Here is a 56,573-nt window from a genome sequence, read left to right on the forward strand (position 1 = left end):
GCGAAGAACAAGGGATGGCGCGACGCACCGGCTCCTCCAGGTACGCCTCGGGGCGGCGCCAGTAGGCCTCGAAGAAGCCGTCGGCGCAGTCCCACGGGACCAGGACCGGCTCCGCGCGGGCCCCGATCGCCCCGGCGAGGTCGGCCAGTGACGGCCAGTCGGCGAGGACGTCGGCGAACTCCGGCAGGTAGTCGCGGGTGAGCCAGAACCGGTCGAGCCAGCCGGGCGAACCGGCGTCGTAGGTGAGCACCACCACCCGGCGGGCCACCCGCCGCAGTTCGCGCAGGCCGGCCACCGGGTCGGGCCAGTGGTGGACGGTGCTGACCGCCATCGCCGCGTCGAAGGACTGGTCCGCGAACGGCAGGCTCTCCGCGCCGGCGGCCACGCACGGCGCCGCACCCGGCGGGCGCTGCGCCCGCATCACCGCCGACGGCTCCACTGCCGTGACCTCACGGTCCGTCGGCTCGTAGGAACCCGTGCCGGCGCCGACGTTCAGCACTGTCCGGGCATCCCCCAGCTCCTCCCAGAGCCGGGCGGCGATCCGCGGCTCGGTGCGCCGCGTCGCCGGGTAGGCGGATCCGATGGCCTCGTACAACTGCGCGCCGAACACCTTGAGTTGCTCCTCCGGCGTCGTCCTGATCCCCATCGCCCGTGCCTCCAGTTCCCGGTCGATGGCCGCCACCATGGCGGCCGCTCGGTCGCGCTGCTCCGACAGCAGTCCGCGCAGCCGGTACAGGTGCGCGAGGGCGTCGGCGGTCGGGTCGTCCACCAGGTCCGCGATCTCGCGCAGCCCGAAGCCCAGCCGCCGGTACCCGAGCACCTCGCGCAGCCGTTCCACGTCGCCCGCGGCGTAGGCCCGGTACCCGGCCCCGGTCCGCGCGGACGGTTGGACAAGGCCGATCTCGTCGTAGTGGTGCAGCGTGCGCACGCTCACTCCGGCCAACTCGGCCACGCGTCCCACAGTCAGGTGTTCTTCCACGCCTCTGACAATGCGGCATGACGTTGCGTGAGGGTCAACCGGTAAGGCCCACCGCCAAGCCGCGTGGTATCGTCGACCCCCTCGCCGGTGGGCCGGATGAGGTCCCCCGCAGGTGATCGTGACCACACCTTCCCAGCAGTTGCAGAACGCCCTTGACGCGCTCGACGCCGCCTTCGCGCCGCTCTCCGAGTCCCCGATCGCCGTCGGCGGCTGCGGGTACTGCTACGCCGACGCCGACCTCGAAGCGCTCGCCGGCCCTGCCTGCCTGGTGCCGGAGAAGCTGATCGCCTCCGTCGCCGTCGAATCGATCGACCACTGGGACCAGTTCGCCGCCCTGTACCGACGGTTGACTCCGCAGATCGTCCGCCTGCTGGTCACGGGGCGGCTGCACGTCGACCACGGGCTCGTCGCCTCCCGGCTGCTCGCAGCCGGCTGGCGGGACTGGCCGGCCCCGGAGCAGCAGGCGCTGGAGCGCGTCTGGGAGGCCTGGTGGCGGTCGACCCTGCACGAGCACCCGGGCACCGGCCAGGTCACCGAGGTGCTGGAAGCCGTCTCCGTCAGCACCGGAAGCCTCTCGCCGTGGCTGGCCGTCTGGGCCGACACCCGCACCGAGGCGGCGGACCAGCACCTCGGTGCGGCGCTCGACCAGTGGCTGACGGGGCGGGAGCTCCCGGAGCTCCGGTTCGGCTTCTACGACGAACTGCTGGTCGGGACCGATCTGGTGGGCTGGCTGCTCACCCTGGACGAAGGCCGGATCGGCGCCGCCCAACTCTTCGAAATCGAACGCGTCGCGTACAGCTGACGCCCCGACACGGCGTCAAAATTCCGTTGCCCGTCCCCACGCCCCTGCCGCAGAGGCCCCCGCTTCGCTGTGCCGGTTCGACTCCGGCCTCGCCCACCCCGCGTATCCGTGTATCCGCCAGGGCTGACGCCCGGTCCGTCAGGTTCCGCTCGTCGCGCCGACCAGCTCCGCCGCCGCGAGGCCGGCGGCGATGGCGGGCTGGTGGGCCGTTCCCTGGCGGAATGCCACCTCGATGGTCCGGGCGAGCCTGCGGTCCGTCACCGGGCGCACCGTCATCCCCGGTGGGAGGCGGTCCGGGGTCGCGGCCAGGCTGGAGATCAGGACGGTGTGCCCGCCACTGGCGGCGAGGGCGACCATGGCGGCGAAGTCGGTGCAGGTGTGCCGCACCTGCGGGGTGAAGCCCGCCGAGCGGCAGGCCTGCAGCACGGCGTCCCCGCAGTTGGTCTGCGGCGGGGCGGTGATCCAGGGGGTGTCGGCGAGCTCCCGCAGGTCGATCGGGGCGCCGGCGCCGTCGGCCGCCGGGTGGTCGTCCCGCAGCACCGCGACCAGCGGGTCGGTGCGCAGGGTGCGGGTCTCGATGCCGGAGTCCGGCGGGGTGGCCAGATTCGTGTACCGGTAGACCAGCGCGAGGTCCACCCGGCGCTGCTGGAGCAGCCGCACCGCGGCCTCGGGCTCCGCCTCGGTGATGTGCAGCCGCAGACCGGGGTGGGCGCCTTCCAACGCCTCGCCGAGTGGGACGGCCATCGCCGCCAGTGCGCTCGGGAAGCAGGCCAGGCGCAGCGGGCCGGCCGGCTCCCCGGCGCCGGACCGCAGCCGACTCTGCGCGTCCTCCAGCGCCGCGAGCACCTGCTCGGTGTCCGCGGCCAGCCGGTGCCCGGCCGCGGTGAGATAAACGGAGCGGCCGGCCCGCTCCAGCAGCCGGGTGCCGGTCTCCTCCTCCAGCAGCCGCAGCTGCTGCGAGACGGCGGAGGGGGTGACCCGGTGCAGTTCGGCCACGGCGGTCACCGTGCCGTGGGCGTCCAGGTCGCGGAGGAGAACGAGCCGTCGAACATCGAGCATTAGTTCAGCTTAACGACATGCTGTAGGAGATGTAGCTGGACGCGAGCCCGGGCCCGGAGCACCCTTGGCTGCCTGACCCCCGTCCTCGAACAGCAGGAGTGCCCCCGTGCGCGCCACCGTGATCCACGGCCCCCACGACATCCGGATCGAGGAGGTGCCCGACCCGGCCGTCCGCCGGTCCACCGACGCGGTGGTGCGGGTGGTCAACGCCTGCATCTGCGGCAGTGACCTGTGGGCCTACCGCGGGGTCGCCGCCCGGGTCCCGGGGCAGCGGATCGGCCACGAGTTCCTCGGCATCGTCGAGGCGGTCGGCTCGCAGGTGACCGGCTTCACGCCCGGCGACTTCGTCCTGGCCCCGTTCGTCTGGTCGGACGGCACCTGCGAGTACTGCCGCGACGGCCTGCACACCTCCTGCCCTGAGGGTGGCTTCTGGGGCCAGGTCGGCTCCGACGGCGGCCAGGGCGAGGCGGTCCGGGTGCCGTTCGCCGACGGCACCCTGGTGAAGCTGCCCGAGGAGACGGCCGGCGAGGAGAAGCTGCTGCCCAGCCTGCTGGCACTGTCCGACGTGATGAGCACCGGCCACCACGCGGCGCTGGCCGCCCGGGTGCGCACCGGTGCCACGGTCGCGGTGGTCGGCGACGGCGCGGTGGGCCTGTGCGGGGTGCTGGCCGCGCGGCGGCTGGGCGCCGGGCGCATCATCGCGCTCGGCCGGCACCAGGACCGCACCGCGATCGCCCGCGAGTTCGGCGCCACCGACGTGGTCGCCGAGCGCGGCGAGGCGGCCGTCGAGGCGGTGCGCGAGCTGACCGGCGGTCAGGGAGCGCACGCCGTGCTGGAGGCGGTCGGCACCGAGGAGTCGATGCGCACCGCCATCGCGATCACCCGCGACGGCGGCGCGGTCGGCTACGTCGGCGTGCCGCACGGCGGCAGCGCCGGGGTGGACATCAGCCAGATGTTCAACCGCAACGTCGCGCTGGCCGGCGGCGTCGCCCCCGCCCGCGCCTACATACCCGAGCTGCTGCCCGACGTGCTCTCCGGCGCCATCGAGCCCGGTCGGGTCTTCGACCGCACCGTCGACCTGGCCGGCGTCCCGGACGGCTACCGCGCGATGGACGACCGCTCGGCGCTCAAGGTCCGCATCGCCTTCTGACGCTGCTGCGGGGTGGGACGAGTTCGGCACGGGCCTCGCCGGTCCGAAGGACGTCGGGCCCTGCGCACCGCGCACGCAACCCCCCGCCACTACCAAGCTATAGCCGAGCCGGGGGCTTGCCACAAGCCCCCGGTCACCGCGCAGAATCGTGCGCCGATGCCACCACCTGCGGCAACGGGGCGCCGGACCTCCGTGTGTCGTCGACGCGCGAGGGGCCTGGTGGCGTCGAATCACAGCAGGCGCAAGCGGGGATGAGGACGTGATCGCGGTGACCGAGCAGGACGTGGTGGACCTCCGGGAGGTCGACAGGACGTGGGGCGCTCTCGTCGGTGGGAAAGGCGCGCACCTGGGTGAGCTGGCGCGGATCGAGGGCGTGCGGGTGCCGCCCGGCTTCTGCGTGACGACGGATGCCTTCCAACGGGTGGTCGCCGCCGTGCCGGCGCTCGAGGAGCAGCTCGACCGACTCGCGCGGGTGGATCCGGACGACCGGGCGGCCGTCCGCACGCTGAGCGCGCAGCTCCGGGCGACCGTCGAAGCGGTCGCGCTCCCGGCGGACCTCACGGCGGCGATCACCCGAGCACTCACCCGGCAGGGCGCGGAGGGTGCCTACGCCGTCCGGTCGAGCGCGACGGCCGAGGACCTGCCGACGGCCTCCTTCGCGGGGCAGCAGGACACCTACCTGAACATCATGGGGCCGGCGGAGATCCTGCGGCACGTCAGCCAATGCTGGGCCTCGCTCTTCACCGAGCGGGCCGTGACGTACCGTCAGCAGCACGGCATCGACCACCGTGCGGTCCGGATGGCGGTGGTCGTGCAGCGGATGGCCGTCCCGGACGCGGCCGGCGTCCTGTTCACGGCCGACCCCGTCACGGGCAACCGGAAGGTCGCCACCGTGGAGGCCGGCTTCGGTCTGGGCGAGGCCCTGGTCTCGGGCCTGGTGACGCCCGACGTCTTCACGGTGCGCGACGGCGAGGTGGTCGCCAGGACGGTCGCCGCGAAGCAGCATGCCGTCCAGCCGCTGCCCGGCGGCGGCACCCGGGCGGTGGCGGTCGAGGCGCAGCGGCAGCAGCAGCCGGCGTTGACGGACGCTCAGGTGTTGCGGCTCGTGCGCCTCGGGCGGCGGATCGAGGCGCACTTCGGCCGCCCGCAGGACATCGAGTGGTGCCTGGGCGGCGACGAGTTCCAGATCGTGCAGAGCAGGCCGATCACGACGCTGTTCCCCGTGCCCGAGAGCGGCGACCAGGAGAACCACGTCTACGTCTCGGTGGGCCACGCCCAGATGATGACCGACCCCATGAAGCCGCTGGGGATCTCGATGTGGCAGCTGACGGCCATGGCGCCGATGCACACGGCCGGCGGGCGGCTGTTCGTCGACGTCACCGGGCGGCTCGCCTCGCCGGCGGGCCGCGGTGCGCTGCTGGACCTGATGGGCAGGGGCGATCCGCTGGTGCGGGACGCGCTGGAGACCGTCCTCGCCCGCGAGGGCTTTGTCACGCCGGCTCCCGACCCCAGCCCTGCCGAACCGGCCGCCCCCGAGTCGGACCCCGCCCAGCCGGCCGCCCCCGAGGTGGACCCGGCCGAGCTGGACCCGGCCGTCATCACCGAGCTGGTCGGGCGCAGCCGGGCCTCCATCGACGCCCTGGAGCGCGAGATCCGGACCAAGAGCGGTCCGGCGCTGTTCGAGTTCCTGCTGGAGGCCTTCGAGGAGCACAAGCGCGTCCTCACCGATCCGCCGAACCTTCAGGCGATCATGGCCGCGATGGAGGCCGCCTGGTGGCTCAACGACAAGCTGCTGGAGTGGCTGGGCGAGAAGAACGCCGCCGACACGCTGACCCTTTCCGCCCCCGGCAACATCACCTCGGAGATGGGCCTGGCGCTGCTCGACGTCGCGGACGCGGTCCGCCCGCACCCGGAGGTGGTCTCGTTCCTCCAGCGCGTAGCCGACCAGGACATGCCGGACGGGGGCCTGCCGGACGGGGGCTTCCTGGACGAGTTGCCGAAGCTCCCGGGCGGCAGCGAGGCGCACGCCGCGATCCAGACCTACCTCGACCGGTACGGCATGCGTTGCGTCGGCGAGATCGACATCACCAGGCCGCGGTGGCGCGAGCGCCCCGGCACGCTCGTACCGCTGATCCTGGACCACGTCAGGAACATCGAACCGGGCGCCGCCGCCCGCCGCTTCGAGCAGGGGCGGCAGAAGGCGCAGCAGAAGGAGGCGGAGGTCCTGCACCGCCTGCGGGCCCTGCCGGACGGCGAACGGAAGGCCGCCCGGACCAAGCGGATGATCGACCAGGTCCGTGCCTTCATCGGCTACCGGGAGTACCCGAAGTACGCGATCATCAGCCGCTACTTCGTCTACAAGCGGGCCCTGCTGGCCGAGGCGGAGCGCCTCGTCCGTGCCGGCGTGCTGGGCGACCGGGAGGACGCCTTCTACCTGACCTTCCAGGAGTTCCACCAGGCCGTACGCTCCCAGCGGGTGGACGACCGGCTGGTCCGGCAGCGCGAGGAGGCGTTCCGCTCGTACCACGCGCTCACGCCGCCCCGGGTGCTCACCTCGGAGGGCGAGGCCCTGTCCGGCGCGTACCGGCGCGACGACGTGCCGCAGGGCGCGCTGGTCGGCCTGCCGGTGTCGGCCGGAATGGTCGAGGGCCGGGCCCGCGTCGTCCTCGACCTGGCCCGGGCCGAGCTGGCGGCGGGCGACATCCTGGTCACCACCTTCACGGACCCCAGCTGGTCGCCCCTGTTCGTCGGCATCGCGGGCCTGGTGACGGAGGTCGGCGGCCTGATGACCCACGGCGCGGTGATCGCCCGCGAGTACGGCCTGCCGGCCGTCGTCGCGGTACCGCAGGCCACCCGGCTGATCCGGGACGGGCAGCGGATCCGCGTCCACGGGAGCGACGGGTACGTGGAGATCCTGGCCTGATCCGGAGCGGCTGGACCGCGTGAGCGCGGCCCGGGCGACGGGACGTCATACCCGGTCGACTTTCGGTGCGTTGGGCGACGGCTCGGACTCGACCGTACGGGGGAAGCCTGCACCCCCGTACGGCGAGCCGGACCGGGGGCCGGGGGCCGCGGGGTGACGCTGCGGCGGTGCCCGGCATTCGCCGGACAATCAGTTCGTCCCACCACGGAGTGTCCTCATGAGCGAACTGCACGGGCAACGCCGCGTAGCCCGGCGCGCAGGCGCCTTCGGTACGGCCGTCGCCGCCACGGCGGCCCTCGCCTGGCTACCGTCCCCCGCCTTCGCCGCCCCCGGCGACAACGGGGATGTGAAGATCCACAAGACCACCGAATCCCAGGGCGACACCAGGAACGAGCCCAAGGTCTGCGGCTTCTACCTGGACGCCTTCAACTTCGACACCCTCACCCTGGTGACCTGGACCATCCACCAGCAACCGCCGACCGGCACCGCCCAGGTGCTGGCCGGCGACGTGGTGCTGGCCAGCGGGGCCGGCCGCACTGCGGACCTGTCGCTGCCGGACGGGCACTACAAGCTGGAGTGGACCTTCGCCGGCGAGCACGGCAACGCCAAACAGAAGGTCTTCGACGTCGACTGCCAGACACCGACCGGCACTCCCACGCCGACTCCCACCTCGGGCGGACCGGGCGGACCCGGCGGATCGGGCCAGGAACCCGGGAGCGCCCCCGTCGGCTCGGTGGCGACCGGCACCGGCGGCTCTGTCCGGGGCCTGAACGCCGCTCAGCTCGTGGGCGGCGGCGCCTTGATCGCCGCCTCCGGCTGGCTGGCGCTCCGTGCCCGCCGACGTGCGCGGCGCAATGACGTCGGCTGACCAATCGCCCCACCGCAGCGGCGCCGGCCGGCTGATGGCCGGCGCCGCGGCGGCGGCGTTCCTGTGCGGCAGTTGGCTTCTGCACGAAGGCGCCACCACCTCCTCCCCGCCGCAGCCCGACCGGGCTGCCGCCGCCGACGCCGCAGGCACGCTCGCTCCGTCCGCCCCGTCCGCCCCGGGCTCGCCCGCCGCCTCCGCCTCCCACACCACGACCGGGCCCGCGCTGCCGCCCTCGCCGCCGGTCCGGCTGCGCATCCCCGCGATCCGGGTCGACGCCCGGGTGACGGGGCTGGGTCTGGACAGCCACGGGGAACTCACCACTCCACCCACCGGCCAGCACGACCTGACCGGGTGGTACCGCGAAGGCACTGCCCCGGGCGCCTTCGGCACCGCCGTGATCATCGGCCACGTCGACGACCAGAAAGGCCCGAGCGTCTTCTACCTGCTCGGGAAGCTGCACCCCGGGCAGACCCTCACCGTCACCCGCCAGGACAACCGGACCGCCGTCTTCACCGTCGACGCCGTCCGCACCTTCCCCAAGGCCGGTTTCCCCTCCCACTCGGTCTACGACGCCACCGGCCGCGCCGAACTGCGCCTCGTCACCTGCGGCGGACACTACGACCACCGCAACGGCTACCAGGCCAACACCGTGGTCTTCGCCCACCTGACGGGCAGTAAGTAGGACCTGTGGCGCCCAGGGGCTGGGCCACCAGGTCCGCACCACCGGCGGCGAGCTGCGCCCCGACCTGAACGGCACCACCTCCGAGTCGGCCTGGCCCCCTCTCCGAGGTCCACGCCCTGCGCCGCTGCTCGCTCGTCGACACCGGCCTCGCCCTGGCCCATTCCCCCCTCCCCCGCCATCGGCCACGTCCGGCCCACCGCGGACGGCGGCCTGGTGCAGCACCGGTGCCGGCGGCGCTTGGTCCAAATGGCCGGTTCGAGAAGACCGGCCCGGACCGGGGTGCGTTCATGGACTTACGGCATGAACCACACCACGAGGAGCACTCATGGGTATTTCGGACCAGTTCAAGGACAAGGCCAACGAGCTCTCGGAGCAGGCGAAGTCGGCGATGAGGAACCAGGGCGGCAAGACGGAGGAAGCCGAGCAGAAGGCCAGGGAGAAGGCCGAAGAAATGATGCCGGGCGGGCACGAGGACGAGACGCAGCAGGACGGCTAGTCGTCCTGACTGCGGCTTGCCCTGCCTGGGCCCCGCGCGCGTGCGGGGCCCAGGTAGGCCGCGCCCAGGATCAACCAGCGAGCAGAAAGCGGCACTTGGATGCCACGTCCGCCCCCGCCGCGCCTCGACCGTCTGAGCAGTCACCGCCGCCGCGGCGCGTGCGCCGCGATCGGGTTGACCAGTTCGCCCACCAGCTGGAGCGCCGCGGCCGGGTCCCCGAGGTCCACCATCTGCTGGTTGTTGCGCAGTTGGAGCCGGTTGAGGCAGGAGAGCGGGAACGTCCCGGCGAACGGGTCGAAGCGCTCGAACTTCGCTGCCAGCTCGGGTACTTGGTCCTGGTAGTCGGCGACCACCTCGGCGACGGTGCGCCAGAAGTCGTCCTCGGGCAGCGTGCCGGCCTCGTCCAGGGTGGCCGCGAGGTAGCGGAAGAAGCAGTCGAAGACGTCGGTGAAGACGGACAGCAGCTTCAGGTGGTCGGGGATGTCCGCCCGCACCCGCCGGACCGGCTCGGGCAGCTCCGCCTGCGGGTCCATCACCACGATCTCCTCGGCGATGTCCTTGAAGATCGCCCGCCGCACGGTGCCGGACTCGTCCAGCACCAGGATGACGTTCTCACCGTGCGGCATGAAGGCCAGGTCGTGGGCGTAGAAGCTGTGCAGCAGCGGGGTCAGGTAGGCGTCCAGGTAGCGGCGCAGCCAGGCTTCGGGGGCCAGCCCGGACTGCTGCACCAGCGCGGCGGCCAGCGAGCCGCCCCAGCGGTCGGTGTGCAGCAGCGCGGCCATGGTGGCCAGCCGCTCGCCAGGAGCGAGCGAGGGCACCGGGCTCTCCCGCCAGAGCGCGGCCAGCATCCTGCGGTACGGCGAGTACCGGTCGGTGGCGGCCTCGAACTGGCGGTGCCGGTAGCCGATGGCGGCGTGTTCACGAATGACCGTCAGGCCGGTGCCGCGCAACACCGGGTCCTGCTCGATCAGTTCGGCCAGCCAGTCGTTGATCGCCGGGGCGGCTTCCATGTAGGCGGCGGACAGACCCCGCATGAAGCCCATGTTCAGCACCGAGATGGCGGTCTTGACGTAGTGCCGGGTCGGGTCGCTGGTGTTGAAGAAGGTCCGGATCGACTGCTGCGCGAGGTACTCGTCCGTGCCTTCGCCGAGCAGCACCAGACGGCGGGCGGCCAACTCCCCGGCGAAGGTGACGGAGAGCTTGTTCTCCCACTGCCAGGGGTGGACCGGCAGCAGGTGGTAGTCGGCCGGATCGAGGCCGAGGCCGGTGAGCACCGCGGCGAACCGGTCCCGCTCGGCCTGGCTCAACTCCGCTGCCAGGTGCCGCTCGTAGTCGGTGTCCGCGCCGCAGGTGAAGACCGAGTGGGCGCGGTGCGCCGCCAGCCAGACCAGACGCAGCGGATGCGCCGCCTCGGGGGCGTAGCGGTGGTACTCCTCCCCGTCGAAGCCGATCCGGCCGTTGTTGGCGACGAAGCCCGGGTGGCCCTCCGTCATGCCGGTCTCGATCGCCTGGAACCCGGCCCGGGCCAGCTCGGCGGCGGTCGGCTCGGGGCGGGCCAGCTTGTAGGCCGACCCGGCCAGGGTGGAGGTGATCTCCTCCAGGTAGACCGGCAGCACCTGGTCGGACAGGCCGAGGGTGGTGCGCAGCTCGAGCAGGAAGTCGACGGCGTCCAGCGGCAGTTCCTCCGCACCCCGGTGGCGGGTGATCGAGTCGGCGGCCACCTGCCAGTGGTCGAGCCGGAGCAGTCGGGCGGCGAAACGGTACTCCACGGTGCCGTCGTCGGACCGCACCCGGTACCGGCCGTCGCCCAACTCCTCGGGCGCGAGCAGGCGTTCGTGGCTGAACTCGGCCAGTGCCTTGCGGACCAGCCGGCGGTTGGCCGCGGCCCAGGTGTCCGGACGCAGGTGGGCGAGGTGGTGGTCGGTGGGGGTCATCCGCGGGCTCCGGTGGTGGCGGCGAGGAACTGTTCGCGGGTGCAGAAGCTGAGCAGCGCCTCCTTCTCGGGCTTGCTGATCGGGCCGGCCGGCACGAAGCCCACGGCGGCGTTGAGCGCGTGCACGGCCGTGTTGCGCAGGTCCGGCTCGACCACCACCCGGCGGGCGGCTGGGTCGTCGAGCACGAAGGCGACCACGGTGGTGATGACGGCCAGGGTGAAGCCGTGCACCGGCCGCGCGGCGGCCGGGCAGAGGAAGTGCATCCCGACATCGCCCGGCTGCGCGGGGTACAGGCCCACCAGCTCGGCGCGGGCCGGGTCGTATCGCTCCAGCAGGAAGGCGGGTTCGCCCTGCCACAGGCCGAGGAAGGCCTCGTGGTGGGGGTGTTCGGCGACCCGGCGGTACGCGGCGGTCACCTCGTCGACCGAGAGTCCCTGCATCATCCAGAAGGCGGCCTTGGGGTGGGTCACCCAGGCGTGCAGCACGGCCGCGTCGGTGTTCAGGTCGAGCGGGCGGACGGCGAACTCGCCGAGTGCCGGATCGGTGCGGGTGTACAGCGTGGCGGCGGCGGTGCTCATGCGACCAGCCCCTCGGGGGCACCGAACTCCTGGAAGGCGATGGACTTCTCGACCGGGTAGACCTCACGGCCGGTCAGCTCGCGCAGGATCCAGGAGTTGCGGTACGGGCCCATGCCGAGGTCGGGCGAGGTGATGCTGTGGGTGTGGGTGGCGCCGTTCTGCAGGAAGATCCCCCGGCCGGTGGTGTCGATGCTGTAGTTGCGGGCCACGTCGAAGCGACCGCGGCTGTCGTGCCGGATCCGGTCGAGCACCGGGGCCAGGAAGGCCGGGGTGCGGTACCTGTAGCCGGTGGCCAGCACCAGCCCCTCGGTCTCCAGGGTGAACTCGCGCTGTTGCTCGGCGTGGTGCAGGCCCAGGGTGTAGCGTCCGGCGGCCTCGTCCCAGGCGGCCGTCCGCACCGCGGTGTGGGTGAAGAGCCGGGTGGGCACCGGTCCGCCGACGCTCTTCTGGTAGAGCAGGTCGTAGATGCCGTTGATCAGGTCGGCGTCGATGCCCTTGAACAGGCTCTTCTGCTCGGCCTCCAGGCGGTAGCGGGTCTCCTGCGGCAGGGCGTGGAAGTAGTCCACGTACTCGGGGGAGGTCAGCTCCAGGGTGAGCTTGGTGTACTCCAGCGGGAAGAACCGCGGTGAGCGGGTCACCCAGTTGAGCTTGTAGCCGTGCACCTCGGTCTCGGCCAGCAGGTCGTAGTAGATCTCGGCGGCGCTCTGGCCGCTGCCGACCACGGTGATGCTCCGCTTGCGCTGCAGCGCCGCCTTGGCCGCGAGGTAGCCGGAGTTGTGCACCAGGTCGCCGCCCAGGCCCTGGCAGGCCTCGGGCAGGTGCGGCGGGGTGCCGGTGCCGAGCACCAGGTGGCGGGCGCGGTAACTGGCGCTGCCCGTCGCGGTGGTGGCCGTGACGGTGTACAGACCCTCGCTCTCGTCGTACTCGACCAGGGTGACCCGGTGGCCGAACCGCACCGAGCCGAGCTTGCCGGCGGCCCAGCGGCAGTAGGCGTTGTACTCGGCGCGGACCGGGTAGAACTGCTCCCGGATGTAGAACGGGTAGAGCCGCCCGCTCTCCTTCAGGTAGCTGAGGAAGGAGTACGGCGAGGTCGGGTCGGCCAGCGTCACCAGGTCGGCCAGGAACGGCGTCTGCAGGGTGGCGAAGTCCAGCAGCATGCCGGGGTGCCAGTCGAACTGGGGCTTCTCCTCCAGGAAGACGCCGTCCAGGTCGTCCAGCGGGGCGGTCAGGCAGGCCAGGCCCAGGTTGTAGGGGCCGAGCCCGATGGCGATGAAGTCATGAGTGGACACGGGGTTCTCCAGTGCGGGTGTCGGAGGCTCAGGCGGCAGCGGGCGCGGCCAGGCGGCCGGCGGCGTGCCCCGCGAGCAGGTCGAGCACCTGCTCGATGTCGTCCAACGTGGTCTCGGGATTGAGCAGGGTGAACTTGAGGTAGTGCCGACCGTCCACCTTGGTGCCCGCCACCACGGCCGCGCCGGAGGCGGCCAGCGCCTCGCGGGCGTGCAGGTTGGCGCGGTCGAGCTGCTCGCCGTCGGGCGCGCCAACCGGGCGGTACCGGAAGACCACGGTGGACAGCTGCGAGCGGGTGACCACCTCGAAGCGCGGGTCGGTGCTCAGCAGGTCGTGGGCGGCGGCGGCCCGGTCGACCACCTCGTCGAAGAGGCTGCCGAGGGCGTCCGCTCCCATGATGCGCAGGGTCAGCCAGAGCTTGAGGGCGTCGAAGCGGCGGGTGGTCTGGATCGACTTGTCGACCTGGTTGGGGATCCGCTGCTCGACCGTACGGGCCGGATTGAGGTAGTCGGCGTGGTAGGTCGCGTGCCGCAGCACCGCGCTGTCGCTGACCACCAGGGCGCTCGAACTGACCGGCTGGAAGAAGGACTTGTGGTAGTCCACGGTGACCGAGTCGGCCCGCTCGATGCCGTCCAGCAGGTGCCGGCGGGTCGGCGAGACCAGCAGGCCGCAGCCGTAGGCGGCGTCCACGTGCAGCCGGACCCCGGCCTGCTCGCACAGGTCGGCGACCACCGGCAGCGGGTCGATGGTGCCGAAGTCGGTGGTCCCGGCGGTGGCCACCACGGCCATCACCGGCAGGCCCGCGGCCCGGCAGCGGTCCAGCTCGCGGGCCAGCGCCGCGGTGTCCATCCGGCGGTCGGTGCCGGTGGGGACCGAGATCACCGCGTCCGGGCTCAGTCCGAGCATCTTGGCGGACTTCTGCACGCTGAAGTGCCCGGCCCGGGAGGCGAGCACGCGCAGCCGGGGCAGCAGGGCCGTCCGGTCCTCGACCGAGGCGGCGCGGGTCAGGGCCTCCTCGCGGGCCAGCAGCAGCGCCTGGAAGTTGGACTGGCTGCCGCCGCTGGTGAACACGCCGTCGGCGTCCACCCCGAAGCCGATCCGCCCCGCCGTCCAGTCGATCAGCCGGCGCTCGATCAGCGTGCCGCCCGCACTCTGGTCCCAGGTGTCCAGCGAGGAGTTGACGGCGGTCAGCACGGCCTCGCCGAGCAACGCCGGGATCACCACGGGGCAGTTGAGATGGGCCAGGTAGCGCGGGTGGTGAAAGTAGACCGCGTCGCGCAGGTAGACGCCCTCCAACTCGTCCAGCGCGGCGGCCGGGTCCTCCAGCGGCCGGTCCAGGTCGATGTCGACGATCTCCGGGGCCAGCTGCTGGGGGGAGATCCCGCTGAACGGGCGGTCGGTGCGGGCGATCCGGTCGCTGACCCGCTCGACCCCGGCGGCCAGCGCCTCCCGATAGGAGGCGAGCGTGCGGTCGTTGAAGAGGTGCTGTCGCGCGCGCACCGCGCTGCCGGCCGGGCGGGTCTGGACCGCAGGTACTTGGGAGCTCATCAATTCAGTCCTCAACGGTCACGTGGGCACGGAGGGAGGCAGGAAACTGGCGTCGAACGATCGAGAGGCGATCAGTTCCGCTCAACTTAGGTAAGCCTATCCTAACTGACCGGTAACGCGAAGGCCCGCCCCCGCGTACGGGGGCGGGCCTTGAGGCGTCCAGAACGAACTGACGAACAGTCAAGAAGACGAAGACGCGAGCTTTTCCGCGCGCAACTGCTCCTCGGAGGCGCCGCGGCGCCAGTAGCCGGAGAACTCCACCCGGCGGCGGTCCACCCCGCGCTCCCCGACCAGGTGTCGGCGCAGCCCCCGGACGGTGGCGGACTCCCCCGCCAGCCACACGTACGGCGTGCCGGCGGGCAGGTCGGCCGTGCGCACCGCCCCGGCCAGCGGGCTCCCGGCCGCGCCCGGTTCCCGGACCAGCCAGGTGATCGCGACCTCCGCGCGGCTCGGCAGGTCCAGGATGTCGTGCGGGTGCGGTACCTCGATCCAGGCCCGGACCGCCGTCCCGGCCGGGAGCCAGTCCAGGATGCCCCCGAGCGCGGGCAGCGCGGTCTCGTCGGCGGCCAGCAGCACCCAGTCGGTGTCGGCGGGCGGGCGGAAGCCGACGCTGCGGTTGTCCGCCACGGCCGGGCCGAGCAGCACCACCCGGTCCCCCGGCGCGGCGCCGGCCGCCCACCGGGAGGCCGGACCTGACTGGCCGGCGGAAGCAGCCGGACCGTCAGGGTCGATGCCGTGCAGCGCGAAGTCCACGTCCACCTCGTCCGGGCCCCGGCGCCGGTCGCGCACCGTGTAGGAGCGCAGCACCGCCCGCTCCTCCTCCGGCAGCGCCCGCCATGCCCCGTACCAGCCCGCGCCGGTGCGGTCCGGCAGCAGCGGGGCCTGCTGCCCCGGGTGCGGCAGGAAGAGCGAGAAGCTCTGGTCCCGCCCGCCGGAGGCGAGTCCCGCCAACTGCTCGCCGCCGAAGGTGATCCGGGTCAGCGTCGGACCGAGCCGGCGGGCGCGCAGCACGTGCGCGTCGAAGAAGCGGAACTGCCCGGAGACCAGACCCGGGTCCTCGGCCGGGCCGGGCACGGTGCCACCGGATCCCATGTCGTGGGCCACCGCGATCAGCCGGCCTTCCTGGCGGACCGGATGTCCTTGGCCAGCCGCTCCAGCAGTGGAGCCGCGCCGGCATAGGAGAACCGCGGCACCGAGCTCCACGGGGTGATCTGACCGGCCTTCACGGCCGGCAGTTGTCCCCAGGCGGGCTTGGCCGCGAGGTCCTTGGGCTGCAGCGAGGTGCTGCGGTCGTCCAGCAGCAGCAGGTCGGCCCGGTACTTGCCGGCGTTCTCCCAGCTGAGGCCCTCGTAGTAGCCGCCGGCGTCCGGCTTGTCCGGCACCACCAGGTCCACGCCGAGCTGGGCGAAGTACATCAGGTCGGTGCTGACCTGCGGGTTGCAGGCGTAGAACAGGTCGGCGCTGCCGGAGCAGGCCAGCACCCTGATACCGCCCGCGGCCTTGGCGGCCTGGCGCATGCTCTCGGCCGCGGCCTCGAAGCGGGCCTTGGCGTCGGTGACCTTCTTGGCGCCCGGGTCGGCGCCGAGCGACTCGGCGAGCTTGGCGTAGTGCTCGATCGGCTGGGTCATCGGTACCCGGGCCACCGTGATCGCGGCGACGTTCGGGTTGACCTTGAGGATCTTGTCCTTGCTCTCGTCCGGCAGGTACCAGTAGGCGCCCGGGTCGTACATGTGGGTGACCAGCAGGTCGGGCTGCAGGGCCGCGTACTTCTCGATGTTGAACTCGCCCCAGGCGTTGCCCAGGATCTCGACCTTGTCCACGGCCAGCTCGCCGGCCTGCGGGTCGGGCTTGCCGTCGGCGGTCTTGGTCTCGCCGAAGACGCCGACGATCTGCCGGTCCACGCCGAAGTCGACCAGGGCGGCGGCGGTACCGGTGAAGGCGACCACGCGCCTGGGGGTGCCCGGGAGGGAGAACGTCCTGGGCTGGTCGTCGGTGAAGGTCCAGGGGCCGTTCTTCGGTGCGGCCTTGGGCGAGCCGGCCGCGTCCGCGGCGTCCTTGGCGCCGCCGCTCCCGCAGGCGGCCAGCAGGGCGCCGAGCGCGGTCGCGCCACCGGCGGCGAGCATGCCGCGGCGGGTGAGCCGACGGGCGGTTTCGGGGTGCGTCACGGTGTCTCTCACAGGTGCTCAGGAAAGCCGGGCGGCTTCTCAGGAAGGCCAGGTGGCACGGCGGCCCCGGCCCGAGCGGAACGACCGGGCAGGACGACAGGGCGGGGGCATCGCCGAGCGGAACTTAGGTTAACGTAACCTAAGTTTCTGTCCAGAGCGCAGGCCGGCTCGCAAAGCCCGCCCGCACCGAGCCCGGAGCCGCCGCCGTGTCCGACACCCAGTCATCAGCTCCGCCCGGGCGGGTGGTCGACGCCGCAGGGGTCCCCGGCGCACCGGTCCCGGACCCGGCCGGCCCACGCCCCGGCCCCCGCGCCATCCTGCGCGCCCCGGGCCTGCGGGCCGGCGGTCTGCTGGCGGCGGTCCTGTTGCTGGCCGCCGTCGCGGTCGCCGGCCTGGCGGTCGGTGCCAAGCCGCTGCCCCCCGGTCAGGCCTGGCACGGCCTGCTCGACCCGGACAGCGCCGAGTACACCGTCGTGCACGGGATGCGCCTGCCGCGCACCCTGCTCGGCCTGCTGGTCGGCGCCGGCCTGGGTCTGGCCGGCGCGGTGATGCAGGCGCTCACCCGCAATCCGCTGGCCGACCCGGGCCTGCTCGGCATCAACGCCGGCGCCTCCGCCGCCGTGGTGACGGCCAGTTCGCTGCTGGGCGTGGCCACCTTCGCCGGCTACGTCTGGTTCGCGCTCGCCGGGGCCGCCGCGGTGTCGGTCGCCGTGTACGCCGTCGGCGGCGGCCGGGCCGCCACCCCGGCCCGACTGGCCCTGGCCGGCTCGGCGCTCAACGCCACGCTGTACTCCTACGTCAGCGCGGTGATGCTGCTCGACACCACCTCGATGGACCGGATGCGGTTCTGGACCGTCGGCTCGCTGGCCGACGCCCGCCCGGCGACCGTGCTCAAGGTGCTGCCCTTCGTCGCGGCCGGCCTGCTGCTCGCCCTGCTGACGGCCCGCCCGCTCAACGCGCTGGCGCTGGGCGACGAGGCCGCCAAGGCGCTCGGCGCCCGCCCCGGCGCCGTGCGTGCCGCCGCCATCGTGGCCGTCACCCTGCTGTGCGGCGCGGCCACGGCGGCCTGCGGGCCCGTCGTCTTCGTCGGCCTGATGGTGCCGCACCTGGTCCGCGCCCTCACCGGCCCCGACCTGCGCTGGCTCTTCCCGTACTGCGCCGTGCTCGCCCCGGCCCTGTTCCTCGGCGCCGACGTGCTCGGCCGGCTGCTCGGCCGCCCCGGCGAGGTGCAGGTCGGCGTGGTCACGGCGGTGCTGGGCGGGCCGTTCTTCCTCTACTTCGCCAGGCGCGGAAAGGCGGCCCGCGCATGAGCACGATCCGCACCGCCCGCCGGCCCATGAGCACGATCCGCACCGCCCGCCGGCCCATGAGCACGATCCGCACCGCCCGCCCGGGCCTGACCACGGTCCGCATCACCGGCCTGGGCTGGTCCCTGCGCTTGCGCCCCCGCGCGCTGGCGGCCGGCCTCGGCTGCGCCCTGCTCGCCGTGCTGGCCGGCCTGCTCACCCTGGGCAGCGGCGACTACCCGCTCAGCCTCGGCGAGGTGGTCCGCGCGCTCACCGGCGGCGGCACTCCGGCCCAGGACTTCGTCGTCAACGAGCTGCGGCTGCCCCGGGTGGCCACCGCCCTGCTGGTCGGCGCCGCGCTGGCGCTGGCCGGGGCGCTGTTCCAGTCCCTGGTGCGCAACCCGCTCGGCAGCCCCGACATCCTCGGCTTCACCCAGGGCGCCGCCTGCGGCGCGCTGCTCGTGGTGGTGGCCGGGGGCAGCAGCCTGGCACTGGCCGGCGGCGCCGTGGCCGGCGGGGTGGCCACCGGTGCGGCCGTCTGCGCGCTGGCCTGGCGGCACGGGCTGCACAGCGGCCGGCTGGTCCTGGTCGGCATCGGCACCGCGGCGATCCTCACCGGCCTCAACGGCTACCTGCTCACCCGGGCCAGGCTGACGGACGCCGCGCGCGCCGTACTCTGGCTGACGGGCAGTCTGGACGGCCGGGGCTGGTCCGAGGCCCTGCCGCTGCTGGTGGCGCTCGCGGTGCTGGGCCCGCTGGTGCTGCTGGGCTGCGGCCGCGCGCTGCACCTGCTCGAACTCGGCGACGACACCGCGGCGGGGCTGGGCGTCCGGGTCGGGCCGCTGCGCCTGGTGCTGCTGGCCGCGGCGGTGCTGCTGGCCGCGCTCGCCGCGGCGGCGGCCGGCCCGGTCTCCTTCGTCGCCCTGACGGCCCCTCAGCTGGCCCGCCGGCTCACCCGCTCCCCCGGCCCCAACCTCGCCGTCGCCACCCTGGCCGGCGCCGCGCTGCTGGCCGCCGCCGACTTCGCGGCCCAGCGCCTGTTCACCGGCCACCAGCTGCCGGTCGGCGTGGTGACCGGCGTCCTCGGCGGCGGCTACCTGCTCCGGCTGCTGGCCGGTGAGCGCCGCGCGGGGCGGATATGACCCAGCGACACCGAACGGACGGAGAAAGCACCATGACGCCGCGGACGGCACGCCTGCAGGGCCGGGGGCTCACCCTCGGGTACGAGAAGCGGACCATCGCCGAGCAGCTCTCGGTCACCGTGCCGGACCGGTCCTTCACCGTGATCATCGGCCCCAACGCCTGCGGCAAGTCCACCCTGCTGCGCGCCCTGGCCCGCACCCTGCGGCCCAGGGCCGGCCAGGTGCTGCTGGACGGCGCCGACCTCGCCTCACTGCCCGCCAAGCGGGTCGCCCGCACCCTCGGCCTGCTGCCGCAGTCCTCGGTGGCGCCCGACGGCATCACCGTCAGCGAGCTGGTCGCGCGCGGCCGGTACCCGCACCAGGGCCTGCTGCGCCAGTGGTCCGAGCAGGACGAGCGGGTGGTGCGCGAGTCGATGGCCGCCACCGGGGTCGGGGACCTCGCCGACCGGCTGGTGGACGAGCTCTCCGGCGGCCAGCGCCAGCGGGTCTGGATCGCGCTGGCGCTCGCCCAGCAGACCCCGCTGCTGCTGCTCGACGAGCCCACCACCTATCTCGACATCGCCCACCAGGTCGAACTCCTCGACCTCTGTGCGTGCCTGCACGAGGAGCAGGGCCGCACCCTGGTCGCCGTCCTGCACGACCTCAACCAGGCCGCCCGCTACGCCACCCATCTGATCGCCATGCGCGACGGCGCCGTGCTGGCGGCCGGTGAGCCGCGCGAGGTGGTCACCGCCGAGCTGGTCGAGCGGGTCTTCGGGCTGCCCTGCCGGGTGATCGAGGACCCGGAGAGCGGCACCCCCCTGGTGGTGCCCCGGGCCCGCCGCCGGGTGGCGGTGGGGGCCGCGTGACCGCCCGCCTGTACCGCGACGCCCACGGCATCGCGCACCTGCGGGCCGCCGACCCGCAGGCCCTGCCTTCCGGCATGGCCTGACGGGCCGTCACACGAGCACCGCCCACAGGGCTTGCGGAGGGCGGGCGTCAGTGCAGCCTGGGCCCGGTCTTCGTGCGGATCTCGTCCTCGCTGACGCCCGGCGCGAGTTCGACCAGGGTGAGGATGCGGTCGCCGGGGGTGCCCGCCGGGACGCTCCGACCGGTGGCCGGGTCGACCACGTCGATCACGCCCAGGTCGGTGATGATGCGCTGGACCACGCCCCGGCCGGTGTAGGGCAGGGAGCACTCCTCCACGATCTTGTGGGCGCCGTCCTTGGCCACGTGCTCCATCAGCACGATGACCCGCTTGGCGCCGTGGACCAGGTCCATCGCGCCGCCCATCCCCTTGACCATCTTGCCGGGGATCATCCAGTTCGCGATGTCGCCGTTGGCCGAGACCTGCATGGCACCCAGGATCGCCGCGTCGATCTTGCCGCCGCGGATCATGCCGAAGGAGGCGGCCGAGTCGAAGTAGGACGCGCCCCGGTTGATGGTCACCGTCTCCTTGCCGGCGTTGACCAGGTCCGGATCGACGGCGTCGGCCGCGGGGTAGGGACCCACGCCGAGGATGCCGTTCTCCGAGTGCAGCACCAGCTCCAGGCCCTCGGGCACGAAGTTGGGCACCAGGGTCGGCAGGCCGATGCCGAGGTTGACGTAGGAGCCGTCGGTCAGCTCCGCGGCCGCCCGGGCGGCCATCTGCTCACGGGTCCAGCTCACCGTACGGTCCTCTTCTCGATCCGCTTGGCCGCCGTCTGCTCGGCGGTCAGCGCCACGACGCGCTGCACGTGGATGCCCGGGGTGTGGATCAGGTCGGGGTCGAGCTCGCCCGGCTCGACCAGCTCCTCCACCTCGGCGACGGTGATCCGGCTGCACATCGCGACGAGCGGGTTGAAGTTGCGTGCGGACGCCCGGAAGACGAGGTTGCCGTGCCGGTCGCCCTTCCACGCCCGGACCAGGCCGAACTCCGCGGTGATCGCCTCCTCCATGACGTAGTCGCGGCCGGCGAAGGAGCGCACCTCCTTGGCGGGCGAGGCGAGGGCCACCTGGCCGTCGGAGGCGTACCGCCACGGCAGGCCGCCGTCGGCGACCTGGGTGCCGACGCCGGTGGCGGTGTAGAAGGCGGGTATGCCCGAGCCGCCCGCCCGCATCCGCTCGGCGAGCGTGCCCTGCGGGGTGAGCTCGACCTCGAGCTCGCCGCTCAGGTACTGGCGGGCGGACTCCTTGTTCTCGCCGACGTAGGAGCCCGTCACCCCCCCCGCCCCCCGCCCCCCCCGCCGCTCCTGCAGCAGCAGCCCCAGGCCCCAGTCGTCCACGCCGCAGTTGTTCGAGACGACGGCGAGGTCACCGGCACCCTGCTCCAGGAGGGCCTGGAGCAGTACCGCCGGGATGCCGCACAGTCCGAAGCCGCCCACGGCGAGCGTGACCCCTGACGGGATGTCCGCTACGGCTTCCGCCGCTGTTTCCACTGTCTTGTCCACGCGGCGATTCAAAGCAGCGCGGTTCGGGCGGTCAACGGGCGAGCGCGGATCGGGCCGGTTTCATTCGCACTGCGAACGCCTGTCTGGCCTATCGTTCATCCAGTGAACACTCCCTCGGATGTCCTGGGGCGCTGTGCCGCCGTGCTGCGGGCTCTGTCGGCCCGCGAGCCGGGCGGGGCCACGACCACCCAGGCCGCGACCGACACCGGCCTGCCCCGGCCGACCGTGCACCGCCTGCTGGTCGGGCTGGAGCGGGAAGGGCTGGTCGAACGGCTGCCGGGTTCGGCGCTCTGGGTGCTCGGGACCGAGCTGTACCTGCTCGGCCGCACCGCCTCCGCCCGCTACGACGTCACGGACACCGCCCGCCCGTACGTGCAGCAACTGGCCCGGCTCACCGGCGAGAGCGCGTTCTTCTCCGCCCGGCAGGGCGACGAGACGGTCTGCCTGGTCCGCGAGGACGGGGCCTTCCCGATCCGCTCGCACGTCCTGTACGAGGGGATCCGGCTGCCGCTCGGCGTCGCCTCCGCGGGCCTGGCGATCCTGGCCCACCTGCCGGTGCGGGAGACGGACCTGTTCCTGTCGCGGGTCGAGCTGACCGACGAGTTCGGCCCGGCGCACGCCGAGGACCAGCTGCGCGCCCGGATCGCGGACGCGCGCCGGCGCGGCTGGTCGCTGAACGCGGGCCACGTCGTGCAGGGCAGTTGGGGGATGGGCGCGGCGGTCTTCGACGCCCACGACCGGCCGCAGTGGGCGCTCAGCCTGACCGGGGTCGAGCAGCGCTTCACGGGTGCGCGCCAGGACGAGTACGGCCGGCTGCTGCTGGAGGCGGCGCACCAGCTGACCCGGGCGATCCAGCAGCGGAGGGCCTGACCCGCCGCGAATACTGGGCAATCTGTCCAGTCGCGCGGCGGCTGCGGTACGCAGATCGAGCAGAGTGCCCAGCCCGCAATGGAACACTTGCACACCCCCGGGCTGGTGCGGTGTCCTCTGCCTCGGACCCCGCAGTGCGCAGTCAAGGAGGACGCCGCATGACCGTTCAGGACACCCTCACCAACCAGGAGCGCCTCGCCGAGCTGGACCTGGGTCAGCTCCGGCAGCTGGTCGGGCTGGTGGAGTACGACGGCGAGCGGGACCCCTTCCCGGTCACCGGCTGGGACGCCGTGGTCTGGTCGGTCGGCAACGCCACCCAGGCCTCGGTATTCTTCCAGGCCGTCTTCGGCATGGAGCTGGTCGCCTACTCCGGCCCCACCACCGGCAACCGCGACCACCACGCCTACGTGCTGCGCTCGGGTGCGGCCCGCTTCGTCCTCAAGGGCGGCGTCGACCCGGACAGCGAGCTGCTGGACCACCACCGCCGGCACGGCGACGGGGTGGTCGACATCGCGCTGGAGGTGCCGGACGTCGACAAGTGCATCGACCACGCCCGCGCCTCGGGTGCGACCGTCCTGGTCGAGCCGCACGACCTGACCGACGAGCACGGCACCGTGCGCCTGGCCGCGATCGCCACTTACGGCGAGACCCGGCACACCCTGGTCGACCGCTCCCGCTACACCGGCCCCTACCTGCCGGGCTACGTCGCCCGCAGCGGCGGCTGGGTGAAGCCGGCCGGCGAGCCCAAGCGGCTCTTCCAGGCCCTGGACCACGTGGTGGGCAACGTCGAACTCGGGCGCATGGACGAGTGGGTGGGCTTCTACAACCGCGTCATGGGCTTCACCAACATGGCCGAGTTCGTCGGGGACGACATCGCCACCGAGTACTCGGCGCTGATGAGCAAGGTGGTGGCCAACGGCAACCACCGGGTCAAGTTCCCGCTCAACGAGCCGGCCGTGGCGAAGAAGCGCTCGCAGATCGACGAGTACCTGGACTTCTACCGGTCCCCCGGCGTGCAGCACCTGGCGCTGGCCACCAACGACATCCTGACCACGGTGGACGTGCTGCGCGCCAAGGGCGTGGAGTTCCTGGACACCCCCGAGACCTACTACACCGACCCGGCGCTGCGGGCCCGGATCGGCGAGGTCCGGGTCCCCATCGAGGAGTTGGCCTCGCGCGGCATCCTGGTCGACCGTGACGAGGACGGCTACCTGCTGCAGATCTTCACCAAGCCCATCGGCGACCGGCCGACCGTGTTCTTCGAGCTGATCGAGCGTCACGGCTCGCTGGGCTTCGGCAAGGGCAACTTCCAGGCGCTGTTCGAGGCGATCGAGCGCGAGCAGGCCAAGCGCGGCAACTTCTGAGGTCCGGCTGCCGGGTCCGGCCTGGTCCGGGCCCGGCAGCCTGGCAGCTTCCAGGCCCGGCACCGTCCGGGCCTGGAAGCCGCCGGGCCCGGTCACATCCACGCTGTCCCGGAGAGGCCCGACATGCCGTACTACCGCCGGGTGGGCCACGTCCCGCCCAAGCGCCACACCCAGCACCGCCGCCCGGACGGCGGCCTGTACTACGAGGAGCTGGTCGGTGAGGAGGGCTTCTCCTCCGACTCCTCGCTGCTCTACCACGGGGGCATCCCCTCCGCCCTGGTCGCCGCCTCCGAGTGGCAGCTCCCCGACCAGCGCACCGTGCCCAACGCCCCGCTGCTGCCGCGCCACCTGCGCCTGCACTCGCTGTTCGACGGCGAGCGCGCCGCGCCCGTGGACGTGGTCACCGGCCGGCGGCTGGTCCTCGGCAACACCGACGTGCGGCTGTCCTACGTAGTGGCCGATGCGCCGAGCCCGCTGTACCGCAACGCCATCGGCGACGAGTGCGTGTACGTCGAGTCCGGCGGCGGCACCGTGGAGACCACCTTCGGCGTGCTGCCGTTCCGCTCCGGGGACTACGTGGTGCTGCCGCGCGGCACCACGCACCGCTGGGTCCCGGACGCCGGCACCACGGTCCGGGCCTACGTGATCGAGGCGGAGGGCCACCTCGCCCCGCCCAAGCGCTACCTGTCCCGCTACGGACAGCTGTTGGAGCACGCCCCCTACTGCGAGCGGGACCTGCACGGCCCGGCCGAGCCGCTGGTCGTCACCGGCGGCGAGACCGAGGTGCACGTGCGGCACCGCGGCGCGGGAGCGGGCGGGCAGGCGGGCACGGTGCACGTCCAGCAGCGCCACCCGTTCGACGTGGTGGGCTGGGACGGCTGCCTGTACCCCTACACCTTCAACATCGCCGACTTCGAGCCGATCACCGGCCGGATCCACCAACCGCCGCCGGTGCACCAGGTCTTCGAGGGCAACAACTTCGTGATCTGCAACTTCGTGCCGCGCAAGGTGGACTACCACCCGCTCGCGGTGCCGGTGCCGTACTACCACGCGAACGTGGACTCGGACGAGGTCATGTTCTACTGCGGCGGCAACTACGAGGCCCGCAAGGGCTCCGGGATCGGACAGGGCTCGATCTCGCTGCACCCGGGCGGCCACTCGCACGGCCCGCAGCCGGGCGCCTACGAGCGTTCCATCGGGGCCGAGTTCTTCGACGAGCTTGCGGTGATGGTCGACACCTTCCGCCCGCTCGCCCTCGGCGTCGCCGGGCAGGAGTCCGAGGACCCGCACTACGCCTGGACCTGGGCGCGCCAGAGCGGGGGTACGCAGTGACCGCCGCGCCCGAGAACGCCCTCGAAGCCGCCTTCCACGGGCTCCTCGACGACGCGGCCGTGTTCCCCCCGGGCGACCTGCCGCTGGCGCAGGCGGTGCCGGCCCACCAACTGCACCGCTCGGCCTGGTACGCGCCGTTCGTCGGCTCGTTCGTCTGCCCGGCCACCCGGGCCGGCGAGGTGGACGCCCCACTGGAGCTGAGCCTGACCCTGCCTGACGGACCGTCAGGCCTGGCCGGGGTGCTGGCGGCGCCGGACCGGCGCCCGCTCGGCCGGCTGGTGGCCGTCGAGGTCGCCCTGCCGGCGGCGGTCCCGGCCGCCGAAGCCGTCGCCCTGCTGGACGCCCAGCTGCCCGAGGATGTCACCGGCTTCGTCGAAGTCCCGCGCGACGAACGGCAGTCGGCCGTGCTGGACGCGCTGTCCGGCACCCGGCACCGGGCCAAGTTCCGCACCGGCGGGCTGGTCCCGCAGGCGCACCCGGACGAGGCCGAGCTGGCCGGCTCGCTGCTCGCCGCCGTCCGCCGCGAGCTGCCGTTCAAGTGCACGGCGGGCCTGCACCACGCCGTGCGGCACACGGACGGCACGCTGGAGCAGCACGGTTTCCTCAACGTGCTGCTGGCCACGGCCGCCGCGCTGTACGGCGCCACGCAGGCGCAGCTCGCGCAGCTGCTCGCCGAGCGGGATCCGCAGCAGGTGGCCCGGCAGGTCGTCGCGGCCGCCGCGGACGGCCGGCTGGCGCAGGCCCGCACCCGGTTCCTCTCCTTCGGGACCTGCAGCATCACCGATCCGCTCACCGACCTGACCGCCCTCGGTCTGGTGCACCGCCCGCAGGAGACTGACGCATGACCTGGCTCGACCTTCCGCAGGACTCGCCCTTCGGCGTGGCCAACCTGCCCTACGGAGTCTTCTCGACCCCGGACACCGCACCGCGCGTCGGGGTGCGCATCGGCGACCAGGTCCTCGACCTGGCCGCCGTGCTGGACGACCCGGTCTTCGCCGAGCCGACCCTCAACTCCTTCCTGGCGCAGGGCCGTGCGCGCTGGGACGAGGTGCGGGCCAGGGTCACCGAGCTGCTCACCGACGAGCGCTGGCGCACGACCGTCGAGCCCGCGCTGGTGGCGCTCGACGATGTCCGGCTCCAGCTGCCGTTCGCCGTGGGCGACTACGTGGACTTCTACGCGAGCGAGCACCACGCGGGCAACATCGGCCGGATGTTCCGCCCCGGCTCGGACCCGCTGACCCCCAACTGGAAGCACCTGCCGATCGGCTACCACGGCCGGTCCGGCACCGTCGCGGTCTCCGGAACCCCGGTGGCGCGGCCGAACGGGCAGCGCAAGGCACCCGCCGACGCCCTGCCCTCCTTCGGGCCCTGCCTGCGGCTGGACATCGAGGCCGAGGTCGGCTTCGTGGTGGGCACCGGCACCGAGCCGGGCCGGCCCGTCGCCCCGGCGGAGTTCGCCGACCACGTCTTCGGCGTCTGCCTGGTCAACGACTGGTCCGCACGGGACATCCAGGCCTGGGAGTACGTGCCGCTCGGACCCTTCCTCGGCAAGTCCTTCGCCACCTCGGTGTCCGCCTGGATCGTCCCGCTGGCCGCGCTCGAGTCGGCCCGCACGGCCCCGCCGGCCCAGCAGCCGGAGCCGTTGCCGTACCTGACGGACGGTCAGCCCTGGGGACTCGACCTGGAGTTGGAGGTCCTGCTGAACGGACACCTGGTCTCCCGGCCGCCGTACGCGTCGATGTACTGGACCCCCGCGCAGATGCTGGCCCACATGACGGTCAACGGCGCCTCCGTGCGGCCCGGCGACCTGTTCGCCTCCGGCACCGTCAGCGGCCCCGACCGCGACCAGCGCGGCTCGCTGATGGAGCTGAGCTGGGGCGGCCAGGAGCCGATCACCCTGCCGGACGGCTCGGTGCGGACCTTCCTCGAGGACGGGGACGAGGTCGTGATCCGCGCCACCGCCCCCGGCCCGCACGGCACCCGGATCGGCCTCGGCGAGGTCGCCGGCCGCATCCTGCCCGCCACCACTCACCCCCACTTCTCCAAGGAACAGTCGTGAAGGACCAGTTGGCCGCCTTCGAGGCAAAGGCCCCGCAGATCGTCTTCGAGTGGCACGACAGCCAGACCCCCGCCCGGGGCTGGGTCGTCATCAACTCGCTGCGCGGCGGTGCGGCCGGCGGCGGCACCCGGATGCGGGCCGGCCTGGACCGCCACGAGGTCGAGTCGCTGGCCAAGACCATGGAGATCAAGTTCACCGTCTCCGGCCCCGCGATCGGCGGCGCGAAGTCGGGCATCGACTTCGACCCGCGCGACCCGCGCAAGGAGGGCGTCCTCACCCGCTGGTACGAGGCGATCACCCCGCTGCTGCGCGCCTACTACGGCACCGGCGGCGATCTGAACGTGGACGAGGGAGCCGAGGTCGTCCCGCTCACCGAGCGGCTGGGGCTGTGGCACCCGCAGGAAGGCGTCGTCCAGGGCCACTACGGCTCCGGCGACCGGGTGCGCCGGGTCGGGCAGCTGCGCCAGGGCGTCGGCAAGGCCGTCGAGGACCCGCGCTTCTCCCCCGCTCCCGAGCGGCGGTACACCGTCTCCGACCTGATCACCGGCTGGGGCGTGGCCGAGTCGGTCCGCCACTTCTACGCGACCTACGGCGGCGACCTGGCCGGCAAGCGCGTCGTCGTCCAGGGCTGGGGCAACGTGGGCGCCGCCGCCGCGTACTACGCGGCGCAGGCGGGTGCCCGGGTGGTCGGCATCATCGACCGGGACGGCGGCCTGCTGAACCCGGACGGCCTCGGCCTCGACGAGGTCCGCGAGCTCTTCCTGAACCGCCGCGGCAACACCCTCCAGGCCCCCGGACTGCTCCCGCCCGCCGAGGTCGACGCCAGGGTCTGGGACCTGGGCGCCGAGGTCTTCCTGCCGTGCGCCGCCTCCCGCCTGGTCACCCGCGAGCAGGTCGACCGGCTCGCGGCGGGGGGCCTGGAGGTCATCGCCTGCGGAGCCAACGTGCCGTTCGCGGACCCGGAGATCTTCTACGGCCCGACCTACGAGCACGCCGACAAGAGCGCGGCCGTCGTCCCCGACTTCCTCGCCAACTGCGGCATGGCCCGCACCTTCGCCCTCCTGATGGACGGCGCCGCCCCGATCACCGACACCGCCGTCTTCGAGGACGTCTCCCGCACGATCGCCACCGCCCTCCAGCGCTGCCACGACCGCTCCCCCGAGCCCACCGGCCTCGCGGCCACGGCGTTCGCCATCGCCCTGGAGCAGCTGGCCTGACGGCCGCCGGTCCGCCTGGTGCCCACTGTCGAGTGAGCACCAGGCGGACCGGCGCATCGGGACTGCCCCGTGCTCACGCGACGTCAACTCTGCGTCGGGTTCGGAATCGGAATCCCGCTCTGCACCGGGCCGCACCAAGATCCGCCGCGGATCCTAGCCGCCCGCGTCGTTCACGCGACAGGCGGGAGCGAACGTCGCACCACAGCACCCGATGATCTCCGGAGCAGAACACGTGTGTATACGTTCCGCTACAGTGGGTAGTGACCCGATGCACGCTCAGATGGGAGAACCATGCTGCTCCGCAGGACTTTCGCCACCCTCGCCCTGACCGCCGCCCTCGCCGTCCCGGCCACCACGGCCACGGCCACGGCCACGGCCGCCGATGCACACCCGGCGGGGACCGCCCCGGCCTCGACCACCAGTCTGCGCCAGTCCCCCACCCCGGACTGCGCCGACAACGGGGGCCGGGTCCCGTGCTACGAGTACCAGACGTGGTTCTGGTCCTTCTCGAACTGCGAGGACTACGCCAAGAACCACTACATGGACCCGGGCGTCTACGACCGCCACGTCTGCGCGGTCTTCACCGACGGCGCGACGGTCGGCCTCTGGTACCACAAGTACCGCACCAGCTGAGCCGACCTCAGGGCAGGGTGAGGACGCGCGGGCCCTCCTCGGTGATGGCGACGGTGTGTTCGATGTGGGCCGCCCGGCTGCCGTCGACGGTGCGCAGGGTCCATCCGTCGGGGTCGGTGCGGTACTCGTTGCGCCCGCCGGCCATCAGCATGGGTTCGATGGCGAGGACCAGGCCGTGGCGCAGCGGGAAACCGCGGCCGGGCCGTCCGTGGTTGGGGACGTGCGGGTCCTCGTGCATCTGCCGGCCGATGCCGTGCCCGCCGAAGTCGGCCGGCATGCCGCAACGGGCCCTGCGGGCCACCGTGCCGACAGCATGGGAGATGTCGCCGACGCGGTGGCCGACGGTGGCCGCGGCGATACCTGCGTCGAGGGCCTGCTGAGTGGCGGCGATCAGCTCGATGTCGCCGGGGCGAGCGGTGCCGACGGTGAAGCTGACGGCGGAATCCCCGCTCCAGCCGTCGAGTTCGGCTCCGCAGTCGATGCTGACCAGGTCGCCGTCGCGCAGGCGGTAGTCGCCGGGGATGCCGTGCGCGACGGCGTCGTTCACCGAGGCGCAGATCACGGCGGGGAAGGGGGTCGGCGCGAAGGCCGGCCGGTACCCCAGGAACGGGGAGCGCGCGCCGGCCTCGGCCAGCACGGTGCGGGCGGCCTCGTCGAGCTCGCGCAGTCGGACTCCCACGGCAGCCGCCGCGCGGACGGCTGCCAGGGCATCGGCCACCACCCGCCCGGCTTCTCGCATGGCATGCAGTGCCGTGTCGGTCTTGATCTCCACCATCTCCGTGACTCCTCGCGAGGCGACGTGACCCAATACTTATACCGGTATTAGTATCACGGGTATGGTGAGAGTTCCGTTGAGTCCGCAGGAACGGCAACGCGGCGAGCGCTTCGGGAACCTGCTCCGGCAGGCCCGCGGCGACCGCAGCATGGTGGAGGTGGCGGCGGCCGCCGGGGTGTCCGCCGAGACCCTCCGCAAGATCGAGACCGGCCGGGCCCCGACCCCGGCCTTCTTCACCGTGGCCGCGCTGGCCCACGCCCTGCACCTGTCCCTGGACGAGCTGGCCACCGCCTGCGCCGAGGCGGAGGCGGAAGCAGTTGCCGCTGGGGGCGGCGGCGACCAGGCCCTGTCGGCGTGACGCTCGCACCGGCGACGCCCTCCACCAGGCCCCGGGAGCGAGGCCCGAGGAAGCTCAGGGCAGGGTGACCGTGCTGCTCTGGTACACCGGGCTGGTCGTGGAGGCGCCGCCGTAGGTCTGGATCACGGTGTACTGCGCGTAGGTGGTGTACTGACCCGCCACCAGGGGGGCCTCGGTGTCCGCGGAGCCGGTCGTGGTGCTGTAGATGGTGTGCGTGTTGAAGCCGACCTGCGTGGTGCCGCGGTAGAGGGCGACCACGGTCTGGATCTCGTACATCGGCTGCGTACAGGTCAGGCCGGCGAGGCCTTCGACACCGCCGCCGAACGGGCCGCCGTAGTACCGGAACGGCGCGTTGACGTTCGGGGTGCAGGTGACGGCAGTGGCCGCACCCGTCCGGGCGTCGTGGCCGGCGAAGGTGAAGCTGCCGGCCGCCGACGGGCCGTGCCCGGCCGCGGTCTCGGCCGAGGCCGCCGGCGCGACCGCACCGGCCAGTGCGAGCACGGCCGCGGCGGCGAGGGCCGAGCGGGTCAGGCAGGGGCGAACGGTTCGGTTCAGCATGGCGTTGCTCCTCATGCGTCAGGGACGAAGCAGGACACGAACAGCACGAACAGAACAGACGAACAGAACGGGGATCGGGACCTCTGCCCCCAAGGGCGCCGCAACCTCGCGCGTTCTCGCGCGACCTCGTACATGGCGGCGCTTCCGACGAGTCCGCACGCCGGAGCAGAGTGAGGAGAACGGTCGACGCGTCCAGGCCCCCCTGGCGAGACTGCTGCCTCGCGGCGCCGACCGGGTTCAGTATCCGCGCCTCCGGTCCAGAGCGTCAACTGTCAACTCGCCTTCACAGCAAAACGTTTGATGGACAGTCAGTAAGCTCCCCAGCAGCCCCTCGCCCCCCGAGCTTGACGATCAAGGGCCTCCTGCATCACCATTCCACTAATGCCTTAGTGGAATGGTGATGCAGGATGGACTACCGCATCGACCGGCACAGCGGGATCGCGACGTACCTGCAGATCGTGCAGCAGACCAAGCACGCGCTGCGGCTGGGTCTGCTGCTGCCGGGAGACAAGCTGCCCACCGCCAAGGAGGTGGTGGCGGCGACCGCGATCAATCCGAACACGGTGCTCAAGGCCTACCGCGAACTGGAGCGGGAGGGCCTGGTCGCCCCGCGGCCCGGGCTCGGCACCTTCGTGCTGCGCTCGCTGGCCCGCGAGGAGGGCGCGGCCGACTCGCCGCTGCGGGCGGAGCTCGCCCGGTGGGCGGCCCGCGCCCGGCGGGCCGGCCTCGGGCGCGAGGACGTCGCGGCACTCGTGGCATCAGTGGTGGAACAGGAATTCGCCGGCGACGGCGGCACCGGAGGGGAAAACGATGACTGAACCGCGCACGGCGCTGACCGTGACCCGGCTGGGCAAGCGGTACCGGCGTGGCTGGGCACTGCGCGACTGCTCGTTCGCGCTGCCGGCCGGGCGGATCTGCGCCCTGGTGGGGCCCAACGGGGCGGGCAAGTCCACCCTGCTGGCGATGGCGGCGAACCTGCTGACGCCCAGCGCGGGCACCCTGGAGCGGCCCGACGGCCAGCGGGTCGCCTTCGTGGCCCAGGACCGGCCGCTGTACCCGGGCTTCACCGTGGCCGAGTCGCTGCGCCTGGGCCGCGAGCTGAACCCCAGCTGGGACCAGGCGGCCGCCGAACAGGTGCTGGCCGCGGGGGACTTCCCGACCAGCGCCAGGATCGGCTCGCTCTCCGGCGGTCAGCGCACCCGGGTCGCCCTCGCCCTCGCGCTCGGCAAGCGGCCCGATCTGCTGTTGCTCGACGAGCCGATGGCCGAGCTGGACCCGCTGGCCCGGCGCGAGCTGATGGGCCATCTGTTGGGCCAGGCGGCGGAGTACGGCACGACGGTCCTGATGTCCTCGCACGTGATCGCCGAACTCTCCGAGGCCTGTGACTTCCTGGTTCTGGTGGCCGACGGCGCCGTCCGGCTGGCCGGGGACATCGAGGAACTGCTGGCGGCGCACCAGGTGCTGGTCGGCCCGGGCGAGGCGGCCGAGTGGCTGGCCGGGCAGGTCGTGGTGGAGCGGCGCGAGGCCGGCCGGCAGCTGACCTCGCTGGTCCGCGCCGCCGGACCGGTCCCGCCGCCTTGGCAGGCCGGGCCGCCGAGCCTGGAGGAGCTGGTCCTGGGCCATCTGCGCGGGCAGGGCGCCCCGGCGCTGCTGACCGACGAGGCCCGTGTCAACGAAATGGTGGAGGTGGGCGGATGACCGCCGTGCTGGAGGCGCCGGTGCGCCGCGGGTTCGCACCGCGCGGGCTGGTCTGGCTGATGTGGCGTCAGCGGCGGTTGTCGATCCTGCTCTGGCCGGTCGTGGTGCTGGCCGCCGCCGTCGCGGCGGTGTGGCTGCACGGTGCGTCGGCCGACTACATCCGCAACCACGGGATCGCCGGCTGCGCGATGATCAGCTTGGACCCCGCCTGCCAGCAGCCCGGTGTCCAGGAGTCGGTCTCGCAGTTCCGCGACAGCTACGGGCACCTGCTCAAGCTGGCCGGCCTGCTGATGCTGCTGCTGCCGGTCGCGGTGGGCGCGGGCCTCGGCGCACCGCTGCTGGCCCAGGAGTTGGAGCAGGGCACCTGGAAGCTGGTGCTGAGCCAGTCGGTCTCCCGGCGGCGCTGGGTGCTGGCCAAGCTGGCGGGGGTCGCGGTGCCCGCCGCCCTCGGCTCGCTGGCGCTGGCCTCGCTGTACCGCTGGGCCTGGCACCCCTCGGCGAACGACGTGTCCGGGATCGCCTGGTCCAGCCAGTTCTTCTTCAGCACCGGCGGCCCGGACCTGGTGGCCACCGTGCTCGCGGCGATCGGGGTGGGCGCCCTGGCCGGCGCGGTGCTGCGCCGCACGGTGCCCGCCATGGCGGTCACGGTGCTGCTGGTCGGGCTGCTGCAGGCGGGGCTGAGCACCGTGCGCCCCTACCTGTGGAGCTGGCAGACCATGCGGGTGCCCGAGTCCGAACTTCCCAACAGCGTCTGGGGTTTCGCCCACGGGCTGATCCGCCCCGACGGCACCCGGCTGCCCTACGACGGCTGCGGGGCCCTGCTCGACCCGGGCCAGTGCGCCGCCAAGTACGCGGGCACGGTGGAGTACTCGGACGTGCACCGCGCCACCGACTACTGGCCGCTGCAACTGGTCGAGACCGGCATCTGCCTGGCGCTGGCCGCGCTGCTGACGGCGGCCACCGTCTCCTGGATCCGCCGCCGCCTGGCCTGACGGCCGACCCCTCCGGGCCGGACCGCCGCCAAGGCCGGACCGACCCCTCCGCGACTCGCTCGGCGCCGCAGCCTGGACACCACCCGGGCCGTGGCGCCGAGCAGCAGCAGGTACAGGAGCAGCGCCCGGGCCTGCCCGGATGGCGGACAGCCAGGTCCCGCACCACCAGCGGCCGGAGCGGCGCGGCCCGTCTTCCCGGACCGCGCCGCCGCACGGCACTTATGAGTGGCTGGCTGTCAGCCCGCGAAGTCGGCCAGGATCCCGTCCCAGAGCGCGACCCGGGCCGCCAGCGCCCGCTGGACGGTCTCGGCGCACTGGGTCCAGCGCTCCTCGTCGTCACCGCACAGGTCGATCAGCATCTGCATGGCCATCGGCGTGTGCTGCTCGCCGTCCACCTCGATGTGGCGGGCCAGGTAGTCCTTGAACACGGCCAGCCGGCCGCCCTCGTCCTCGATCTTGATCACCTGCTCGAACATCTCCGGGATCAGGTCCTCGCGGCCGAACGCGAAGGCCGCGGCCTGGCAGTGCACCGGGGCGTTGTCGATGACGTCCCAGGTGACCGCCATGAACTCGGCTGCTGCCGAGGGCACTTCGGCCGCCTTCACAGCATCGGCCACACTGCTGCCGCCGCCCAGCAGCCGCAGGAAGGCGTCAACCGCCGTGGTCTGGGCCCCGGCGCGCGCCATCCCGTCCAGGTACAGCTCGAAGTGGCTGATGTAGCCCTCGCCGAGCTCGTCGCTCTCCTCCACCAGCACGATCTCGTTGATCAGTCGCCGGCTGGCCGTCGGCCCGCTCGGCAGCCACGGGAGCTCCACCGAAGTCAGCTGGCGCTGCAAGCACTTGAGCAGGGACATGAAGTCCCAGACCGCGAACACGTGCCGCTCCTGGAAGGTGCGCACCCGCTCCAGCGAGCTCAGCTGGTGGTACATCGGGTGGCCGACCACCTCCTGCCGCACCGGCTCGATCGCCTCCCGCAGCGCCGTCAGGCCGGGGTGCGAGCGATCCCAGTGGTAGCGGTCCGAACTCAATGTGACTCCAGGGGAAGTGAGCAGCCCGAGCTGACCCGTCGTCAAGCTGGGGCCCGCATGGCGATTGGTACGGCTCAGGCTAGCGGGATCGACCCTCCCGGCAAAGGCTTGTGCCGGGGAGCCGCAGCTCAGACCGGGTGCGCTAAGCCGGGCCCGCAGACGGCCGGTTGACCGTGCGCCGACATCCGCCGAGGTCAAGATCTACTGAACGTACGCGGACCGCCGACCGGCGGCGCCGACCCGCTCGAACACTTCGCACCCGGACTCCCCGGCGGGCCCTCCCGTCAGGTCGCCGGGCGGCAGTCCCAGTCACTGGCTGTCACTCCTGGCGAGCGCCGACCGGCCCCGCCCACCCGATCCGGTGCGCGGCGAACTGCTGCGCCAACCGCGCCGCCAGGGCGGGCGCCAGGGTGTCGACGTAGGTCGCGGTCAGGTGGGTGCCGTCGCGGTACACCAGGACCGAGCCGATCACCGCCGGGCAGTGCTGCTCCGGGCAGATCCGGGCGTTCAGGTCGATCACGCCCGCGCCCAGTTGCCGCGCCACCTCGGCCTGCAGGTCGGCGGTCCGGTAGTCCGGGCGGAAGGCGCAGGTGGAGAGGGCGGCCGGGTGCCGGGCCACGCACTCGTCGACCGGGGCCGGGACGACGGTGGTGTTGTTCAGCACGGCCACGACGGGAATGCCCGCCTGCTGCAGCCGGGTCCAGGTGCGCGCCAGGCCCGCGCGCATCGGCGGTGCCGTCCCCGGCCCGGCGGCCGCGGCGGAGTCCAGAGCGAGGGCGGAGTTCTGCGAGGTCAGGACCAGGGCGGGCTTCAGTGCCAGGATCCTGGCCGTCACCTGCCGGTTCCAGGCGACGCAGCTGGCGTACGGGTGGTCGGCCAGCACCGGGACCGCGTCGGTGAAGGCGCAGTTGGACTTGGTCATGGTGACCACGTGGATCGCGTGCTGTCGGCCGATCAGGTCCAGCGCCGGTTCCCACTGCAGGATCTTCGAGTCGCCCGCCAGCACGATCAGCGTGCCGCCCGCGGGATCACCGAAGTCGCAGCTGGCCACGGCGCTCGCCTCGGTTCCGGCCTGGCAGCCCCGGCCGTACGCCGCCGGGACGTCCAGGCCCGCGTGCAGCGGGTCGGGGCGCACCGCGGGGTACGCGTCCACCCGCCACAGCGCGGCCTGCTGCTGGGCCGTCAGCCCGTCCAGGGCGCTCGCGCCGATCACCTGGCCGGTGGCCTGCGCGGTCGCCGGGGTCCCGATCGGCGGAGTCCCGGTCAGCACGAGGCCGGACGCCACCCCGAGCGCGGTGCAGCCGGCCGCCACGGCCCAGGTGGCCCCGGGGCGGCGGGCCAGCGCCGGGGAGACCCGGACCGGGTTCTCCACCCACCGGTGCGAGAGCCAGGCCGGGAGCACGGAGGCCAGCACCACGCCCGCCCCGAGCAGCGCACCGCCCTCGGGTCGGACCGCCCGGGCGGCGACCAGCAGCGGCCAGTGCCACAGGTAGAGCGAGTAGCTCAGGCCGCCGATCCACACCAGCGGCCGAACCGCGAGCAGTCGGCCCGCCTCCTCCGTACCGCCGACCAGCACCGCTGCCGCGCCCAGCACCGGCCACAGCGCCCGGTACCCGGGCCAGGCGGCCTGACCCGCAGTCAGCAGCGCACTGCCCAGCACTAGCGCCAGGCCCGCGCCGGCGAGCAGCGGACCGAACCGCCCCAGCCGGCGCCGGCGCAGCGTCAGAGCGCACAGCGCACCGAGGGCCGGCTCCCAGAGCCGGGTCGGGGTGACGAAGAAGGCCGTCGTCGGCGAAGTGGCGGTGCGGACCACCGAGCAGGCCAGCGACCCGCCCGCCACCAGCGCGATCACCGCCGCCGCCACCCCGGTGCCCGGGCGCCGCCACCGCCGGGCGCCCCAGCGCGCGAGCACCAGGAGCACCGGCCACAGCAGGTAGAACTGCTCCTCCACCGCGAGCGACCAGAAGTGCTGGACCGGCGAGGCACCGATGTCGCCGGCCAGGTAGTCGACGGAGCGGGCGGCCAGGCGCCAGTTGACCACGTCCAGGGCCGCGGCCGCGATGTCGCCGCCGAAGGTGGGCAGCTGGGTCAGCGGCAGGAACAGGTAGCTGAGCAGACCGGCCACCGCCAGTACGAGCGCGGCGGCCGGCAGGATCCGCCTGGCCCGCCGGGCGTAGAACCCGGCCAGCGAGATCCGCCCGGTCCCCTCGGCCTCGCGCACCAGCAGCGAGGTGATGAGGAACCCGGACACCACGAAGAAGACGTCCACCCCGACGAACCCGCCGGGCAGCAGCCGCGGCGCGGCGTGGAAGCCCAGCACCAGCAGCACGGCCACCGCCCGCAACCCCTCGATGTCCGGCCGGTACTCCGCACCGCGCTGCCCAGGCTTCCGCACGGGCCGACGGTACTGGCTGACCGGCCGTCAACCGCGCCACCCCGTGCCCCTCACCCTGCTCGGCCGCCCGGCCCCACCGCCGCCGCACCGCGACGCAGCGTCACCCGTGCGGGACGCATGCGGAGTTGACCCCGGTGCCGTGCCCGGTGTGCTCCACCGGGACGCGAACCGGGCGCTGACGCCCGCCACTCCCCCGGTCACTCCACCCTCACTCCCCCGCCGTCACCACCCCCAGCGCCGCCTCCCGCACGTCCGGCTCGGCGTGGCCCCGCAGGGCGCGCAGCTGGCTGCGCCACTCCGGGAGCCACTTGGTGCGCGCGCCCAGTGCCTGGGTGAGCGCGACCGCGAGCAGGCCGGCCGAGTAGGTCCCGCTCGCCGCGAGGCGTTCGGTGGCGAGCAGCAGGACCACGGGGTCGCCGGGGTGGCCGGCCGCGCCGAGGCGGGCGCGAACCGTCTGCGCGGTGCGGGCGGCCAGCGCGGGGCGACCGGTGTGCAGCTGCGCCAGGTCGTCCAGTGCGGCCGGCAGCTCCGCCGCCGGTGCTTCCAGGTCCAGCGCCGCCGCCCGCAGCTGCACGCCCTGCGGGAGGAAGTCACCCGCGGCACAGAGCAGTTCGCCGGCCTGCCGAGCCGCGGCCGACTGGCCCGCCGAAATCCGCGTGGTCGCGGCGGTGGCGAGCCGCGCGACCAGGTGGCCGATCCGCTGGCGGGCCGGGCGGTCCCGCCCGGGGGCCGCGTCGAGTTCGACCGGGACCGCGTCCTCGGCGGCGACCAGCGCGGCCAGCACCGCCAGCAGCGGGCCGGACCCCTCCGGTGTGCTGGTCAGGGTGACCAGACCGTCCGCCACCGCCGGCCAGGACGAGCGGTTGCCCAGGTCCACCGCGGTCGCCCGCAGTAGCTCCATCGCCTCGGGGTACCACGGCGCCCAGCGGGCCAGCAGGGCGATCGCACGGTCGGCAGTCTCCCGCTCCGCGCTGCCCACCACCTGGCCGACCAGCCGGGCGTACCGGGGCCGGTCGCCGACCGGGAGTTCGTACGGGGCGGTGCGGAGCACGGCGCCCTGGGTGACCGGCAGTCCGGCGGCGGCGAGTTCCAGCAGCCGCCAGGCCAGCGGCGAGCGCAGCAGCCCGGCCGCCACCGGCACGCAGGCGGCCTGCACGTCGCGGTGCTGGTCGGGCAGCTCGTACACCTCGACGAGCAGCGCGGCGGCCTCGGCGACCGGCAGCAGCGTGGCGGCGAGGCGGACCAGCTCCTTGCGGCTGGTGATCTTGGCGCCCGGGGCCGGCGTGCCGCCAGCAGCGGGGAGCAGGGCGGCGCGCAGCACCTGGGCGAGCCGGGACGGCGCGACGAACCTGGCTGCCCGCCCGGCCGCGAAGAGCGCGACCCGGGCCCGGTCGTCGCCGGCGTGGGCCAACAGCAGCGGCAGCGCGTCGGCCGGACGGTCGGTCCACACCAGCGCCCCGAGCGCGGCCTCGGCCAGCACCGTGTCCAGGGACTCCAGGTAGCGGCCGACCAGATCGAAGCCGACCTCCGGCACGGCGGCCGCGGTCCGCAGGTGCCAGGCCCGGTTGTGCTTGGGCAGCGCGGCGTCACCGACCGCTGCGGTCAGCAGGCGGGCGGCCGAGGCCTGCTGGCTGGGCGTCCAGCGGTCGATGCCGTGGATCGGCGGCAGCCAGTGCGACCCCGGGGTCAGGAACCTCCCGTACGGCGGCCGCTCGCCGAGGACCAGGTGCAGCAGGTCGGTCCGACGGTGGGTCAGCACCCCGAGCACGGCCGGCAGGACGGCGGCGGAGGGCTCGAGTTCCAGCACCCGCACGGCCCGCTCGGACCGGGTCCGCGGGTCCTCCAGCCACAGTTCCACGGCCTGGCGCACCGTCGCGTCGTTGCCGAACTGGACCGCCTGCCAGAGCAGTTCCTGCAGCCCGGACAGCCCGCGGGCGCGGCGGCCCAGCGCCCGGGCGAGGGCGAAGGTCAGCGTGTGGTCGACCTTGTCGGCGCCTGCCTCCAGCCACGGCAGCAGCGCCTGGAAGACCGCCACCTCCTGGCCCCGGCGCAGCGTGCGGTCCAGTCGGCCCAGGCCGGCGCCGCCCAGCTGGCCGGACAGCTCCGTCAGGGTGGCCAGCGCCCAGCCGATCAGCGCCTGCTCACCGCTCACCGCGTGCTCGCGCAGCACCGCGACGGCCAGCTCGGAGAGCGACAGCCTGGTCCGCCAGGAGCTGTCGCGCGCCTCGACGGCGTCGGTGGCCAGCCGCCCGAGCGCCTCGGCGACGGCGCCGGTGAACAGGCGCGGCGGCACCTCGGCCAGCGCCGCCAGGGCGGGTGAGCGGACCGGGTCCTGCTCGTTGCGCAGCCGCTGCAGGTCCTGGAGCAGCTCGGCGACGGCGGCCGGCTGTCCGGACCGGGCGGCGTTGCGCACCAGCAGCGGGTAGGCCACCGCCCGGTCCTCCGCCGCCGGGCGGCGGGTGGCGGCCAGCAGCTCGGGGCGAGCCTCGGCGACGGGCAGGTGGGCGGTGGCGGTCAGCACGACAGCCCACGGCGCGCCGCGTTCGGCGGCCTGGGCGGCGATCCTGCGTGCCTCGGCCTGGGCGCGCGGGCGCGGCAGGGCCGTCAGCAGAGCCTCGCTGAACTCGCTGCGGCCGAGGTCCTGACCGGCGGTGGCGGCGTCGAAGAAGTCGTTGCGCCGGGACGGCGGCAGTGCGCGCAGCAGCAGGGCGAGCGAGTCGGGGCGGTGGCTCCAGGCCCGCCCCAGGTCCAGCAGCTCCGGTGCGCCGAGCCGGGCCACCCGGCCCAGCGCGGTGCGCGACAGCGGCACCTGCAGCGCTGCGGCGCGCCGTTGCGGCGCGGTGAGCAGCCGGATCGTCCGCCCGGGCGCGGCCCGCAGCAGCTTGCCCAGACCGGCCCGGACCGGCCCGGGGAGCTGCGGCGGGCAGTGCTGCTCCAGCAGCTCCAGGACCCGCAGCGGACGGGCTTCGGCGGTGGCGGCGAGTGCGTCGGCGTTCCGCTGCCACCAGGCCGGGCGGGACTGCTCGGGCAGCTCGGCGAGTTGGCGGGCGATCTCGTCCAGCAGCAGGTCCGGATGGCGGCTGCCTATCGCCTGCCAGCGCGCCACGGCCAGGAAGAGCCCGGGCAGCAGCCGGGCCACCGCCTCGGGCCCGCAGCCCGGCAGCAGGCGCGCCGCCTCCTGGTCGCCCCAGGACTCCCGCACCGATTCCAGCAGCCGCTCGGCCAGCGCGGTGCGCCCGCCGGCCACCACCGCGTCGGCGATCTGGCGGCGCACGGCGTACGGCGCGTCGTCCATCGCCCGCTCCAGGGCGGCGTCGCTGACGGGCAGTCGGAGCGAGGCCTTCAGCGCCTGGGCGCGCACCCCGCCGTCCGGGTCGGCGAGCCGGGCCTCCAGGAAGGCGACGTCACCGGCGATGGCCGCGCCGACCACGGCGAGCGAGCGCCCGTAGCGCCCCCGGGTGCCGAGCTCCGTCAGCACCGGCCCGAGCTGCCCTGCCGACGCGCCCTCGCCCACCCGCTGCCTGGTCCACCCGGCCAGCGCCCGCATCCGCTCGGGGTACGCGAGCGGTTCGAGCTCCGCGAGCAGGCGGTCGACGGCGGCGCGGGAGTCTGCGGCACTGGAGTCTGCGGCGCGAAGGTGACCGGGACGGGAGTCGTCGGGACGGGGGTCTTGAGGCACGAGGGACATGCGCACCATTGTGGTGCGCCAGGTCATGCCCCTCCCACCGGTTTTCGCGCGCCCCGGGTGCGCGAAGCTCGGACGCGCGAGGCCCGGGCGGGCCGCTGGACGGCGGTCCGCCCGGGCCGACGCCCGGTCAGGGGTCAGAACTGCGTGCTGACCGTCACCCCGCTGAAGTCGGTGGCCGCGTACAGGCTGACGTACCGGTAGCCGGCGGTCGGGTTGGTCACCGTGAGGGTCTGGGTGGTGCCGGGGTTGGTGGAGGAGGCGGTGAAGGCGCTCGGCGAGGCCCAGGTGCTGTCGTTGTAGTACAGGTACGCGGTACCGGTGCCGCCGGAGGTGGTGACCTTCAGCGTGCTGGTGCCGGCCGGCAGGTAGACGTACTTGTAGACCAGGTTGCCGGCGGTGGCGGACTGGTTGGACCGGGAGCAGTTCTGGCCCATCGCGTCCGTCCGGGGGTCGGTGCAGGTCGGCAGGGTGACCGGGCCGGCGCCGGTGGTGACCACGGCCGAGGCGGGGTTGCTGTCGGACTTGCCGCTGCTGTCGGTGACGGTCAGCGCGACCGTGTAGGTACCGGCGTTGGCGTAGGTGTGGGTCGGGTTCTGCAGGTCCGAGGAGGTACCGTCGCCGAAGGTCCAGTGCCAGGCGGTGATCCGGCCCGGGCCGGTCTGCACCGAGGTGTCGGTCAGGCTGACCGTCGCACCGTTGACCGACTGGGTGAACAGCGCGGTCGGGCCCTGCGCGTAGCAGGCACCGGCGGCACAGGCGGTCAGCCAGGAGTCGAAGTCGGCGTCCAGGCTGGTGCCCAGAGAGTTGTAGACCGCGTAGCCGCCGGTGTAGTCACCGGTGCGGAAGTGGCCCAGCATCGACTGGATCACGTCGGGGTGCTTCTCGAACATGTACCGCACCGCCAGGTAGCCCCACGGGTAGGTGCGCACCGAGTCCGAGTTGTCGTAGCTGTTCTGGAAGATGGTGCTCAGCTTGTAGGTGTGCTTGGCCGCCTCGCCGAGCGCCTGCTGGTCCGACAGGCCCCGGTAGGTGTAGGACTCGTACTCGGCCACGCCCTCGATCCACCAGATGTCCGGCACCGAGATCTCGGTGCCGAAGTTGCCCTTCATGTCGTAGATGCCGTCCAGGTAGTGCGTGTACTCGTGGTTGAGGTTCCACACGTTGGCCGGGAAGCTGTCGTTCCACGACTTCTGGTACATCACCGACACCGGCTTGTTGTTCGGGTCGGTCGGGTCCATCACGGTCTGTCCACCGTTGTTGGTGGAGTTGTTGAAGATGGCCCAGGAGTAGGTGAGGTAGTCCGCCTGGTTGGCGAAGACGGCCAGCGTGATGCTCCGGCCGTACGCGTTGACCGGGCCGCTGTCCTTCACCAGGTTGTGGAAGAAGGTGTCCTCGCCGCGCAGGCTGGTGCAGACGGCGGCCAGGTCGGCGTCCGACAGCGTCTCGGTCTGGATGCTGCGGTTGTCGCAGACCAGTTGGTGCGGCAGCACCGCGGCGGTCAGCTTGGCCGGCAGGTTGCACACGTCGAAGTACGAGCAGCTGGCGGCGTCGTACTGGTTGGCGTTGAAGGCGACGTGCACGTAGAGCGGGCCGGTCGGGCCGGTGATCTGGATCCCGTCGAGCACCTGCTTGACCAGCGGCTTGGCCGCCGCCTCGACGGCGGGGCCGTCGCCGGCCATCCGGGCCAGGTCGTTGCCCGCGTTGACGTCCAGGAAGGAGTTCGCGGTGGGCAGCAGGTCCTTGTGGTTCTGGGTGAACGCCGCCAGCGAGCTGATCAGGCTGTGGTCCGCGGCGATCGCGTCGACGAAGCCGGTGTTCCAGTTGCCGCGCCACAGCGGCGCCCAGAAGATCGCGTTGACCGCGTCGACCATCTTCGGCGAGGCGTTGTAGCTGTTGTTGTAGGCGGCCAGCACCTGCTGGTAGAGCCCGAGGTAACTGGCCTGCAGGTTGGCGCTGTCGGTGAGGATCAGCACGTCCTTGAGGACCTGGCCGTTGTTGTCGTTGACGTCCCGCCAGTGCGGGCCGGCGAAGAAGGCGTCCATCCCGGCCTTGGTGGCGGCGGTCAGCGTCGCGTCGTAGCTTCCGACGGCGGCGGCGTTGTACGACTGGACGTAGTAGCCGGCCCGCAGGAACAGCACCAACTGCCAGATGCCGGTGGAGTTGTCGCCGGTGTAGCCGGCGGCCTGCTGCTGGAAGGCGTTCGCCACGGCCAGCATCTGGGACTGCTTGAAGACGGCGGTCGCGTCGGGGCCGGTGAGGTTGAACAGGCCGTTGACGCAGGCCATCGTCGAGGCCTGGACGAAGCTGACCAGGGCGGCGCCGGTGCGGCTGCCGAAGTCGGCCGGGGTGCAGGTCTGGGCGGTGGCGGGGGCGGCCGCGGCGCCGGCGGTGGTCGCCGGCCCGGCGGCGCCGGCCGGCTTGCGGGCGGCGGTGCTGGGCCCGGTCTGCAGGGTGGTTCCGGCGCGGTGGCCCATCACCGCCTGGCCGAGCAGGGCCGGGGGCAGCGGGGCGGCGACGGGGGCGGTGTCCTGCGAGCCGTCGGCGACGGTGCCGCCGAGCGGGCCCGGGACGACGGCGGTGGCGGAGGCGGTGTGCCCCGCCTTGGCGGTGGGGGCCGCGGCCGCCACCGCCGGGGTCGGCAGCAGGGTCGCGGCGGTGGCACAACCGGCCAGCAGTCCGGCCATGAGAGTGGGGAGTTGTATGCGCGTGCGCATGAGGCGGTCCTAACTCCGGGGGGCACTCGACGGGTCTATGGGGGCCGGTCGGGTGGGGGAGCCGCGAGGCAAAGGGGAATTGACGTGGATCCTGACACAGAATGACAGTCAGAACAATGTCACAGTTCATATGGCAGCAATGAACGGCTGAATCTCCGTCACCAAATACCATCAATCCCTCACAAATTGCCCCAGCTGCCGGGCCCCGCCCGGCCGACACGACAAAGAGGGCGGGCGCACCAGGTGCGCCCGCCCTCCCAAGACCTGTCGCCAGAGGCGACCCGTCGTCACCTCACGCGCCGCCAACGGCGGCCCGTGGTCACGTCACCCGTTTCTCCACACCTGCCCCCGCCCGTCGCGTTGCACCGCCCGTGGTGTCCCGCGTCACGGCGGCGGGGCCGTCAGCCGCTCCCGAGCCAGGCCAGGTACCAGTCGCGGAAGTCCGGACCCGGCGTCAGCGCGCCGCGGACCTGATCGTCGAGCCAGACCTGGCCGGCGCTCGGCCCGGTGACGACAAGTCGGGAGAACTGGCCGCAGCACCCCTCGCCGATCACCAGACTCCCCGTCACCGCGTACCCGTCGCGGCGCAGCCGGGCGGCGGTGTGCGGGAAGGCGGTGGCCAGGAAGCCCGGCCGCAGCGCCTCGGCCCGCTCGCCGTGCAGCACCCCCGCCTCGTCCACCTCCTCGAACAGGCCGAGCACCCCGTACTCCGGGCCCGCTCCCCCGTCGGCCACCTCGGTCAGGAAGCGGCGGTAGGCCTCGGGCAGCCGCACACCGTGCCGGTGCTCGAACTCCTCGACCGCGGCGCCGCTCAGCGGCTCCCGCAGCCGGTACCGGTGCCGGTCGGCGCCGAACCGCTGCTGCTCGAAGTCGCCGGCCGCCAGGGCCGCCACTCGTGCGCGCACCTGTGTGCTGTCCCAGCCCATCCGGTCGCTCCACCCCCTGCTGTCGCTTCAGGCGACCTTATGATACTCACCGGTACCGATCCGAAGGTGAAGGTGGACGACGTGGCACCGGAGAACCCGCACGAGGTGCTGCGGATCCTCACCGAGCGGGCCGCCGCGGGCAGCAGGCCCGGGGCCCGGACCGACGGGTACCGGGTCGCGCTCGCCGTCGAGGGCGGCGGGATGCGCGGGACGATCTCCGCCGGGATGGCGCTGGCGGTGCACGAGGCGGGGCTGCTCGACTCCTTCGACGCGGTCTACGGCGCCTCGGCCGGCGCGATCTCCGGCGCCTGGCTGCTCAGCGGCGCACCCGAGCTGCTGCGCGGCTGGGCCGACCCGGTCTACGCGAGAGCGATGATCCGGGTCGGCAACCCCTGGCGCGGGCGTCCGATCGTGGACATGCACCAACTGGTCGAGCACGTCTACGTGAACGTGGCCCCGATGGACTTCGCCACCGTGCTGGCCAACCCGATCACCCTGCACCCACTGGCCACCGACGTGGCCACCGGCCGCGCCACCGACCTGCGCCCGTACCTGGCCGCGCCCGCCGACCTGCGGCTCGCACTGCGGGCCAGCGCCGCGCTGCCGCTGCTGGCCGGGCCGCCGGTCGAGTTCGCGGGCCGGCGCTGGTTCGACGCGGGCCTGGCCGAGTCGATCCCGTTCCGCACCGCACTGGACCAGCAGGCCACCCACGTCCTGGTGCTCCGCTCCCGCCGCGCGCCCGCCGCCGTGGCCGTGGCCGTGGCCGCACCCTCGCGGGGCTCGCACCTGGTGGCCCGCACCGTCCTGCGCCGCTACCCGCAACCCCTGCGCACCGCCTACCTGGCCCGCGCCGAACGCCTGCTCGCCGACGACCTGCTCCTCGACGCCCCGCACCCCGCCGTCCTCTCGGTCCGCCCGGCCGCCGACTCCCCCCAAGTGGGCCGCCTGGCCAAGGACGGCCCGCTGCTGGAGGCCGCGTTCGAGGCGGGCCGCGCAGCCGTGCACGCGGCGCTGGCGGCGGCGTGAGCGCCTGACGGCGCTTCGGTTCCCACCACGACACGGCGCTACCTCGGCCTGGCCCGCCCGAGGCCCGTCCCGTCCACCGGCCTGGACCGCGCCGCCCTGTGGAGAGCGCGTACGATCACGGCGTCCCGGGCCACGGCGCGTCGGCCCCGCACACCGGCTCGCTCCCCCGCCCGCCCTCCTCCGACAAGGCCGCCCGCGTATGAAGCTGATCACCGCTGTCGTCAAGCCGTTCCGGCTGGATGCCGTCCGCACCGCCCTGCTGGAGCTCGGCGTCCACGGACTGACCGTCACCGAGGCCAGCGGCTACGGCCGCCAGCGCGGCCACACCGAGGTGTACCGCGGCGCGGAGTACCAGATCGACCTGGTGCCCAAGGTGCGGATCGAGGTCGTGGTGGAGGACGAGGACGCGGATCCGGTGATCGAGGCGCTGGTCGCGGCCGCCCGCACCGGCAAGATCGGGGACGGCAAGATCTGGGCCGTCCCGGTCGACACCGTGGTCCGGGTCCGCACCGGCGAGCGCGGGCCCGCGGCGGTCTGAACCGGGCCCCGAGGGCGCGGGGTGACGGGTGTGCCTGGCAACGGCAAAGCACCTCTCACCGGCGGGCCCCGACCGTCAGCGCATCAACTGCCCGGCGAACGCGCCCGCCAGCGCGCCCAGAGTGCCGATCAGCAGGACGGCGACGACGATTGCCGTGATCCACACGGCCTCGTCCTCGCGCTCGGCCTGGCTCCTGCGCATCGCGCCCACCCCATTTCGCCGTACGGTCCGTCCTCGTCCACCACAACAACGTCTGAATGCCAGTCATTTCTCCGCGCACGCTCTCCCGAAACCCCGCGCCCTCGCACCCCCACGCCCGCGGCCTCGCACCACCGCCTCCGCAGGCTCTCCCGTCCGCGAACCGAGCTGCCCGCGGAACCGAAGCGCCTGCGGAGCGCGTCCTTCCGCTGCCATGCTTGGCGAGTGCACCGCCGTGGACCGGAGGAGACCTGATGCAGCAGCCCGAGAGATCTCGACTGCCCTTAACCGCAGGGGTGTTGGCCGCTCTGCTGGCCACCGCGGCGGCAGCCTGCGGAGCACCGGCGCCGGCCGGCCGGGCCGGCGGTGCGGCTGCCCCACGCCCGGGTGGAGCGGGGGTGAGCGCCCGTCAGGCCGCCGACCTGAACTGCGACCCGTTCGCCAGCGCGTACCCGCCGAGCGGTGACGAGAACGGCGCCACGATCAAGGCGATCAAGGCCCGCGGGGTGCTCAACGCGGGTATCGACCTGAACGACTACCGCTGGGGCTACCGCGGGCCGGACGGCAAGCCCGCCGGCTTCGACATCGACCTGGTGAAGGCGATGGCCAAGGCCCTGCTGGGCAGTGCGGACAAGGTCAACTGGGTGGCGCTGCCGAACGCCAAGCGGATCCCGGCACTGCAGAGCGGCCAGGTCGACGTGGTGGTGCACACCATGACCATCACCTGCGACCGCAAGCAGCAGGTGGCCTTCTCGACCGTCTACTTCGTGGCCGGCCAGCGCGCCCTGGTGCCGCGCACGGGGCATCAGGCGGGCGAGAGCGTCGACCAGGCGCTGGCGGGGCGCCGGGTCTGCGTCTCGGACGGCTCCACCGCGCAGGACCAGCTCAAGCAGAACTCACGCGGCGCCGGTTCGGTGGTCGCCCTCACCACCGACCTGGACTGCCTGGTCAAGCTCCAACTCGGTCAGGTGGACGCACTGCTGACCGACGACGCGGTGGCGGCCGGCCTGGCCGCGCAGGACCCGCAGACCATGGTGGTGGGCGCCCCGATCACCCAGGAGCCGTACGGGATCGCGCTCCCGCTCACCGCCCCCGACCTGGCCTCCTGGGTCAACCAGTTCCTGGACGGCTACCGCCGGGGCCCGTGGCAGAGCGCCTACGACACCTGGCTCGGGCCGTACCTGCGCAACGGCGCCCAGGGCGACACCGCCAACCCGCCGCCGGCCAAGTACGGCCGCTGAGGCCGTTGAGGCCGCTGAGGGGCTTCCGCCAGTCGGACACCGACCGGCGGAGGGGGCGAGGGCCCCGGCCCCCTGCCCCCTGCCCCGGTCTCAGCCCCGCACGAACTGCCCGCGCAGGTGGCTGCCGTTGACCACCACGGCCACTCCCAGCAGCGTCAGCCCGCACAGCACCTGCTCGACCTTCATCCACATCGGGTAGGGCGCGGTGGACACCACCCACACGATGGCCACCACCACGATCGGCGACAGGAACCGCAACCGCCGGTAGGCCCGGTAGGAGCCCTTGGCAGCCCGGTCGACCAGCCAGAGGGTGATCACGGCGCTGACCGCCACGCCGATGCCGCGGCCCCACATCGCCGAGGTGGTCGCGGAGTGGTCGTGGCGCACCAGCGCGATCACCACCAGGGTGAGCAGGCTGAGCACCAGGTAGCCCTGCACCAGCAACCGCACCGTGCGGAACGCCTTCACGGTGTCGGGGTGTTCGCGGTCGAACTGCGTCAGTGTCATGGTCCTCATCATGTGCCGCCCGCACGCCCGGCCACCAGTGTGACGGCGCACCGACTCCGTCTGACAAACGTCAGGTCGGCGGGCGGCAGGCTCGCGCAGCGCGGTCAGCCCGCGGCGGGCCGACGGCGCGTCAGCGCCAGGTACAGCCCGGCCGCCACCAGCACGCCCACCGGCAGCGACAGGTCGACCCCGTCCAGCGCGTGCGCGACCGGGCCGGTGTACAGCGTGGTGTGCAGGCAGAGCACGGCCGCGGCGGTGGCCGCCACCAGCGCGGCGGCACCGGCCCAGTTGACCCCGCCCCGGTACCAGTACGGGCCACCCGGGTGCTGGTCGGTCAGCCGCACGCCGTCGTACCGGTTGCGCCGCCACAGGATGTCCACGGCGTAGATCGTCATGCTCGGGCCGAGCAGCGCCACCGTCAGCTCCAGCATGTTGTTGACGGTGTCCAGGAAGTTGGAGACCAGCAGCGCGTACAGGGTCAGCGCCACGCCGAGCGCGCCGTCCAGCGCCACGCTGCGCGAGCGCCGCACCCGCAGCCCGACCGCTAGCAGCGCCAGGCCCGAACTGTAGGCGGTCATCGCGTTGTTGGCGATCGCCCCGAGCACCACGGCGAGCAGGAAGAGCGGCTGGAACCAGCCCGGCAGGATGCCCTCCAGGGCAGGTCCAGGCCCAGCAGCACCAGCGCGCCGCCGACCACCAGGCTCAGGTAGCTGACGTTGGGCGCGGCCCAGACCGCGAACAGCTCGCGCGGCCGGCCGTGCCGCTCGCCGTCGGGGATGTGGTCGATGCCGTGGGCCTGGAGTGCATCACCATGCGCCGGGTCGCGGAGGAGCTGACGGTGCGTCCGGGCCTGATCAGCCACTACTTCCCGGTGGCCGAGGAGCTGGTGGCGGAGGCATTCGGCACGGCGGCCGGCCAGGAGTTGGACGAGCTGCTGCCGCCCGGCCCGGGCCCCGGCGCGCTGCTGCCCGCCGGCCCGGAGCTGGACGAGCCGCTGCCGCCCCGCCCGGAGCTGGACGAGCCGCTGCCCGTCGGCCCGGCCCCCGGCGCGCTGCACCGGCTGGCCCGCTTCTTCGGGATGACCGGCGGCCCGCGCTACGACGACCTGAGCCGGCTGTGGCTCAACGCCCGCCACCTGAGCCGGTTCCGCCCGGTGCTCGCCGAACGGGTCGCCCACCAGGAGGCCCGCTGGCGCGAGCGGCTCACCGCGCTGCTGTCCGACGGGGTGGCCGAAGGCAGCTTCCGCACCGCGGACCCGGGCGTCGCGGCGATCCGGATCCTGGTGGTGCTCGACGGCCTGGGCGCCCATGCGAGCACCGACCGCAGCAACCGGCCGCCCGCGGTGACCGACTTCGCCGCCCACACCGCCGAACGCGAACTCGGCCTCCCCCAGGGCGCGCTGCTCGCCGCCGCCCGCGACGGCCGCACCGGCGGTGTCCACGCCGACGGCCCCGAGGCCGGCGACCCCCACCCCCGCGACTCCCGCTCCCGCGACCCCCAGTGAGGACCCCCCCCGTGCCCGACCCCGGCCCCACCCCGCACCCCGAGCTGATCCTGCTCTCCGCCCGCCTGCTCGACCCGGCCACCGGAGAGTTGCTGCCGCACCGCGCGCTGGCCGCGCGCGACGGACGGATCAGCGCCCTCGGCTCCGACCAGGAGCTACGGGCGCTGGCCGGACCGGCCACCCTGGTCATCGACCTGCGCGGCGCGGTGGTCACCCCCGGCCTGGTGGACGGCCACGGACGATCGACAACGGAACCGCCTGGCTGGAGCAACCCGACCGCCAGGGCGAGTCGACCCACGCCTTCTGGCCCGACCCCGCCGGCTACGCCCGCACCGTGGCCCGGCTGCACGCCGCGGGCGTGCCGACCGCCACCCACGCGATCGGCGACGCGGCGGTCCGCTATGCGCTGGACGCTTTGGAGCAGGCGGGGGCGCGCCGCGGCGGCCCGGTCCGGCACCGGATCGAGCACATCGAGACCGTCCCCGACGCCACCGTGCGCCGCTTCGCCGAACTGGGCGTCACCGCCTCGATGCAGCCCACCCACTGCTGCGAGTACACCCGGGCCGACCACACCGACAACTGGTCCCGCCGGCTCGGCGAGGAGCGTGCCTCGCGCGCCTGGCGCTGCCGCGACCTGTGGGAGGCGGGGGTGCGGGTGGCGCTCGGTTCGGATTGGCCGATCGCCCCGTTCGCCCCGCTCGCGGTGATGGCCGGCGCCCGCCACCGCCGCCCGGCCGACCTCTCGCTGCCCCCGCACGGGCCTGCCCAGGCTCTCACCCCGTTGCAGGGCTACACCCTGGCCCCGGCCTGGCTGGCCGGCGAGGAGGAGCTCGCGGGCCGGCTCGCCGTCGGATACCGGGCCGACCTGACGGTCTTCGCCGACGATCCGCTCGCCGTCCCGGACACCGAGCTGGCCGGGCTCCCGGTCCTGCTCACCGTGCTGGCCGGCCGCCCGACCCACCGGGCGGCCGCACTGGGCTGACCGGCGTCCACCGGGGCAGCGCCGCGGCCCGGCCGTCCAGCGGCGGGCCGCCGGCGGTCCGGAGCCGACCCGCCGTCAGTCGGTGCTGCTCCCCGTCGGCGGTCCGGGTCGAAACCTCACGCAGGCCCCGTCACTTGGCGGAGCCGCGGCGGACCACCGACCCGGCCAGCAGGTAGGCGATCACGGCCACGCCGTAGTCCAGCAGGATCTGGCTGACCCGGTTGTGCGTGGTGAAGATCCCGCGCGACCAGCCCGCCAGCCAGTTGGCGGCCTGCTGGACCCAGTGGACCACCGCGAGCCCGGTGTTGGCCTTGGCCAGGTCCAGCACGATCCACACGTTCAGTATCACCACGGACACCGCGATGGCCGCCCGGATGGTGCTGCTCAGCGTCTTCATGACAACCGCCCTCGTTCCGCTCTCCCCGCTCGGACATCTTTCCGGGTGGGCGGCCGACCGCCACCCCCTAGAGTCCCGTCATGTCCCCGAACTGGGGCGGCAAACCGTTCAAGTGATCAGTGCTGCGCCGATCGACCGCCGCCGGACGGTCAACCCGCCGGTGGGGCGACCGGCCGGGGCATGACCGAGGTCACACGGTTCTGGTGTACGCGAAACAGTGGTTATAGTCTGACCGGCCATCGCGCCTTCGGGCGTCACGGGGATCGGCAGGGGTTGTGGCGGCGGCACCCCCCTGCGCTCCTCGGGATCAGGGGTACCGGCAGCGTTCCATGCCTGTCAGGTCCCCGACGAGACGCCCCTGTGGATTCGAACCCTCCCGGAAGAGCACTGACGATGACCCCCAACTCCCATCGCCGCAACGCCGCCCTGGTCGTGGTGGCCGCCGGCAGCCTGCTGCTGAGTGCCTGCGGCTCGGGCAGCTCCGCCACCAAGTCGCTGCACGACCAGCTGCCCGCCGCGATCCGCAAGGCCGGCGTGATCAGCGTCGGCGCCTCCTTCACCGCCGCCCCGGTGGTCTTCAAGAACTCCCAGGGGCAGCCGGACGGGCTGGACCCGGACCTGGCGGCGGCCCTGTCCAAGGAGCTCGGCGTCACGCTGGAGTTCCACGACGTGGGCGCGTTCGCCAACGTGCTGCCCGGCCTGCTGTCCAAGCAGTACGACGTGGCGATGTCCGGCATCACCGACACCCACGAGCGCGAGAACGGCCTGGACGCCGACGAGAAGCCGGTCAACGCGGGCAACGACTTCGTCGACTACTTCATGGCCGGCGTCGGCATCGTGGTGCACCGGGGCAACCCCGAGGGCATCAACACGCTCGACAAGCTGTGCGGTAAGACGGTCGCGGTGAAGAAGGGCACGATCCACGACACGCTGGCCAACAACCAGCAGAACGCCTGCACCCGCACCGGCAGCCCGCTCAAGATCCTGGAGGTGGACGCCGACACCACCCTCCAGGACGACGTGCGCACCGGCAAGGCCGCCGCCTACCTGACCGACTACCCCAAGGCGCTGTTCCACTCGGAGACGGTGGACAACGGCCAGACCTTCCAGGTGGTCGGCCAGCAGCTGCAGCCCCGCCCGTACGGCATCGCGCTGCGCAAGGAGGACACCGTGCTGCGCGACGTGCTGACCAAGGCGGTCGAGCGGCTGATCCTCAACGGCACGTACGACGGGGTGCTGAGCAACCGCAAGCTGCAGGACGGTGCGATCCCGGCCGCCGTGGTCAACGGCAGCGACTGAGCGGCGGTACTGGTCGAACGGGGCGGCCCCGTCAGTCGTTCACCGGCGGCTCGCGCCGGTCGGGGTCGCTCAGAACCGGTCCAGCTCCATGACCTTGCTCCACGCCGCCACGAAGTCCGTGACGAACTTCTGCTTGGCGTCGTCGCTCGCGTAGACCTCGGCCAGCGCGCGCAGCTCGGAGTTGGAGCCGAACACCAGGTCCACCCGGCTGCCGGTCCACCTGACCCGGCCGTCGACCGAGCCCTCGAAGGTCTGCGAGTCCGCCGAGGTGGGCGCCCAGGTGGTGCCCAGGTCCAGCAGGTTGACGAAGAAGTCGTTGGTCAGCTGCCCGGGGTTCTCGGTCAACACGCCCAGCGAGGACTGCTGGAAGTTGGCGCCCAGCACCCGCAGGCCGCCGACCAGCACGGTCAGCTCGGGGGCGCTCAGGGTGAGCAGGTTGGCCTTGTCCAGCAGCAGGTACTCGGCCGGCAGCCGGGTGCCCTTGCCCAGGTAGTTGCGGAACCCGTCGGCGACCGGCTCCAGCGGGGCGAAGGACTCGGCGTCGGTCAGCTCCTGGGTGGTGTCGCCACGACCCGGGGTGAACGGCACCTCGACGGCGAAGCCCGCGTCCTTGGCGGCCTTCTCCACGCCCGCCGCGCCGGCCAGCACGATCAGGTCGGCCAGCGAGACCTGCTTGCCGCCGCTCGCCGCCGCGTTGAACGAGGACTGGATGCCCTCCAGGGTGCGCAGCACGCCGGCCAGCTGGTCGGGCTCGTTGACCTCCCAGCTGCGCTGCGGCTCCAGCCGCAGCCGGGCGCCGTTGGCGCCGCCGCGCTTGTCGCTGCCGCGGAACGAGGAGGCGGCGGCCCAGGCGGTGGAGACCAGCTGGGAGACCGTCAGGCCGGAGGCGAGCAGCTGCTCCTTGAGCGCGGCGATGTCGGCCGCGTCGACCAGCGGGTGCTCGACGGCCGGGATCGGGTCCTGCCAGAGCAGCGTCTCGCTGGGGACCTCGGGGCCGAGGTAGCGGGCGATCGGGCCCATGTCACGGTGGGTCAGCTTGAACCAGGCGCGGGCGAACGCGTCGGCGAACTGCTCCGGGTGCTCCAGGAAGCGGCGCGAGATCGGCCCGTAGACCGGGTCCAGGCGCAGTGCCAGGTCGGTGGTGAGCATGGTCGGCTGGTGGGTCTTGGCCGCGTCGTGCGCGTCCGGCACGGTGCCCGCGCCGGCCCCGTCCTTGGGCTTCCACTGGTGGGCGCCGGCCGGGCTCTTGCTGAGCTCCCACTCGTAGCCGAACAGGGTCTCGAAGAAGGTGTTGTCCCAGGTCTTCGGGGTCGGGGTCCAGGCGCCCTCGAGGCCGGAGGTGATGGCGTCGCCGCCGACCCCGGTGCCGAAGGAGGACTTCCAGCCCAGGCCCTGCTGCTCGAGCGGGGCGCCCTCGGGCTCCGCCCCGACGTGGTCGGCCGGGCCGGCGCCGTGGGTCTTGCCGAAGGTGTGGCCGCCGGCGATCAGCGCCACGGTCTCCTCGTCGTTCATCGCCATCCGGTGGAAGGTCTCGCGGATGTCGCGGGCGGCGGCGATCGGGTCCGGGTTGCCGTTGGGGCCCTCGGGGTTGACGTAGATCAGGCCCATCTGGACCGCGCCGAGCGGGCTCTCCAGGTCACGGTCGCCGGTGTAGCGCTCGTCGCCGAGCCAGGTGCTCTCGGGGCCCCAGTACACGTCCTCGTCGGGCTCCCAGACGTCGGCGCGGCCGCCGGCGAAGCCGAAGGTCTCGAAGCCCATCGTCTCCAGCGCAACGTTGCCGGTCAGCACCATCAGGTCGGCCCAGGACAGGCTCTGGCCGTACTTCTTCTTGACCGGCCACAGCAGGCGGCGGGCCTTGTCCAGGTTGGCGTTGTCCGGCCAGCTGTTCAGCGGGGCGAAGCGCTGCTGGCCGGCACCGGCGCCGCCGCGGCCGTCGCTGATCCGGTAGGTGCCGGCGCTGTGCCAGGCCATCCGGATCATGAACGGGCCGTAGTGGCCGTAGTCGGCCGGCCACCACTCCTGCGAGCTGGTGAGCACCTCGGCGATGTCCTGCTTGACCGCGGCCAGGTCCAGGCTCTGGAAGGCGGCCGCGTAGTCGAACTCCTCGCCCAGCGGGTTCGCCACGGCGGGGTTCTTGGCCAGGATCTTCAAGTTCAGCTGGTCCGGCCACCACTGGCGGTTGCCGCCGCCCTGGGTGGGGGGCGGTGCACGGCCATGGGCGACCGGGCAGCCGCCGGCGGCCTGCGCGTCAAGGTTCTCAGACATGGGTATTCCTTCCGGACCAGCAGATCAGTGCGGGGAGCGGCACTCGGTACTCGGGAGCGGTCGTTCGGTCACGGTTCCGTCTCCCGCCTGTACTGGAAGCCTTCAGTCCCTTGGCTACCATCGGAACCGATCCTAGTATGGACGAGTTCCAAGTCAAGAAGGACATCAAGTCCGGATCGAATCGGAGTCAGATCCTCCGCTGATAAAGTTCGGGGATCCCATCGGACCTGAATAGGTGACCCATATGAGCGACCTGCTGGAGCGACTGCGTGGACGCGGCTGGCGGATGACCTCCCAGCGGCGTGTCGTTGCGGAGGTCCTGGACGGCGACCACGTGCACCTGACCGCGGACGAGGTGCATGCCCGGGCCACCCAGCGGTTGCCCGAGATCTCCCGCGCGACCGTCTACAACACGCTGGGCGAGCTGGTCTCGCTCGGCGAGGTCATAGAGGTGTCCACCGACGGGCGGGCCAAGCGCTACGACCCGAACGCCCACCGCCCGCACCAGCACCTGGTCTGCTCCAACTGCGGCACCATCCGCGACGTGCACCCGCTGGGCAACCCGCTGGCCGACCTGCCGGCCGGCGAGCGGTTCGGGTTCACCGTGTCGGCGGTCGAGGTCACCTACCGCGGGCTCTGCCCGAACTGCGTCTGAGCCGGGCGGCACCGCCGCCGTCCGGGTCCGACGGTCCGCCCGGGTCCGACCAGGAATAGTTGAACCGTAAACTTGTTGTCGTCTCCGCAGCCGTCTCCCCCGGACGAAGGAACGACCATGACCCGCACCACCGCACTGACTCCCACCGTCGACGTGCGGCGCGCCGCCGACCGCGCCGCCACGAAGATCGACTGGCTGGACTCCAAGCACTCCTTCTCCTTCGGCGGCCGGTACGACCCCGCCAACACCCACCACGGCCTGCTGCTGGTCAACAACGACGACCGGGTCCGCCCGGGCAGCGGCTTCGAGACCCACCCGCACCGCGACATGGAGATCGTCACCTGGGTCCTGCAGGGCTCGCTGGTGCACCAGGACTCCACCGGGCACTCGGGCGTGATCTACCCCGGCCTGGCCCAGCGGATGAGCGCCGGCACCGGGATCCTGCACTCCGAGAAGAACGACTCCTGGCGCCTGAGCGGCGGTCCCAGCCACACCGAGCCGGTGCACTTCGTGCAGATGTGGGTGGTCCCCGACGAGCCCGGCACCACCCCCGGCTACGAGCAGTTGGAGATCGAGAACGAGCTGCTGGCCGACGGCCTGGTCCCGGTCGCCTCGGGCATGGCCAAGCACGACGGCGAGAGCGCGATCCGGATCCGCAACCGCTACGCCGCCCTGCACGCGGCCCGCCTGCAGCCGGGCCACAGCGTCGACCTGCCGGACGCCCCCTTCCTGCACCTGTTCGTCCCGCGCGGCCAGGTCGCCCTGGAGGGCGTCGGCCCGCTGGGCCCGGGCGACGCGGTCCGGTTCACCGCGACCGGCGGCATGAAGGTCACCGCGGTCGAGCCGGCCGAACTGCTGGTCTGGGAGATGCACGCCACCGTGGCGGCCTGAGCGGAGCCGGGCCGCGGAGGCCCGGGGCGTGAGCGGCGCCGGCGCCGGGGCCGGGCCCCGGCGCCGGCGGGGCCCCGGAACCTGAGTATCCGTACCCATGTGCGCCGGGGCCCGGCGCCGTCACACTCTGAGCCATGGTCACGCCCTCGCCTGCCTGCCCGGACTGCGGTGCGCCGCTCCCGGCCGAGTTCACCACTGCCTGCCCGCAGTGCGCACTACCGCTGACCGGTGCGGCGGCGGGCGCCCTCTGGCAGGTCACCCTCGCCCTGCACGGGGTGGAGCGCCACCGCGCCGAGCTGTTGCGCCAACAGGCCGAGCTGCTGGCCGCGTTGCGGGCCCAGCGGGACACCCGGCAGTCCGGGCCGGCGCGGCCCCCGGCGTCCCCCAGGTGGGCGCCTCCTCCGGTGGCCCCCGGCTGGGCGCCGCCGGCCGGCTGGGCGGCGCCCAGCGGCTGGACGACTCCGGGCAGCCGCGCAGCCGAGGTCTCCGGCCGCTCCGCGCAGACCGTGCTGCTGGTCCTCGGCGGCCTGCTGGTCGGCATCGCCGCCCTGGTCTTCACCGTGGTCAACTGGGGCAGCCTCGGCCTGGCCGGGCGCGCCGCGGTGCTGCTCGCGGTCACCGGCTGCGCGCTGGCCCTGCCGCCGCTGCTGCGCCGGCGCGGGCTGACCGCCACCGCGGAGGCGGCCGGCACGATCGGCCTGGCCCTGCTGCTGCTCGACGCCTACGCCGCCCGGGCCGGTGGCCTGGCCGGTCTCGGCTCGCTCGACGGCGCCGGGTACTGGGCCGGGGCAACGGCCGTCGTCGGCCTCGGCGGGCTCGGGTACGGCTGGTGGCTGCGGCTGCGCCTGCCGCTCGTGCTGGGCTTCCTGGCCATCCGGGCCGTGCTGCCGCTGGCCCTGCTGTCGGCCGGGGTGGTGGACTTCCAGGCCTACGCCACCGCACTGGTCGCCACCTCGGTCCTGGACGCCTTGCTGCTGCTCCTGGCGAACCGTGCGGCGGCCCGCACCCGGCTGGGCAGCCGGGCCCCGGAGCGTTTCGCGCTCGTCGTCGCGGTCGGGTGGGCGCTGCTCGGCGGGCTGGTGGCGGCCGGTGCAGCCGTGTTCACCGACCGCCTCGCCGAGGCCGCCGTGAGCTGGGTCCCGCTGGGCCTGCTCGC

At 73.3% G+C, this 56,573-nt stretch carries 49 protein-coding genes and 2 pseudogenes (1 of these 51 running past the window's edge); 29 read left to right on the plus strand and 22 right to left on the minus strand.

Translation table 11 applies throughout. The features are described from left to right. The coding region (locus C7C46_RS00690; RefSeq protein WP_220040530.1) for a MerR family transcriptional regulator at positions 1-952 on the minus strand (952 nt) is incomplete at its 3' end. A 145-nt stretch (positions 953-1,097) separates the two neighbouring features. On the opposite strand from C7C46_RS00690, the gene C7C46_RS00695 reads away from it, so the two are divergent. Beyond that, the gene (locus C7C46_RS00695; protein ID WP_146258944.1) at positions 1,098-1,781 is read left to right on the plus strand and encodes a hypothetical protein; all 684 of its coding nucleotides are present in this window, start codon (positions 1,098-1,100) and stop codon (positions 1,779-1,781) included. Between the two features lie 138 nt (positions 1,782-1,919). Here C7C46_RS00695 and C7C46_RS00700 read toward each other — a convergent pair whose 3' ends face one another. Beyond that, on the minus strand, positions 1,920-2,840 hold the full coding sequence (locus tag C7C46_RS00700; protein WP_110664555.1) for a LysR family transcriptional regulator: 921 nt from the start codon (positions 2,838-2,840) through the stop codon (positions 1,920-1,922). A gap of 106 nt (positions 2,841-2,946) precedes the next feature. On the opposite strand from C7C46_RS00700, the gene C7C46_RS00705 reads away from it, so the two are divergent. The 5 genes from C7C46_RS00705 (at position 2,947) to C7C46_RS34655 (ending at position 8,959) form a co-directional block, all read left to right on the plus strand. Further along, positions 2,947-3,990: a zinc-dependent alcohol dehydrogenase family protein gene (locus C7C46_RS00705; protein ID WP_110664556.1), complete on the plus strand. Its 1,044-nt coding sequence runs from the start codon at positions 2,947-2,949 to the stop codon at positions 3,988-3,990. Positions 3,991-4,258: 268 nt separating this feature from the next. Continuing rightward, positions 4,259-6,913 (plus strand): rifamycin-inactivating phosphotransferase, encoded by a 2,655-nt coding sequence (gene rph / locus C7C46_RS00710; protein ID WP_110664659.1) that lies wholly within the window; start codon positions 4,259-4,261, stop codon positions 6,911-6,913. A 217-nt stretch (positions 6,914-7,130) separates the two neighbouring features. Beyond that, entirely contained in the window at positions 7,131-7,781 is a 651-nt protein-coding gene (locus tag C7C46_RS00715) for a hypothetical protein (protein ID WP_110664557.1), read from the plus strand. Then, positions 7,768-8,463: a class F sortase gene (locus C7C46_RS00720; protein WP_245983953.1), complete on the plus strand. Its 696-nt coding sequence runs from the start codon at positions 7,768-7,770 to the stop codon at positions 8,461-8,463. Before C7C46_RS00715 ends, C7C46_RS00720 begins: the two co-directional genes overlap by 14 nt. Before the next feature lie 325 nt (positions 8,464-8,788). Continuing rightward, on the plus strand, positions 8,789-8,959 hold the full coding sequence (locus C7C46_RS34655) for a hypothetical protein (protein WP_181442120.1): 171 nt from the start codon (positions 8,789-8,791) through the stop codon (positions 8,957-8,959). A gap of 140 nt (positions 8,960-9,099) precedes the next feature. Here the strand turns inward: C7C46_RS34655 and C7C46_RS00725 are convergent, their stop codons facing one another. From C7C46_RS00725 to C7C46_RS00750, 6 genes are all read right to left on the minus strand, one after another. Beyond that, positions 9,100-10,893 carry an IucA/IucC family protein gene (locus C7C46_RS00725; protein WP_110664558.1) on the minus strand — a complete coding sequence of 598 codons (1,794 nt, stop codon included), beginning with the start codon at positions 10,891-10,893 and terminating at the stop codon, positions 9,100-9,102. After that, positions 10,890-11,471, minus strand: a complete 582-nt coding sequence (locus C7C46_RS00730; RefSeq protein WP_110664559.1) for a GNAT family N-acetyltransferase — start codon at positions 11,469-11,471, stop codon at positions 10,890-10,892. The genes C7C46_RS00725 and C7C46_RS00730 overlap by 4 nt, the downstream gene beginning before the upstream one ends. After that, a complete protein-coding gene (locus C7C46_RS00735; protein ID WP_110664560.1) occupies positions 11,468-12,760 on the minus strand; it encodes a lysine N(6)-hydroxylase/L-ornithine N(5)-oxygenase family protein in 1,293 nt (430 codons plus the stop codon). The genes C7C46_RS00730 and C7C46_RS00735 overlap by 4 nt, the downstream gene beginning before the upstream one ends. A gap of 28 nt (positions 12,761-12,788) precedes the next feature. Then, positions 12,789-14,306, minus strand: a complete 1,518-nt coding sequence (locus C7C46_RS00740; RefSeq protein WP_110664561.1) for a pyridoxal phosphate-dependent decarboxylase family protein — start codon at positions 14,304-14,306, stop codon at positions 12,789-12,791. 180 nt (positions 14,307-14,486) lie between these two features. Then, positions 14,487-15,398 carry a siderophore-interacting protein gene (locus C7C46_RS00745; RefSeq protein ID WP_110664562.1) on the minus strand — a complete coding sequence of 304 codons (912 nt, stop codon included), beginning with the start codon at positions 15,396-15,398 and terminating at the stop codon, positions 14,487-14,489. A gap of 17 nt (positions 15,399-15,415) precedes the next feature. Next, positions 15,416-16,471, minus strand: coding sequence for an ABC transporter substrate-binding protein (locus tag C7C46_RS00750; protein WP_110664563.1), 1,056 nt, complete (start codon positions 16,469-16,471; stop codon positions 15,416-15,418). Between the two features lie 242 nt (positions 16,472-16,713). Between C7C46_RS00750 and C7C46_RS00755 the strand changes: the two genes are divergently transcribed. From C7C46_RS00755 to C7C46_RS00765, 3 genes are read left to right on the plus strand one after another with little or no spacing between them, the layout of a single operon-like run. Further along, positions 16,714-17,781 (plus strand): FecCD family ABC transporter permease, encoded by a 1,068-nt coding sequence (locus C7C46_RS00755; protein ID WP_110664661.1) that lies wholly within the window; start codon positions 16,714-16,716, stop codon positions 17,779-17,781. A gap of 56 nt (positions 17,782-17,837) precedes the next feature. Then, a complete protein-coding gene (locus C7C46_RS00760; RefSeq protein ID WP_220040534.1) occupies positions 17,838-18,899 on the plus strand; it encodes a FecCD family ABC transporter permease in 1,062 nt (353 codons plus the stop codon). 32 nt (positions 18,900-18,931) lie between these two features. Beyond that, complete coding sequence (locus C7C46_RS00765) at positions 18,932-19,747, plus strand: ABC transporter ATP-binding protein (RefSeq protein WP_110664564.1); 816 nt, start codon at positions 18,932-18,934, stop codon at positions 19,745-19,747. Between the two features lie 130 nt (positions 19,748-19,877). On the opposite strand, the gene C7C46_RS00770 is transcribed toward C7C46_RS00765, so the two are convergent. Both C7C46_RS00770 and C7C46_RS00775 read right to left on the minus strand, forming a co-directional pair. After that, positions 19,878-20,546 (minus strand): 3-oxoacid CoA-transferase subunit B, encoded by a 669-nt coding sequence (locus tag C7C46_RS00770; protein WP_110664565.1) that lies wholly within the window; start codon positions 20,544-20,546, stop codon positions 19,878-19,880. Next, on the minus strand, positions 20,543-21,307 hold the full coding sequence (locus C7C46_RS00775) for a CoA transferase subunit A (RefSeq protein ID WP_110664566.1): 765 nt from the start codon (positions 21,305-21,307) through the stop codon (positions 20,543-20,545). The genes C7C46_RS00770 and C7C46_RS00775 overlap by 4 nt, the downstream gene beginning before the upstream one ends. Before the next feature lie 102 nt (positions 21,308-21,409). Here C7C46_RS00775 and C7C46_RS00780 point away from each other — a divergent pair, with 102 nt between their 5' ends. The 7 genes from C7C46_RS00780 (at position 21,410) to C7C46_RS34660 (ending at position 28,782) form a co-directional block, all read left to right on the plus strand. After that, complete coding sequence (locus C7C46_RS00780; RefSeq protein WP_110664567.1) at positions 21,410-22,177, plus strand: IclR family transcriptional regulator; 768 nt, start codon at positions 21,410-21,412, stop codon at positions 22,175-22,177. 158 nt (positions 22,178-22,335) lie between these two features. Beyond that, positions 22,336-23,541: a 4-hydroxyphenylpyruvate dioxygenase gene (hppD, locus tag C7C46_RS00785; RefSeq protein ID WP_110664568.1), complete on the plus strand. Its 1,206-nt coding sequence runs from the start codon at positions 22,336-22,338 to the stop codon at positions 23,539-23,541. Between the two features lie 123 nt (positions 23,542-23,664). Further along, a complete protein-coding gene (locus tag C7C46_RS00790; RefSeq protein ID WP_110664569.1) occupies positions 23,665-24,873 on the plus strand; it encodes a homogentisate 1,2-dioxygenase in 1,209 nt (402 codons plus the stop codon). After that, a complete protein-coding gene (locus tag C7C46_RS00795) occupies positions 24,870-25,718 on the plus strand; it encodes a hypothetical protein (RefSeq protein ID WP_110664570.1) in 849 nt (282 codons plus the stop codon). Before C7C46_RS00790 ends, C7C46_RS00795 begins: the two co-directional genes overlap by 4 nt. Then, the gene (gene fahA, locus C7C46_RS00800; RefSeq protein ID WP_110664571.1) at positions 25,715-26,932 is read left to right on the plus strand and encodes a fumarylacetoacetase; all 1,218 of its coding nucleotides are present in this window, start codon (positions 25,715-25,717) and stop codon (positions 26,930-26,932) included. Before C7C46_RS00795 ends, fahA begins: the two co-directional genes overlap by 4 nt. Next, positions 26,929-28,149, plus strand: a complete 1,221-nt coding sequence (locus tag C7C46_RS00805; RefSeq protein WP_110664572.1) for a Glu/Leu/Phe/Val dehydrogenase dimerization domain-containing protein — start codon at positions 26,929-26,931, stop codon at positions 28,147-28,149. The genes fahA and C7C46_RS00805 overlap by 4 nt, the downstream gene beginning before the upstream one ends. 291 nt (positions 28,150-28,440) lie before the next feature. Next, the gene (locus C7C46_RS34660) at positions 28,441-28,782 is read left to right on the plus strand and encodes a hypothetical protein (protein WP_110664573.1); all 342 of its coding nucleotides are present in this window, start codon (positions 28,441-28,443) and stop codon (positions 28,780-28,782) included. A 7-nt stretch (positions 28,783-28,789) separates the two neighbouring features. Here C7C46_RS34660 and map read toward each other — a convergent pair whose 3' ends face one another. Further along, the gene (gene map / locus C7C46_RS00815) at positions 28,790-29,557 is read right to left on the minus strand and encodes a type I methionyl aminopeptidase (RefSeq protein WP_110664574.1); all 768 of its coding nucleotides are present in this window, start codon (positions 29,555-29,557) and stop codon (positions 28,790-28,792) included. Between the two features lie 61 nt (positions 29,558-29,618). Between map and C7C46_RS00820 the strand changes: the two genes are divergently transcribed. Next, a complete protein-coding gene (locus tag C7C46_RS00820; RefSeq protein WP_110664575.1) occupies positions 29,619-29,915 on the plus strand; it encodes a helix-turn-helix domain-containing protein in 297 nt (98 codons plus the stop codon). Positions 29,916-29,969: 54 nt separating this feature from the next. Here C7C46_RS00820 and C7C46_RS00825 read toward each other — a convergent pair whose 3' ends face one another. Next, a complete protein-coding gene (locus C7C46_RS00825) occupies positions 29,970-30,473 on the minus strand; it encodes a hypothetical protein (protein ID WP_110664576.1) in 504 nt (167 codons plus the stop codon). 407 nt (positions 30,474-30,880) lie between these two features. Here C7C46_RS00825 and C7C46_RS00830 point away from each other — a divergent pair, with 407 nt between their 5' ends. From C7C46_RS00830 to C7C46_RS00840, 3 genes are read left to right on the plus strand one after another with little or no spacing between them, the layout of a single operon-like run. Beyond that, entirely contained in the window at positions 30,881-31,291 is a 411-nt protein-coding gene (locus C7C46_RS00830) for a GntR family transcriptional regulator (RefSeq protein WP_110664577.1), read from the plus strand. Beyond that, positions 31,284-32,171 carry an ABC transporter ATP-binding protein gene (locus C7C46_RS00835; protein WP_110664578.1) on the plus strand — a complete coding sequence of 296 codons (888 nt, stop codon included), beginning with the start codon at positions 31,284-31,286 and terminating at the stop codon, positions 32,169-32,171. The genes C7C46_RS00830 and C7C46_RS00835 overlap by 8 nt, the downstream gene beginning before the upstream one ends. After that, positions 32,168-33,163 carry an ABC transporter permease gene (locus C7C46_RS00840; RefSeq protein ID WP_110664579.1) on the plus strand — a complete coding sequence of 332 codons (996 nt, stop codon included), beginning with the start codon at positions 32,168-32,170 and terminating at the stop codon, positions 33,161-33,163. The genes C7C46_RS00835 and C7C46_RS00840 overlap by 4 nt, the downstream gene beginning before the upstream one ends. 236 nt (positions 33,164-33,399) lie before the next feature. On the opposite strand, the gene C7C46_RS00845 is transcribed toward C7C46_RS00840, so the two are convergent. From C7C46_RS00845 to C7C46_RS00865, 5 genes are all read right to left on the minus strand, one after another. After that, complete coding sequence (locus C7C46_RS00845; RefSeq protein ID WP_245983957.1) at positions 33,400-34,191, minus strand: DUF3050 domain-containing protein; 792 nt, start codon at positions 34,189-34,191, stop codon at positions 33,400-33,402. A 319-nt stretch (positions 34,192-34,510) separates the two neighbouring features. Continuing rightward, entirely contained in the window at positions 34,511-36,586 is a 2,076-nt protein-coding gene (locus C7C46_RS00850) for an acyltransferase family protein (protein WP_110664580.1), read from the minus strand. Positions 36,587-36,794: 208 nt separating this feature from the next. Continuing rightward, entirely contained in the window at positions 36,795-40,274 is a 3,480-nt protein-coding gene (locus C7C46_RS00855; RefSeq protein WP_245983960.1) for a hypothetical protein, read from the minus strand. A 134-nt stretch (positions 40,275-40,408) separates the two neighbouring features. Further along, complete coding sequence (locus C7C46_RS00860; protein WP_110664582.1) at positions 40,409-42,988, minus strand: collagenase; 2,580 nt, start codon at positions 42,986-42,988, stop codon at positions 40,409-40,411. A gap of 401 nt (positions 42,989-43,389) precedes the next feature. Further along, positions 43,390-43,893, minus strand: a complete 504-nt coding sequence (locus tag C7C46_RS00865; protein WP_245983962.1) for an SMI1/KNR4 family protein — start codon at positions 43,891-43,893, stop codon at positions 43,390-43,392. Positions 43,894-43,953: 60 nt separating this feature from the next. Here C7C46_RS00865 and C7C46_RS00870 point away from each other — a divergent pair, with 60 nt between their 5' ends. Both C7C46_RS00870 and C7C46_RS00875 read left to right on the plus strand, forming a co-directional pair. Then, on the plus strand, positions 43,954-44,940 hold the full coding sequence (locus C7C46_RS00870; protein WP_110664584.1) for a patatin-like phospholipase family protein: 987 nt from the start codon (positions 43,954-43,956) through the stop codon (positions 44,938-44,940). A gap of 199 nt (positions 44,941-45,139) precedes the next feature. Continuing rightward, positions 45,140-45,478 carry a P-II family nitrogen regulator gene (locus C7C46_RS00875; RefSeq protein WP_110664585.1) on the plus strand — a complete coding sequence of 113 codons (339 nt, stop codon included), beginning with the start codon at positions 45,140-45,142 and terminating at the stop codon, positions 45,476-45,478. A gap of 75 nt (positions 45,479-45,553) precedes the next feature. Here C7C46_RS00875 and C7C46_RS37180 read toward each other — a convergent pair whose 3' ends face one another. Beyond that, positions 45,554-45,679, minus strand: a complete 126-nt coding sequence (locus C7C46_RS37180; protein ID WP_281278509.1) for a hypothetical protein — start codon at positions 45,677-45,679, stop codon at positions 45,554-45,556. Between the two features lie 395 nt (positions 45,680-46,074). Here C7C46_RS37180 and C7C46_RS00880 point away from each other — a divergent pair, with 395 nt between their 5' ends. Next, the gene (locus tag C7C46_RS00880; protein ID WP_146258945.1) at positions 46,075-46,917 is read left to right on the plus strand and encodes a glutamate ABC transporter substrate-binding protein; all 843 of its coding nucleotides are present in this window, start codon (positions 46,075-46,077) and stop codon (positions 46,915-46,917) included. A 90-nt stretch (positions 46,918-47,007) separates the two neighbouring features. Here C7C46_RS00880 and C7C46_RS00885 read toward each other — a convergent pair whose 3' ends face one another. Beyond that, on the minus strand, positions 47,008-47,424 hold the full coding sequence (locus C7C46_RS00885) for a hypothetical protein (protein ID WP_245983964.1): 417 nt from the start codon (positions 47,422-47,424) through the stop codon (positions 47,008-47,010). A gap of 104 nt (positions 47,425-47,528) precedes the next feature. Continuing rightward, positions 47,529-48,092 (minus strand): annotated as a pseudogene (locus C7C46_RS00890) (cytosine permease); the annotation flags it as partial. A 143-nt stretch (positions 48,093-48,235) separates the two neighbouring features. Here C7C46_RS00890 and C7C46_RS00895 point away from each other — a divergent pair. Continuing rightward, positions 48,236-48,928, plus strand: coding sequence for a TetR family transcriptional regulator C-terminal domain-containing protein (locus tag C7C46_RS00895; protein ID WP_110664665.1), 693 nt, complete (start codon positions 48,236-48,238; stop codon positions 48,926-48,928). A gap of 238 nt (positions 48,929-49,166) precedes the next feature. Further along, a pseudogene (locus C7C46_RS00900) lies at positions 49,167-49,910 on the plus strand (amidohydrolase); the annotation flags it as partial. 130 nt (positions 49,911-50,040) lie between these two features. On the opposite strand, the gene C7C46_RS00905 reads toward C7C46_RS00900, so the two are convergent. Then, positions 50,041-50,307 carry a hypothetical protein gene (locus C7C46_RS00905; protein ID WP_110664589.1) on the minus strand — a complete coding sequence of 89 codons (267 nt, stop codon included), beginning with the start codon at positions 50,305-50,307 and terminating at the stop codon, positions 50,041-50,043. 393 nt (positions 50,308-50,700) lie between these two features. Between C7C46_RS00905 and C7C46_RS00910 the strand changes: the two genes are divergently transcribed. Beyond that, positions 50,701-51,606 carry an ABC transporter substrate-binding protein gene (locus tag C7C46_RS00910; protein ID WP_181442121.1) on the plus strand — a complete coding sequence of 302 codons (906 nt, stop codon included), beginning with the start codon at positions 50,701-50,703 and terminating at the stop codon, positions 51,604-51,606. 69 nt (positions 51,607-51,675) lie between these two features. On the opposite strand, the gene katG is transcribed toward C7C46_RS00910, so the two are convergent. After that, the gene (katG, locus tag C7C46_RS00915) at positions 51,676-53,871 is read right to left on the minus strand and encodes a catalase/peroxidase HPI (RefSeq protein WP_110664591.1); all 2,196 of its coding nucleotides are present in this window, start codon (positions 53,869-53,871) and stop codon (positions 51,676-51,678) included. 244 nt (positions 53,872-54,115) lie between these two features. On the opposite strand from katG, the gene C7C46_RS00920 reads away from it, so the two are divergent. The 3 genes from C7C46_RS00920 to C7C46_RS00930 form a co-directional block, all read left to right on the plus strand. Continuing rightward, on the plus strand, positions 54,116-54,526 hold the full coding sequence (locus C7C46_RS00920; protein WP_110664592.1) for a Fur family transcriptional regulator: 411 nt from the start codon (positions 54,116-54,118) through the stop codon (positions 54,524-54,526). Between the two features lie 117 nt (positions 54,527-54,643). Next, entirely contained in the window at positions 54,644-55,417 is a 774-nt protein-coding gene (locus C7C46_RS00925) for a pirin family protein (RefSeq protein ID WP_110664593.1), read from the plus strand. Between the two features lie 134 nt (positions 55,418-55,551). Continuing rightward, positions 55,552-56,573, plus strand: partial view of an SCO7613 C-terminal domain-containing membrane protein gene (locus tag C7C46_RS00930; protein WP_110664594.1) — the beginning only. It continues 1,573 nt past the right edge of the window; 1,022 of the gene's 2,595 nt are visible here — the first part of the coding sequence; the start codon lies at positions 55,552-55,554; its stop codon lies off the right edge, out of view.

It is taken from the genome of Streptomyces tateyamensis, assembly GCF_003205575.1.
Lineage (GTDB): Bacteria > Actinomycetota > Actinomycetes > Streptomycetales > Streptomycetaceae > Kitasatospora > Kitasatospora tateyamensis.

Bases quoted from the DNA above. Each gene is read 5' to 3' on its own strand.
- C7C46_RS00860 (WP_110664582.1), bottom strand. From the start codon at position 42,988: ATGCGCACGCGCATACAACTCCCCACTCTCATGGCCGGACTGCTGGCC.
- C7C46_RS00725 (WP_110664558.1), bottom strand. From the start codon at position 10,893: ATGACCCCCACCGACCACCACCTCGCCCACCTGCGTCCGGACACCTGG.
- C7C46_RS00920 (WP_110664592.1), top strand. From the start codon at position 54,116: ATGAGCGACCTGCTGGAGCGACTGCGTGGACGCGGCTGGCGGATGACC.
- C7C46_RS00870 (WP_110664584.1), top strand. From the start codon at position 43,954: ATGATACTCACCGGTACCGATCCGAAGGTGAAGGTGGACGACGTGGCA.
- C7C46_RS00820 (WP_110664575.1), top strand. From the start codon at position 29,619: ATGGTGAGAGTTCCGTTGAGTCCGCAGGAACGGCAACGCGGCGAGCGC.
- C7C46_RS00925 (WP_110664593.1), top strand. From the start codon at position 54,644: ATGACCCGCACCACCGCACTGACTCCCACCGTCGACGTGCGGCGCGCC.
- C7C46_RS00910 (WP_181442121.1), top strand. From the start codon at position 50,701: ATGACCCCCAACTCCCATCGCCGCAACGCCGCCCTGGTCGTGGTGGCC.
- C7C46_RS00825 (WP_110664576.1), bottom strand. From the start codon at position 30,473: ATGCTGAACCGAACCGTTCGCCCCTGCCTGACCCGCTCGGCCCTCGCC.
- C7C46_RS00835 (WP_110664578.1), top strand. From the start codon at position 31,284: ATGACTGAACCGCGCACGGCGCTGACCGTGACCCGGCTGGGCAAGCGG.
- C7C46_RS34655 (WP_181442120.1), top strand. From the start codon at position 8,789: ATGGGTATTTCGGACCAGTTCAAGGACAAGGCCAACGAGCTCTCGGAG.
- C7C46_RS00730 (WP_110664559.1), bottom strand. From the start codon at position 11,471: ATGAGCACCGCCGCCGCCACGCTGTACACCCGCACCGATCCGGCACTC.
- C7C46_RS00875 (WP_110664585.1), top strand. From the start codon at position 45,140: ATGAAGCTGATCACCGCTGTCGTCAAGCCGTTCCGGCTGGATGCCGTC.
- C7C46_RS00885 (WP_245983964.1), bottom strand. From the start codon at position 47,424: ATGACACTGACGCAGTTCGACCGCGAACACCCCGACACCGTGAAGGCG.
- C7C46_RS00760 (WP_220040534.1), top strand. From the start codon at position 17,838: ATGAGCACGATCCGCACCGCCCGCCCGGGCCTGACCACGGTCCGCATC.
- C7C46_RS00905 (WP_110664589.1), bottom strand. From the start codon at position 50,307: ATGAAGACGCTGAGCAGCACCATCCGGGCGGCCATCGCGGTGTCCGTG.
- C7C46_RS00715 (WP_110664557.1), top strand. From the start codon at position 7,131: ATGAGCGAACTGCACGGGCAACGCCGCGTAGCCCGGCGCGCAGGCGCC.
- map (WP_110664574.1), bottom strand. From the start codon at position 29,557: ATGGTGGAGATCAAGACCGACACGGCACTGCATGCCATGCGAGAAGCC.
- hppD (WP_110664568.1), top strand. From the start codon at position 22,336: ATGACCGTTCAGGACACCCTCACCAACCAGGAGCGCCTCGCCGAGCTG.
- C7C46_RS00790 (WP_110664569.1), top strand. From the start codon at position 23,665: ATGCCGTACTACCGCCGGGTGGGCCACGTCCCGCCCAAGCGCCACACC.
- fahA (WP_110664571.1), top strand. From the start codon at position 25,715: ATGACCTGGCTCGACCTTCCGCAGGACTCGCCCTTCGGCGTGGCCAAC.
- C7C46_RS00895 (WP_110664665.1), top strand. From the start codon at position 48,236: ATGCGCCGGGTCGCGGAGGAGCTGACGGTGCGTCCGGGCCTGATCAGC.
- C7C46_RS37180 (WP_281278509.1), bottom strand. From the start codon at position 45,679: ATGCGCAGGAGCCAGGCCGAGCGCGAGGACGAGGCCGTGTGGATCACG.
- C7C46_RS00740 (WP_110664561.1), bottom strand. From the start codon at position 14,306: ATGAGCTCCCAAGTACCTGCGGTCCAGACCCGCCCGGCCGGCAGCGCG.
- C7C46_RS00830 (WP_110664577.1), top strand. From the start codon at position 30,881: ATGGACTACCGCATCGACCGGCACAGCGGGATCGCGACGTACCTGCAG.
- C7C46_RS00745 (WP_110664562.1), bottom strand. From the start codon at position 15,398: ATGGGATCCGGTGGCACCGTGCCCGGCCCGGCCGAGGACCCGGGTCTG.
- C7C46_RS00720 (WP_245983953.1), top strand. From the start codon at position 7,768: ATGACGTCGGCTGACCAATCGCCCCACCGCAGCGGCGCCGGCCGGCTG.
- C7C46_RS00855 (WP_245983960.1), bottom strand. From the start codon at position 40,274: ATGTCCCTCGTGCCTCAAGACCCCCGTCCCGACGACTCCCGTCCCGGT.
- katG (WP_110664591.1), bottom strand. From the start codon at position 53,871: ATGTCTGAGAACCTTGACGCGCAGGCCGCCGGCGGCTGCCCGGTCGCC.
- C7C46_RS00700 (WP_110664555.1), bottom strand. From the start codon at position 2,840: ATGCTCGATGTTCGACGGCTCGTTCTCCTCCGCGACCTGGACGCCCAC.
- C7C46_RS00765 (WP_110664564.1), top strand. From the start codon at position 18,932: ATGACGCCGCGGACGGCACGCCTGCAGGGCCGGGGGCTCACCCTCGGG.
- C7C46_RS00840 (WP_110664579.1), top strand. From the start codon at position 32,168: ATGACCGCCGTGCTGGAGGCGCCGGTGCGCCGCGGGTTCGCACCGCGC.
- C7C46_RS34660 (WP_110664573.1), top strand. From the start codon at position 28,441: ATGCTGCTCCGCAGGACTTTCGCCACCCTCGCCCTGACCGCCGCCCTC.